Here is a 57,671-nt window from a genome sequence, read left to right on the forward strand (position 1 = left end):
TCCTGTAGTCGCCGCTCGATGTCGAGAGGGGGTCCGAGGCCTTGTGCCTCGGGCCCCTCTTTCGTGGGATCGGGCGTTCGTGTCTTCGGGATATGGCGCTTTTCACTCGCGCTAACAGTGGGTTTGAAAGTTAACACCTATTACGGTTGAGGGTGTCGGACCACCCCTCGCTAGGAGACCCCCATGATCGACCCGACCTCCTTCGGTACCGCCGTCCTGGTTCTGGGCGTGCTCGCCGCCATGATCATCGCCTTCGGGCTCGCCGCCCTGTCCGACATGGCGCTGCGTCGCCGTGAGGACCGCGCCGCCAAGGGTTCCACCGGCGACTGAGCCTCCAGAAGTGGCACGTCCGCGCTCGGTCCGAACCCCGTCTCATTCGGTGGCGGACGGGAAACGCCAATCGCCCTCCTCGACCTGCCGGTCCTGCGCGCTCAGGTCGACGTCGGCCTCCACGAAGACCTCGCGGACCCGCTGCTCCATGTCCTCGGACATGTAGTGGTGGCTCAGGTCCAACCGGGCCAGATCACGGAAGATCGGGGCGCCGATCAGCACTTCGGCGCCTTCGTCGGTGAGCGTGCCCATCGACAGGTCCAGGGAACGCAACCGGCCCACCACGGGAGCCTCCGCCAGGGCGCGCACCCACAGGTCGGTGTCCTCGGCGTTGCGAAGCCCCAGGTGGAGCAGGCGCGGGAACGCCTCGCCCGACAGGGTGCGGGCCAGGTCTCGCGGGTAGGTGTCGCCCCGATATTGTCCGACCCCCAGCCACAGTTCCAGGTGCTCCAGCTCGGGCAGGTCGGAGCCGTCGATGCCGCGGGCGACGCGCGCGGGCAGGCCACCGGTCTGCACGGTGAGGGTGCGCAGCGCGTCGTGGCGTCCGATGTCCAACCCCAGATGGCTGCCCGGGTTGAGGTAGGGGTCGCCGGTGCCGCGCACGGCGAACTCGGTCAGGTTCGGGTAGGCGGCCAGGACCGGGGCCAGGTCCGGCTGATGGATCCAGGAGAGTTCGGCCTCCTCGGAGATGAGGTCGCCGATGAACAGTGCCCTGAGCCCGGGGAACCGGTCCGCGTGCTCCAGGAGCGCGTCACGGGCGGGGGCGCCGGGTTCGTCCAACTCGGAATCGCCCGCGGCTCCGATCACGATGGCCTTCACCGCGGTGGTGTCCGCCGCGGTCACGAAGGAACCGAAGTGGTCGGCGAACTCCTCCTCGGGTTCGAAGGACTCGACCTGGAACCGCCACGCGTAGGCCTCGGGGGTACGAAGGGCCGCGTTCTGCGCGCCGGTGTCCACGTGGTCACGTTCGTACCGGGGGGTCGAAGCCGACAGCTCTTCCGGAGACGCGTAGTCGAATACCGGCAGGCCACCGAACTCGGTGAGGTGTTCGAAGAACATGGGCCACTCCTGGTGCAGATGTTCAAGGTGTGAGCCATGTTTAGCACCGTGAGGTGACCAAACCCGGAAAACGCACGATTCGAGCACCGACGTTCAGGTGATGCTTCCCCCGGGACCGGACACCACGAAGGCATCGGAACCTCTTGGCGTCAGGTCCGTTGGTTTGCCCGGAGCGGGTACGGACCCAACCCCCGCATGCGCGGGGAGCAGACGTCGCGCATATCCAGGCGCAGTGCTTTGGTTGGGTCCATCCCCGCGTGCGCGGGGAGCAGTTCACCGCCAGGTCTTCCACTGCAACCGCTTGGGGTCCATCCCCGCGTGCGCGGGGAGCAGGGCACTCCTTGACACTCGCAGTCGTGGAGGTGGGGTCCATCCCCGCGTGCGCGGGGAGCAGACCACACCCTGGCCTCCGAGGCCGGACGGCCCGGGTCCATCCCCGCGTGCGCGGGGAGCAGTTGGTGGTGTCCACCGACAGGGTCATACGCGCGGGTCCATCCCCGCGTGCGCGGGGAGCAGCGCACCCTGTGGCCCGATTCCGACCGGGTGCGGGGTCCATCCCCGCGTGCGCGGGGAGCAGCACTTGGCCTGCCATCGGCGGGCGTAGTCGTCGGGTCCATCCCCGCGTGCGCGGGGAGCAGGACACCGTGCTCGACCTTCTGGCCGCTCCCGAGGGTCCATCCCCGCGTGCGCGGGGAGCAGTGTCCTCACATGAGGGGTTCGATGATGATGGAGGGTCCATCCCCGCGTGCGCGGGGAGCAGTCACCGTCCCCCACGCCCTGACCGACGTCCCGGGGTCCATCCCCGCGTGCGCGGGGAGCAGTCTCGTTGACCTGCGGGTTCATCCGGGGCGAGTGCTCAAATCTGCAACTAGTTGAGAAACAGACAAATCGGGCACCTTCTCAGATCCACGTCTAAGCATGACCCTACGCCAGACGAAGCAACCCCGTACCAGAGCACAGAACCCGTTTAACAGCGAGGGCGAATCAGCTGGGCCCGGTCCCACAAATGGACGAGCAGTTCATCGAAAGACCGAGCTTCGACCATCTCACTCGGAGACACGCCCCAGAATGATTGGGTTGCTTCTCCGAAGTAGATCAGCAGGCGCGGATGGCAGGCCTGGAGTTGCGCGGCCTGGTGATGTTCGCGAGCGAAATCGGAACGGTGCCCGCCCAGTCGGGGGAGCTTCTGCGCTCGACCGGCACGGCAGATGCGATGCGCACAGTCAGCGCACACCGGCCCCGGGGAAACGAAGCGGGACTTGTTCGGCCCAAAGTCCACCGGACGTCGGGGCGCGGGGATAGGGTGCGTCATGGAATCCTGCTTCCTCATGTGCAGAGTGGAGCTCGGGATTTTGTGGGCCTGGAAGAGCGCGGCGACGCTGTTCCAGGCCCGTTCAATTCAGGCCGACTCGTTCCGGAACGAGTACCTCGTGACAGGCATGCTCAGTGATTCCTTCGCGCCTCGACGCGAGTGAGCATGGAGTGTCGGGCGGAGTCGGTGAGGTCGAAGACGACCTGCATGGTGAGGGCCCGGATCCGATGCCCGTCCCAGGTCCAGGAAAAATCCCAGTACACGCAGTTCCGTTCGACCAGAGCAAGTCCGCTGTGCACCGCGTCAGGCTCCAAACGCGGGTAAGTGATGCTGGGGCTACGGCGGGGACCTTCGTCGGTGACGTACAGGTGCGGCAACAGCGGGCGGGTCTGGTCCATCACGAGTCGGACGGTGCCACCGGACAGACCAGAGCGCGAGTGACGGTGGGCGTTGTCGACCAGGGCACGGGCGACCTGGATCAACGGACGTGCGTGACCGGGCAGTACGGTGCGACACCAGTTGGCCAGGGGCACGGAGGGGCAAGTGTTGCCCAGGAGAACTCCGCGCCTGTTCGGGTCCACAAAGTGCAGTTTGTGCGGGTAAGGCTGCTCTGGCGTGGCCGAGTCAGGGTGAATATCCTGCATTCGTCTCACCTCGGGTGGTTCGGGGTGGGTTCACAGCCCCGGGGCCGCCTTCCACTTCGGCCACGGGGCTCTTCTCTTGCGCACCTCTGAACGAGCCAACTCAGGACACTTTCCGCATCCAGAGCTGAAGCATGAGGGCGCTTACGAATGACCCTTCCACCGGCCCTGAGCATGGTCTATATTCATCGCAGAGAACGTTCATATTCATATGGCTAGCGATTTAAACTGATAGACGAGCGATACTGGTGGTGAGTTGTGGGATCCGTCGACCCAGCCCGGGAACGCTTCGGCAGGCTACTCAAGAAAACCCGATCTCGGTCAGGGCTGACACAGCAGGAGCTGGCGAAGGCTGCCGTAATCGCGCAAAGCACCGTCAGCGAGCTTGAAGGAGGGAGAAAAGGGACACGGAGGGATCAAGTAGAGCGGATCGATAATGCGCTTATCGCTCACGGTGCGCTGCTCAGCGCCTGGGACGCAGCATTCTCCCCGACAGGCATGATCGGGTACTTCCGTGAAGTCGCCGAAGACGAACAGATCGCTGTCGAGATTCGCGAGTACGCCCTCGGGCTTGTGCCTGGTCTTGTGCAAGTCGAGCAATACGCTCGAACCATCAGTGAACTCGCATCTCCGTACATACCACCCGAACAGATCGAACAGATTGTACAAGCACGACTGTATCGACAGCAGGTTCTAGAGCGAGACCATCCGCCGATGCTGATCGTTCTCTTGGATGAGTCTGTGCTCCTCCGTCGATTCTCCAAGTCAGAAGTGATGCCCGCTCAGATCGACCATCTGCTGTCGTTGAGTTATCGCCCCCGTATCACCATCCAGATCGTCCCTGAGGAGACCGAGGATCATGCGGGCTTGGGAGGGTCGTTTAGGCTGAGCACTGCCCCCGACAGCAGCCCCTTCGCCTATGTCGAGGGCCATAAGACGGGCATGACCCTCAGGGAACCCGAGATCGTGGCCAGCTACGAGCGGATCTTCGCTGACCTGCGAAGTTTCGCTTTGCCAGTACCGGCATCGCGTTCACGGATGGAAGAGATTCGAGGCAAACTCTCATGATGACCGCAGGTTGGAAGAAGTCCAGCTACAGCAACGGTGAGGGTGGCAACTGCGTGGAGGCACGCGGCTGTGGCAGGGACACGGATGTCCGAGACACACAGAACCGTGAGGCTGGATACTTGGGTTTCAAGGCCCAGGAGTGGGCTGCGTTCGTGAGCAGTCTGCGCGCGAACTAAGCCGAACAGAATCGGTCCCCGCCAGTCGTAGTGGCGGGGACCGATCATGTTTCAGGCTACTGACCAGCATTCTCATAGCCAAGCCACATGCCGTTCAGGGTTCAATCCCCGCGCGTGCGGGGAGCGGCTGACCGACGGCGGCTGCCATGTGTCGAATTGGGGTCCATCCCCGCGTGCGCGGGGAGCAGTCCGATCTCCAAACCCGGGACCTCGTAGCCGTGGGTCCATCCCCGCGTGCGCGGGGAGCAGTTCCTCCTGGCTCTTGGCCTGCTGGCCGGGCTGGGTCCATCCCCGCGTGCGCGGGGAGCAGGGGCCGTGCGCCCGGGCCTCTTACGGCCTCTGGGGTCCATCCCCGCGTGCGCGGGGAGCAGACTCTGAGTACCGCGCTAGGACGGTTGCAGCGGGGTCCATCCCCGCGTGCGCGGGGAGCAGAGCACCCCAGTCGTCGCGGGGTTCGCCGGCGCGGGTCCATCCCCGCGTGCGCGGGGAGCAGGGCGACGATGCGCTTGAGGCACGCTGGTTCCCGGGTCCATCCCCGCGTGCGCGGGGAGCAGCAGGCCGTGCACGGCCGCCGAGACCGCCCCTTGGGTCCATCCCCGCGTGCGCGGGGAGCAGGTCGCGTCGGTGACGGGTCTTCCGGCGCATTTCGGTCCATCCCCGCGTGCGCGGGGAGCAGTCTCGCTGACCTGCAGCTTCACCCGGAGAACAGGCTCGAATCTGCAACTAGTTGAGAGTTGGACATTGATCCACTTTCCGGACAAAACTCACAAGCGAGCCACTCAAGCAAGTGCCCCTGCGGCCAGCGATCGACCAAAGGAAACACCTCCTACACCCGCTCAACGATAGCGAGGCAAAGGGATCCAGGCATCCACGAGCCTTCCGGAATTTTAGTTCAAAACTCGAAGCATCGCATGGTTTATTTCGAGGCTCAAACCGAACGCTAGAATTCCGGCCATGGACGACGGACTCCTCGCACGTGCGGTGCGGGCCAACCACGAGCTGTTCCTGCTGACCAGTGACCGCATGGCCGCCACCTTCGCGGACCTGGAAATCACCTCCTCGACGGCCTCGCTCCTGCTGGAGATCGACCCGAAACAGGAACCGCCGACCATGAAGGCTCTGGCGGGTCGGCTCTACTGCAACGCCCCCAACCTCACCTTCCTCATCGACCAACTCGTCGCCCGCGGCATGGTCGAGCGCGTGCGGGCCACAAAGGACCGGCGCCAACGCGCGGCCGTGCTCACCGAGAAGGGTGCGCGCACACGCGCGACCCTGATGGACGTCGCGCTCGCCACCTCCCCCTTGCGGCATCTGACCACCGAGGAGCGAACAGCGGTGTCGTCCATCCTGGAGGGCGCCCTCACACGCGCCAAGGCCTCTCCTGCCGAGGACGATCCCCTGACCACGGTCGACAGCACCCGGTGACCCACTCCCCGCGAGTCGGTGCCGCCATATCCACACCCGAAAAGTATTTCGAGTATCGAAGCATCATGCTAGCGTCAGTGCTTCGACACTCGAACCACTGGAGGATTCCGTGCGAGACGGCTATCGCGGCATCACCGCACTCGTCACCGGCGCGTCGAAGGGGCTGGGGCGGGAGCTCGCGCTGGAGCTGGCCCGGCGGGGCGCTCGACCGGTCCTGCTGGCCCGCTCGGCGGATCGGCTGCGGGAACTCGCCGCGCAGATCAGCGAACAGCACGGCGGAGCCGACACCGAGGTGATCGTCGCCGACCTCGCCGCACCGCAGGGGCCGAAACAGGTCCTACGAGAACTGCACCAACGCGGCCTGAGCGTGGACCTGCTGGTCAACAACGCCGGTATCGGCAGTGCGGGCCCGTTCCTGGACCGCCCGCTCGAACCGCAGCTGCGTTCCGTCGACGTCAATATCGGCGGCCTGCTCACCCTCACCCACGCGATCGGCGCCGAACTGGTCGCCCACGGCTCCGGCGGCATCATCAACGTGTCCTCCACCGCGGCCTTCCAACCCATGCCCTACCAGGCCGGATACGCCGCGAGCAAGGCGTTCGTGCTCTCCTTCAGCGAATCGCTGGCCGAGGAACTGCGCGGTACCGGTGTCCACGTCATGGCCGCGCATCCCGGCGCGATCGCGACCGGTTTCTTCGACGGCACCTCCATGACGATCCCCCCGACCGCCGACGCACCGGTCTCCGTCGCGGCCGGCATCCTCGACGACTACGCCCGGCGGCGCGCGGTGTCCTACCCGGGCCGGAGCGTCTTCAGGGCCATGACCTGGGCTTCACGCCTGCTGCCGCGCACCGTCGCCGTGCGGGTGGCCGGTGCGTTCAACCGGCGGCTGCACCTGCACGAGGTCGTCGACCTCGTCTAGGTCATCTCCGGGAAGGACCACCACGACCGACCTCGAAAAACGGTGTGCCTCGTCGACGGATGGTCGTGAGGGGAACCTCTGGTGGGGAGAGTCCCTGAGCCGAGAAGGCGGGTGCTTCCCTCGGGCCGGCCCGGTGGTTTCGACGGTCGGCCCAAGAGAGGGGCCGGGCTCGAATCAGCGGAGCCGAGACCATGACGCGCCTTCCTCACGTGGCGCGGCCGGTCTGAGGGGGTGTACCCGTCGGCGCCGGCCGCACCGGTGGGCCCACCCATGTTCCCCCACACGCGCCCCCTCCCCCACGCGTCCCCCGGCCCCTGCTATCCGTCCTCGGGCAGGGTGAGGGCACCGTCGACAAGGCGCGCGCGGGCACGGTGGTGTCGCTTCTCCACCGGCAGGATCGTCGTCGCCCCGGGCAGTCCCATGGCCGGCGTTCCGACGTACATGCTCTCGGCCCGTTCGACGATGAAGGTCTCGTGCCAGATCCCGACGGCGTCGGGGTGCTTCCTCACCATCGCGTTGAACCTCGTCCACGCCGGGCGGTGGCTCAGCGAACCCGCGGAGGCGTAGTCGTAGAGCCTGTCGATCGAGGACCAGTACTGCACGACGTACGGTCCCTTGCCGTTGAACAGCAGCTCGTAGCCGAGCAGGCCCGAATCCGGGTCCTCGGAGAGCTCGGCCAGCATCGGCCGCATGGCCCGCAGGACCGGGAACCAGAGGTCGGGGCGCCACCACCGGTTGAGCGTCATGCCGATGTGGAAGACCACCAGTTCCCCGTCATGCCGATGAGTCACGCGACCCGACACGATCTTCGCCATGATCCCCTCCGATCATTGGATAGTTTCACTATCTAAATTAGCTTGTGCGACTATCCAAGGCAAGGAGGTTTCAGCATGCGCATGGCAGAGTTGTCCGCCGAGGCCGGCGTGCCCGTCCCCACGATCAAGTACTACCTGCGGGAAGGGCTGCTGCCCCAGGGCGTGCGGACATCGGCGACCCAGGCCCGCTACGGGGACGCGCACATCCGTCGGCTCAGGGTGATCCGTGCGTTGGTCGACGCCGGGGTGAGCGTGGCCGGCGTACGCAAGGTGCTCGCCACCCTCGACGAGCCACCGCACGAGGTGGCCGACCTGCTCGGCGCCGCGCACGCGGCGGTCGCTCCGCGGGGGGACGATGGGATCCCGCTCGCCGATGCCCGACGACTCGCCGAACGTCTCGGCTTCCGACCCGGGGCCTGCGAACCCGAGCGCCTCACGGATGTCGCACGAGCGCTCGATTCCCTGGACAGGGCCGGCTTCGTGATCCCCCCGGACGTCATGACCGCCTACCTGGAGGGCGTGCGGACCATCGCGAGGGCCGAGATCGCCGGCGTTCCGGTCGACACCCCCGAGGAGGCGGTCCGGTACGTGGTACTGGGCACGACCCTGGCCGAACCGCTCCTTCTCGCGCTGCGCCGCATGGCCGAACAGATCGCCGCCGTCGAGCGCTTCCCCTCCGACACCTGACCGGTCCGGAGGCCCGGTGCCGCGCCAGAACGGCCCAGGGGCCCTACGCCGCGAGGGTCGCGCCGCGTAGGGCCCATGAGGTTCGGGCCCGGGGCCCTCAGTGCGTCAACGTCGACCAGGTGAACCCGCCCCCCAGCAGGGTCGCCGCCACCGGCATCGTCCGCAACTCCTCCGTGGAGCACGACAGGGGATCCCGCTCCACCACCACCAGGTCCGCGGGTTCGCCCGCCACGACGCCGGTCCGTCCCCTGGTGCTCGCGGCCAGAGCCGACTCGACGCTGATCCGCTGCTCCGGATGCCATGGCTCCCGGCCCTCGCGGCTGCGCGAGACGGCCGCGGAGATCGCGATCCAAGGGTCCAGCGGAGAAACGGGGGCGTCGGACCCCAGCCGGAGCGTCGCGCCCGCACGCTGCAACGACGCGATGGCGAAGGCGCGCGCGGTGCGGCCGGGCCAGTGCAGTTCGGCCACGTCCCTGTCGTCCATGGCGTGTTCGGGTTGCACGCTCGCGATCAGGCCCAACTCGCCGAAACGAGCGAAGTCCTCCTCCCGGACCAGCTGGGCGTGTTCGACGGCCCCGGTCATCGCGAGCTCCTCGAAGGCGTCCAACACCCCCGTGTTCGCGCGGTCGCCGATGGCGTGGATCGCCGCGGCGATACCCGCTCCCTTGGCCCTGGCCATCAGTTCGCGCAGGGTGTCCAACGGAACGCTCTCCATCCCGCAGGCGTGGGGGTGGGCACCGTCCATGCCGGGGTAGGGGTCCCAACACCACGCGGTCCGGGTGTTCAGGGAACCGTCGACCACGACCTTGAGCGGGCCCATGGTGATGAGGCCTCGTGGGTCGAGGGGGTCCCCGGTGCGCACACCCCGGGTGATCGCGTCCTCCAGCCGTTGGGGCCATACCGACACCTCCACCCGCAGTGAGTCGACGCCCCGTGCCACCCGTTCGGGCCAGAGCCTGAGGTTGTCCGTGTTCTCGAACTCCACGATCCCGACCACGCCGCAGCGGGCCGCGGCCCGGGCGGCTTCGCGGTAGTCGTCGGTGGACAGGTCGGCCGGGGACTGGAGCCGGTCCAGGGCCCCGAACCACTCACCCTCCCGGACCAGGCCGGTCGGCTCCTCCGGGGCCAGCGTGAGCAGCCGGGCCGCGGCGGTGTTCAGCCAGGCGCAGTGCAGATCCTTGCTGACCAACACGACGGGGATCTCGGGCGAGACCTCGTTCAACGCCTCCAACGAGGGACTGTCCGGCCACGTGCCGTCCTGGAACCCGTAGCCGATGATCGGTGCGGGATCCGCCGAACGCGTGGCGCGAGCCGTCGCGACCGCCCGCCGAACACGGTCCAGGCACTGGGCCGCGCTGGCCGTTCCGGACAGGTCGAGACGGCGCCGTTGGACCGTCCACTGTGCGAAGTGCACGTGGTGGTCCCACATGCCGGGCATCACGAAACGGCCCTCCACGTCGGTGGTCTCCGTGCCGTGACGGACACCGGAGACCGTCGGGAGGACCGCTTCGATCTCGCCGCGATTCAGCCGGATGTCATAGGTGCCCTCGTGTCCGGGGATGGACGCGTTGACCAACGTCCTGTGTTCGCCTTGGGTCATGTTCGCGCCCTTCGTCATCGCCGTGTCCTCGCGTCGTCGGACGCGCCCGCGGGCCGCCCCTGGGGATGTTCCATACCGTTGACCCGTGCCATCCGGGCGGCCAACGCCGGGTTGTTGTAGGGCCCCGGCTCGACCAGGTGGCCGATGATCTTGTTGATGGATTCCTCGGATTTGTCCTGGTTCATCTTCTCCTTCGCCTCGACGCGGTCCACCCGTAGGCGAAACCCCACCGTCCCGGTGACGATCCGGTGTGCGTACTCGCTGTTCTCGGCGGTGGCGTGCAGCAGGTGCGGGTCCGGCAGAACCTGTTCGAAATGGGCGACGAGGCGGTCCAGCACCCGCAGGTTCTCCTCATCGCCGAGGATCTCCGGGACTCCGTGCAGGTGGGCGACGGCGAAGTTCCAGGTGGGGACGTTGGGGCGGTAGCCGTACCAGGACGGCGAGACGTACCCGTGCGGTCCCTGGACGATGGCGAGCATCTCGTGGTGTCCGAGCCGATGCTTGGTCTCGTCGGGCCGCCCCACGTGGCTGAGCAGGACGATGCCCTCGGCCTCCTCGTCCAGCAGCACCGGGTAGTGCGAGGCCACGATCCCGTGGTCGGGTACCGAGGACACGAAGGTGCACCAGGGGTTCTCCCGGATGAGGTCCTTGATCGTGTCCGTGTCGTCGAGCGCGTAGTCGCGGTTGTCCCTCATCGGCTCGCCCCCGCCTCGTTCACCGGGCTCGGGGCCGAGGCCCTTTCGAGTCCGTTCCAGGCCAGGTCGGCGAGGGCGGCGGCCTGAAGACCGAGCACCCCGTCGTCGAACCGCGCCCCTTCCGAGTGCATCGGTGCGGCCTCCTGGGGTGGCACGTCCTCGGGCAGCGCTCCGAGGAAGACCAGCGCTCCGGGAACCCTCTGGAGCACGTAGGAGAAGTCCTCCGACGCCATGGCCGGTTCCGCCAACGTCACCACGCGCTCGGGTCCGTGGATCTCCGACAGCCTGGCGACGACGGCCTCGGTCTCGTGGGCGTCGTTCACCGTGGCCGGGTAGGACGGGACGAACTCGACCGTGGCCTCACAGCCGTGGGCCTTGGCCAGGCCTCGAAGGAGCTCCGGGAGTTCGTCGCGCAGCAGCGCGAGCGTCCCCTCGGAGAAGTGGCGCATTTTGGCCTCCATGCTCACCGATCGGGCCAGCACGTTGCCCGCGCTCGAATCGCTGGAGAGGGGGCCGATGGTGATCACCGCCGGGTCGCCGGCCGGGATACGGCGCGCGGCGAAGCTCTGAACCGCCAGGATCGCCTGGGCGGCGACCGGAACCGGGTCCACGGCCAGGTGGGGGGCGGCCGCGTGGCCGCCGGTGCCCTCGAAACGGACGCGCAGGGCGCTGACCCCGGCCATGATCGGTCCGCTCCTGGTGACGAAGCGTCCGTAGGGGGTCTTGGCGTCCACGTGGATCGCGTAGGCCGCGACCGGTCGTTCGCCGGCGGCGTCGAGGACCCCCTCGTCGATCATGATCCTGCCGCCGCCGAAGCCCTCCTCCCCGGGCTGGAACATGAAGATCACCGTTCCGGGTAGCTCGTCCCGGCGTCCGTGGAGCAGTTTGACCGCACCGACCAGCCCGGCCACGTGCAGGTCGTGCCCGCAGGCGTGCATGGCCCCGTTGGTGGCGGCGAAGTCCAGTCCCGTCGCCTCCTCGACGGGGAGCGCGTCCATGTCGCCGCGTAGCAGCACCACCGGCCCCCCGGCGTCACCGGCGGCGCCTCCGCGCAGGACGGCGACGACCGAACTCAGGGACGTGCCGGTGACGATCTCCAGGTCCAGCCCTTCCAGGGCGTCGAGCACGGCCCTTTGTGTCTCGGGCAGGCGCAGGCCCACCTCCGGTCGGGAGTGCAGGCTCCGGCGCAGCATGCGCAGCTCGGGCAGGAGTGTCTCGGCGGCGGGGGCGAAGGGGTTCCTCGTCACCGCCGGTTCGGGGCCGCCGGTGTTCTCCGGGGCGGGGTGATGGGTCATGGTGTCACGTGCTCCTCGAAGGTCATACGTTCGCCCAGCACCGGGACGGCGCTGAGGAGCCGACGGGTGTAGGGGTCCTCGGGATCGTCCAGTAGCGGTTCGGTGGGGCCGGACTCGACGATGACCCCGCCGCGCATGACGTGGATCTCGTCGCTCATGTAGCGGACCACGGCCAGGTTGTGCGAGATGAAGAGGATCGACAGTCCCAGGTCCTGTTGGAGTTCGCGCAGGAGGTTCAACACGGTGCCCTGCACGGAGACGTCCAGGGCCGATGTCACCTCGTCCGCGATCAGCACCCGTGGTTCCCCCGCCAGGGCCCGTGCGATGGTGATGCGCTGGCGCTGGCCTCCGGAGAACGCGCCGGGCGGGTCACCGGCGCGGTCCGGATGGACGCGCACCCGCTCCAGCAGCTCGCGTACGCGGTGGTGCCGCTCCGCGCGAGTCCACTTGCGCCCCGTGGCCAGGGTGGCCTCGGCGATCGAATCGCCGACGGACATCCGGGGATCGAGGGCGGAGTACGGGTCCTGGAAGATCAGTTGGACGGCGCGGCGGGCCTGCCGGGCACGCCTGCCCCGTCCGACCGCGCTGACCCCGTCGACCAGGACGTCTCCCCCGCTGATGGGGGCCAGGCCCACGACGGCGTTGGCGATCGATGACTTCCCCGAGCCCGACTCGCCCACCAGTCCGATGGTGCGCCCGGGCGCCAGACTCAACGACACGTCCATGACCACGGGCCGTGTTCCGTATCGGATGCTCAGATTCTCCAACGCGAGAGCCGTCACAGCGGACTCTCCTCTCCTGCTCTGACGGCGCCGGACACCGCGCCCACCTCCGGCGTCCCGGCGTCCTGTTCTCCCGGGCCCGATCGGTCGTCGATCACCGGCAGGGGCCGGGTGCGGTCGGAACGCATGTCGGGAAGGCAGGCGATGAGCCCTCGGGTGTAGGGGTGCCTCGCCTCCTCGCGAATACGTCGTGCGTCGAGGTTCTCGACCACCTCACCGTCCTTCATCACCACCACCCGGTCACAGAACCCCGAGACCAGGGCGACGTCGTGGGAGATGAGGACGATGGCGGTGTCGGTGGCCCGCTGGGCCCGGTGCAGCACGTCGAGCACCTGTTTTTGCACGGTGACGTCCAGGGCGGTCGTGGGTTCGTCCGCGATGATCAGCCGGGGGCCGGCGGTGAGCGCCATGCCGATCATGGCGCGTTGGCGCATACCTCCGGAGAACTCGTGCGGGTAGTCCTTCAACCGCCGACGTGGTTCGGCGATACCGACGGCGTCGAGTCCCGACTCCGCCCGCTGTCGGGCCTCCTCGCGGCTCATGCCGAGGTGGGTCCGCGAGACCTCGGTCAGTTGGCGCCCGATCCTCAGGGCAGGGTTCAGCGAGGTCAACGGGTCCTGGAAGACGATGCCCAGTTCCGTTCCCAGGCGTTTGCCCTCCTTTCGTGAGAGCGGCGTGCCCAGGTCGATGTCGTCGAAGCGGCGGGTGCGCGCCTTCACGATCGCCCTGTCGTCCGACAATCCGGCCAGGGCCATGGCGGTCAGGGACTTCCCGGAGCCGGACTCGCCCACGATGCCGACGATCTCTCCGGGTCTCACGGGCAGGTTCACACCACGGACGCGTTCCACGAATCCGCCCTCGCCGTCGGGGAAGGAGACGCTCAGGTCGGTGACCTGCGCCAGCGCGGTCCCATCACCGCCCGGGTCGACCCCGCCCACCGGCGGGGCGACGGCGGCGGCGTCGGATCGGGTCTTCCTCCCCGGCCCGCGTGGGAACAAGGACGCCCGGCCGGCCGCCGCCACACCGCGCAGCCCTTGCCCGGGGCGGTCGGCGAGCGCCTCGGCGATCATCGTGAAGACGAGTCCGGCGAAGACGATGGCGACGCCGGGACCGATGGCGGCCATGGGGTTGGTGTAGATGTGCCCGATGCCCTCGTTGATCAGCCGCCCCCAGTCGTAGGCGGGGGCCTGTACGCCCAGCCCCAGGAAGGACAGTCCGGCGAAGGAGAGAAGCGTGACGCTCGCGGAAGCGGACACCTGCACCAGCAAGGGGTTGGCGATGTTGGGCAGGATGTGCCGGAAGAGGACCCCGAGGGGCCCCACCCCGACCACCCTGGCCGCACGCACGTAGTCCTGTCCGGAGACCGAGGAGGCCAGGTTGTAGACGAGCCTGGTGAGGTTGGGGATCCCGGCCAGGCCGATGGCGAACATCGCCCCGGTGGCCGTGGCACCCCAGATGACGGTGAAGAACAGGACCAGCAGCAGCCAGGGGAAGGCCAGCAGCATGTCCATGAGCCAGATGAGGATTCGTCTGGGGTACTTCGGCAGGATGCTCGCGGTCAGGCCGACGATCACACCGCCGGTGACGCCGATGGCGGTGGCTCCCAGTGTGAGCAGCAAGGACATCCGGGTGGCCACCATGACCCGGGCGAAGATGTCGCGTCCCAGGTCGTCGGTGCCGAAGAGGAACTCCGCCCCGGCGGGCGTCCACCGGTCGGGCACCGAACGCGCCGTGGCGGCCTCCCCCCAGATTCCGGGGCCGGCGAAGGCGATCACCATGAGGACGGCGGTGCCCAGGATCGCGGTCAGACCCGCCGGGCCGACAAATCTCTTCATGCTCATCCCTCCGAGATCGAGGTGCGCGGATCGACGGTGATCAGGATGAGGTCCACCAGGAGGTTCACTCCCAGGACCATCAGGGCGAAGACGAGCACGACCCCTTGGATCATCGGATAGTCCTTGGTCTGCACGGCCGAGATCAGCGTGGTCCCCATACCGGGGACGGCGAAGACCGTCTCGATGATCACGGTCCCGGCGGTGAGCCCGGAGAGCAGCAGGCCTCCCACGGTCAACGTCGCGGTGACGATGTTCGGCAACGCGTGCCGGAAGAGGACGATGCGCTGAGGCAGTCGCTTGGCCTTCGCGGTGGTCATGTAGGTGGAGTCCAGGACCTTGATCATCTCCACCTGGACGATGCGGGCCAGGTACGCCATCGGTCCCAGGGACAGGCCGAGCACCGGCAGCACCAGGGAACCCGGGTCGCCCCAGCCCGCGGGCGGAAGGACCGCCAACCAGACGCTGAACACGGCGATGAGGATGGCCGAGAGCAGGAAGTCGGGGATGGCGATGAGCACCCCGAGCCCACCGGAGATGACCGGGTTGGCGGACCCGCCCTTGGTGGAACGGGCGATGAGCGCCGCCCCCATGCCCAGGGGCAGGGCCCCCACGAGCGCCACCGCGAAGCCGAGCGTGGCCAGGGTGAGGGTCGTGGGGAACCGCGAGGTGATCACCTCGGCGACGTCCTGCCGGGACTGGATGGAGGTCCCCAGGTCGCCCCGGAACAAGCCCCCCACGTAGTCGGTGAACTGCTGGGGCAGGGGTTTGTCGAGCCCGAGGTCGGCCCTGGTGTTCTCCACCAGCCCCACCGGCGCGGTGGGCCCCAGGGCGGCGCGTACCGCGTCCCCCGGCACCAGGTGCACCACGAAGAAGCTCGCCAGCACGACGATCAGCAGTGAGGCGACCAGGCGTCCGCTCCGGCGGATCGCGAAGGATCCGCGCAGGGAGAGCCGGTCGTTGAACCGCGCGATGGCGGCCACGGGGGCCATGGGCCGATGTGTTCTCGGTGCGGTGCCCATGGCGTTACTCGGTCATCCGGATGGAGGGCGCCTGGATGTAGGAGGTCTCCTCGAACACCGCGCCGTTCATGAAGGTGGACAGCAACGTTCCGGCCACGGGGAAGGTGTGGAAGTTCTCCACCAGCGCCTTCTCGGCGTCCTCCCAGTATCCGCAGGCCTCGTCCGGAGAGGCGGAGAAGGTCTTCTCGGCGATCTCGTCGTATTCGTCGCCGGCGGTGGCCATGAAGTTCAGGCCTCCTTCGTCGGGTGTGTCGCCTCCATAGAAGGCGTCCTGGAGGGTGGGGTTACCGGAGGAGATCTGGATCCAGCCGGTGTCCCAGTCGAAGGTTTCGTAGAGGCGTTCGGACCACCCGGCTCCGTCCAGGGCCCGCAGGTCCGTCTGAACGCCGATCTCCAGCCAGTACTCGCGCAACAGTTCGGCGGCCGGGGCGTGCGTCTCGCTGCCGGCGTCGTAGACGAAGACGATCTCCAAGGGCTCTCCGTCGCGGTGGCGCAGGCCGTCGTCGCCGAGTTCCCAGCCCGCCTCGTCGAGCAGCTCACCGGCACGGTCCGGGTCGTGCCCGGGGGCGTCCCAGAGTGGCCCGTCCTCGGGGACGCAGAGGAAGGGCGACTCCGTGATCAGGGAGTCGAGTTCGACCGGGTGGCCGCCGCTGACGACCTCGGCCGCCTCATCGTGGTCGATGCCGGTCACCAACGCCTCGCGGACCAGTGGATCGTGGGTGGGACGGTCGTCCCGCTCGTTGAAGAGCATCTGACCGATGGGGTTGACGACCCCCGTGTAGTCGTATCCGGCGGCCTCGACGCGGGCACGGTCGGCCCCGGTGATCCGTGCCGCGTTGAGCTCCCCGGAGATCAACAGGTTGGTCCGGGTGGACTCGTCGGTGATGACCTGGACCTCCAGTCCGTCGGGGATGCCCTCGGTCTGCGAGGTCAGCCCGCCCGGCCCCCAGTCGTAGTCCTCCCGTGTGGTGTAGACGAAACGGTCGGGAAGGGCCTCGGTGAGCTCGTAGAGACCGGTGCCGTTGGAGACCCCTTGGAGGCTGTCGGGGTCCTCGATCCCCGCCGCGCACACCATCTCCACGGTTCCGACCTTGCTCAGGAGGAAGGGGTCCGGGCCCGGGGCGGTGACCTCCAGGGAGAGTCCGTCGCCCTCGGCCTCCAGGCCCACCGGAACGAGCGAGTCGGTGTGCACGGAGGTGTTGTCCGGGTTCGCGTGGTATTCGAGGTTCGCGGCGGCCACCTCGGCGTCGAAGTCCGTGCCGTCGTGACAGGTGACGCCCGGCTTCAGCTCCAGGGTGACCGATCCCCCGTCCTCGCCCTCCTGCCACGACTCGGCCAGCCAGGGCTCGAACTCGCCGTCCTCGTCGATGTAGACCATGGACTCGTAGGCGTAGGTGACGACCTGGCGTTCCTGGGGCTGGCTCCCGGTCATGGGGATGGTGTCGTTCACCTCCCCGGTCACCGCGGCGGTGAAGGTCCCCCCGGAGACGAGCTCCGCGTTCTCCTCACCACCCCCGGGCCCTCCGCAGGCGGTGAGACAGAGGGTTCCGGCGCTCAGCAGCGCGGTGGCTCCGATGATCTTTCTGGTACGCATAATCGGTACTTTCTCTTCAATGTTCCAGAGGCGCTGTTCCGACGAGACGGGTGGGTGCGAGCGGGTGTCCGCCCGGGAGATCAGGCCGGTGTCGGGTTTTTGGACCCCAGTCGGGCCAACGGCCCCGCGGCCTTGACCGAGACTCGAACGGTCTGTTGGGCGCTGTAGGAAATGGGGGTTTCGAGGATGTCGACGACCTCCACCCTCAGCGGGTCCGCGCCCGCTTCGATGGCGCGCTCGACGGCCGCTCGTGAGGCCTTGGCGACCGCTTCGTCGCGGTCCTCATAGGTCCCGATCTCCTGGGCCCGGCCACCCACCAGGGACATGGCGGCCCCGACCGCGTTGGCCACGTCCCCGTGTTCGGGCCGCAGGACGGTTCCGGCTCCGGGGAGTTCGGCCGGGACCAGGAACGCGCCGCCGCCGACGACCACCAGCGGCATGTCGAGCTTTCCGTGCGAGAGCCGCTCCACGGACTCCTGGAGCCACTCGTGGGCCCGGCCCAGTGCCGCCTCCAGTACGCGGCCCACGTCTTGGGGGACGTCGAGGCTCCATTCGTTGGCGATCGCCGTGTCGTGCCCGGCGTGTACGACCGCGTCCGTGAGGGTGGCGGTCTCCCCGCCGAAGGTGAGCGCGGCGGTCTGCAGCCGGTGGCCGACGGAGCCCGGGCCGACGCGTCCGGTCTCGGTGTCGACGTGGGTACCGCCGCCGACTCCGATGCTGAGCACGTCCGGCATGCGGAAGTTGGTGCGTACTCCCCCGATCTCTCGGGGCAGGGTCGACTCACGGGGGAACCCGCCCACGACCACGCCCAGGTCACTGGTGGTTCCGCCGACGTCGATGACGATGGCGTTCTCCGCTCCGGAGAGGAAGGCCGCCCCCCGGATGGAGTTGGCCGGGCCGGAACCGATGGTCAGCACCGGGAAGCGCGCCGCGAAGTCCAGGGCCATGAGGGTGCCGTCGTTCTGCGCGAAGTACACGGCGGCGTCGGTGAGGTCCTGTTCCTCCACCACGGTCAGCAGGGCGTCGGCCACCCCCCGGGCGATCCCGTAGAGCGCGGCGTTGAGGACGGTGGCGTTCTCGCGTTCGAGCAGGCCGATGGCGCCGATGTCCTGGCTGAGCGAGACGGGGGTGTCCTGGCCCAGGTGTTCGCGGACGATCTCCCCGACCCGCGCCTCCTGTTCCGGGAAGGACGGGCTGAAGATCCCGCACACGGCGACGGCGTCGACCGGTTGTTCGAGACCGGACAGGAAGTCCTTGACGGCTCGGGGATCCAGCGGCGAGATGGGCATGCCGTCCACCATGTGGCCGCCGGGCAGCACGGCCGAGCCCGCCAGGACACTGTCCCGCAGGTCCTGGGGCCAACCGGTCAAGGGCGGGAAGCCGGTGGCGGCCGGTGCTCCGAGGCGGATGACGGCCACTCGGCCCAGCCCCCGGCGGCCCACGATGGCGTTGGTCGCGTGGGTGGTGCCCATCATGACGCGGGCGACCTCGCCTCGTCGGTCCCCCAGGGTCTCCAGGACGGCGGCGATCGCGGCGCGGATGCCGCCGGTCACGTCGTCCGTGGTCGGCTGCTTGGTGTGGGCGATCACCCGGTTGGACGCGTCCAGGACGACGGCGTCGGTGTTGGTGCCGCCCACGTCCACTCCGAGCGACAGGTCGCCGTGGTCGGGGGAACGGGGTTCGGTACTCACGATTTCGGCCTTCACGCGTTCGCTCCCGACGTGCTCGGTTCTTCGTTCTGCTCCGTCGAGGGCCGAGGAGGGTGTCCCGCCTCGAACGGCACGTAGTCGATGTCGTAGCCGAAAGCGCGAGGCCCGGCGATGTCGAGTCCGCGTTCGGTGCGCCAGAGGGGGTCGCAGGCCCAGGCCAGCACCGACACCCGCTGGCCGAAGCGCAGGAGTTCGGTGGAGATCGCGTGGCCGGTCTCGCTGTCCACCAGGGTGACCAGGTCGGGCACGCTGACCAGGATCTCTCCGTCCTCCAGCACGACCAGGTTCTCGTTCTGCAACTCCACCCTGAGCAACCGGTCCCGCTCCGTCCCGGTACCGGAGATCGTCACCGAGCCGCGGACGAATCCGCCTTCGGTGCGGCGTGAGACGTCGATGATCTTCCCGTTGATCAGCACGTCGGCCCGCAGGGTCCGGGCGAGCGCCTGAACCGGCTCCCGCGCTTGGAGCATGGCGTGGCCGACCTCGATGGCCCGGCTGACCGTTCCCTCGATGACGGCTCCGGGGACGTCCCTCGCGTCGAGCAGCGAGGCGCCCAGGCACAGGGAACCGCTGGCCACGGAGAAGGCCCGGACGTGGCGCTCCAGCCATGTGGCGTCGATGGTGCGCATCACGATCACGTTCCCGACCACGTCCGAGAGGACGGTGGTGTCGCGGGGCACGCCCGCCACGTTCATGGCCACCATCGTGGCCTCGGGGAACGCCCGTCCCATGCCGTCGGCGTCGAGGACGTCGAGCCCCAACTGGGCCGCCCAGCCGACCGGGCCCACACCGTTGGTGCCGCCGATCTCCGTGGCCATCACCGCGGTGATCCTGCGGCCCGCGACCCGCTCCGCCTCGCGCAGCAGGGTCTCGGGCTGTTCCGCCGAGGGGAGCATCTCGATCCCCACCGTCGGGGCCCCGATGCCGGCCATCACGATGACCATGTCGTCGTCGGTCAGTTCCTCGACCGTGCGAAGCCGGACGGGACCGTGTTTGCTCAGTGCGTCAGCGACACCGAACTGCGAAGTGGTGACGGCCCCGCCACCGCCGGTTCCGAAGATGGCCGCCCCGGCTGCCAGGGCCGCGACATCGTCGGAGGATATGTTTCTTGTCATATTCGGAGCCTAGACAGACTCCGCTCAAAGACAATGTCGTCGCGGCACAGGAAAGTTGGGTAATTTGGGCTGATGGCACACATCGGCATTGAGCACATCCTTCGACAATCCTCCAGAATGGGCATCGAAGCGGTGGCGGGACCGCGGGAGGGGCGCAGGATCTCGCGCGTGGAGATCGCCGACATCGGTTCCATCGACTCCCTTCCGGCCGGGACCCTGGTGATCGCCGACGTGTCCGAGCCGCCCTCGGCCTACCGGATCGACATCGCGATCCGCCAGGCCAGCGCCCAGGAGCTGGCCGGGCTCGTCTTCCCCGCGGAACTGTCCCCGGCCCTGACCTCCCAGGACCTGGCCGAACGAGGGGGGATCCCGGTGCTCCGGGCCCCGGGGCAGAAGGCCTCCGACCTGGCCGTGGCGATAGACCGCATGGTCAACAGCGAGGCCTCCGACGTCCTGACGCGGACGCGGTTCGCGCTGGACAAGGTGCGAGAGGCCGCCGAGGGACCTTCGGAGGGCCGGGTGGAGGCGGTACTCACCGCGGCGGGACGAGCACTCGGCGGAAAGGTCGAACTGAGGACGGACCCCCAGGTCGGCTGGACGGAGGAAACGGCCGTGTTCGTCGGCGAGGCGCCACGCGGCAAGCTGGTCTTCGAACTCGACGACCAGGACGGCTACGCGGGGGACGACGCCGCGCGCCTGGCCCTGCCCGGTATCGCCTCCGTGGTGTCCAAGGTGCTGCTCAGGGAGGTGCAGCGCCGCTTCGCTCCCCGGCAGACCTCCGCCGAGCTCATCGCCCAACTGGTGGTGGCCGAGTCCTCCCGGGTCGACTCGCTGGCCGACCAGGCCTATCAGCTCGGCTTCCCCCTCCAGCTATCGCACGTGGTGGCCTGGCTCGAATTCACCGACCCCGGGGACACGAGCCAACTTCCACCGCGCGCCCTGCAGTCCGCGCTCGAACTCCACGCGCTCGAACTCTTCGAGCACCGCGACGAGCTTTGGCACATCGCCTTCATCCGCGATGACGCGTTGATCGTCTCCTCGGAGAACCCCGGCAGGGGCGACCAACAGCGCAGGCTCCGCGAGGTCGCGGCGGGCATCGCCGACCACGCCCGGATCCTGGCCGGCGGCCGCTGGGAGTCGACCGTGGGGTTGGGCGCCCCGCAGGTGGGAGCGTCCGGTCTGCGACAGTCCGCCTCCGAGGCGAGGATCGCCGCCGAGACGGCCGTGGCCTCCGGCCGGATCGGTCACATCGAGGTCACCGACGTCACCGGTCTCAGACGCGTCCTACTCGACTTCTACGCCTCCCCCACCAGCCGCAAGCTGCTGGAGGACCTGTTGCACCCGTTGGACTCCACGGACCCGCACCGGACCGAGACGGCGGTCAGGACGCTGTTGGCCTATCTGAGCCATCGGAACTCTCCGGCGAAGGCCGCTCGGGAGCTCCAGCTGCACCCCAACGCGGTCAGCTACCGGATCCGCAAGATCACGAAGGATCTTCAACTGGACCTCGACGATCCCGACACCCGCTTCGCCGTGGAACTCGCCTGCCGGGTCCGCCTCCTGAGCGCCGAGCGACGCTGAGGGGTGTTCGTTCCGCGTCGGTGCGCGGCCCGAGACATCGCCGAGACGATGCCCGGGCGGAACCACCCGTGTACCCGGGGATGGGGCCCTCCTTCCCACCGGTCCCGACCTCGGCCCTCGTTCGTGTCCGGGAGCGGACGGCCCACCTGACCGAACCCTGAACCGAGTCGACACGACGGCACCTGGGACACCCCCGCCACGGGGCTTCCCAGGTGCCGTTCGACCTTCCCCCTACCAGTGGACGGTGGCCTTGGCCGCGAGGTGCCCGTGGTCGTCCACCGCCACCACCCGGGCCTCGTCCTTGCCATCCGTCACACCCAACGTGATCTCGCGGTCCACGAAGAGCGGTGCGGTCGCGGTGAACGAGTAGCGGGCGGGTGTCCTTCCGGGGCCTCCACCATCCCCGTCGTGACCCATGACGGCGTCCAGCATCAGCAGCCGGGTGAGCGGACCGTGCACGAGCAGGTCCGCCAGTCCCTCTTCCCGCCGGGCCCAGTCCCGGTCGTAGTGCACGCGATGCGTGTTGAAGGTGATCGCCGAGAAGCGGAAGAGGCTCCGGGAGTCCGGTGTGTGCCGGTAGGACCGCTCCCCCACCTCCTCCACCTCGCGCGGTGGCGCCGGTGGGGCGCCCTCCCCCAGGAACACGTCGTGCCAGGTGCTCTCGATGGCCGGTTCTCCGTCCACGAAGTACCATCGCTCGATGTCGGCGAAGACGAGCCTTCCGTTCCTGCCGCTCTTCTCCGTGACGCGTCCGGCCCGCACCCGCTGTTCGACGGTGTCGCCCAGCCGGATCGGGCGGTGGAAGACGGTGTCCTCACCGGCGTACATCCTGCGTGGCAGATCGATCTCGGGCAGCACGTCGTCGCTCGGCGTGCCATCGGGGCGGAGCCCGTCCATGGTGGAGGAGAAGGGGAAGTACAGCCCCTCCCACCCCGGGGGCAGCGGATCGCCCAGAGAAAGCCCGGGGAGCCCGGGGGCGAAGGTGCCCCGGTAGTTCTCCGCCGGCGCGAGGTCCATGTGCTGGATACGCCTCACCTCACCGTCGCCCATCAGACGGTTCTGCTCTTCTTCAGCACGGCGATCTCCTCCGGGGAGTAACCGGCGACGACGGACAGCACCCGGTCGGTGTGCTCACCGAGCCGGTTGGCCGTCCTCTCCGTTTCGGCGGGGGTCTCGCTCAGCTTGATCGGCTGACCGAACATCCTCAGCCGACCCAGGTCTCCGTAGTCGGCCTCCACGATCATGTCCCGCTCGGCCGTACCGGGGTCCTCGACGACGTCGGCGACGGTGCGCAGCGCGGTCAGCGGAACGACGTCTCCGGCCAGTTCCTCCAGTTCGGCCTGGGTACGGCCCTGGAACCAGGAGTCGATCAGCGGTTTGACCTTCCTGTCGTAGACCTCCTCGTCGAAGCGTTTGCGCATGGTGTCGATCTCCGGGTCCTCGGCGGCCTCGGGCGTACCGAACAACTCGCAGGTGACCCGCCACAGCTTGTCCGTGTACCCGGCGAAGAACACCTGGCCGTCGGCGCAGTCGAAGAGTCCGTAGGGGCGCACCCACGCGTGCTCGTTGCCGGCCGGTTCGGCGACCTTGCCGTTGACGGTGTAATCGACCACGGCCGTCTCGGTGAGGGCGATGATGCTGTCCACCTGGGCGATGTCGACCTTCTGCCCGACCCCGCCACGCTCCACGTGCCGGATCGCGGCCAGGGTGCCGATGACGGCGAAGAGCGCGGCCGAGAGGTCTCCGATCGTGGTGCCCACCCGGACCGGGGCCGTTCCGGGGTACCCGTTCATGGACCACAGGCCACCGGCCGCCTGGGCCGTACTGTCGAAGGCCGGTCGACGGCTACGGGAACCCGTGTGCCCGTAGCCGGAGATGGCCGTGTACACGAGCGCCGGGTTGATCTCCTTGAGCACCTCGTAGCCCACACCGAGCTTCTCCATGGTGCCTGGCCGGAAGTTCTCCAGCAGCACGTCCGCCTTGGCCACGAGGTCCTTGAGGACCTTCTTGCCCTGCTCGCCCGAGAGGTCGATGGTCAGGCCGAGCTTGCCCCGGTTGTACTGGCCGTAGTAGCCGCTGAACTCCTCCGTGTCGGCGTCCTCGACCCCCTCATCGCCCTCGACGGCTCCCGAAGCGGTCAGGTACGGGGGGAAACCGCGGGAGACGTCGGGATCGTTGGGATTCTCGATCTTGATGACCGTGGCTCCCATGTCGGCGAGGATCTGGGCGGCGTAGGGCCCGGCCAGCACCCGCGACAGGTCCAGCACCACGATCCCGTCGAGCGCTCCGTCTCCACCGCCCAACTGACGGATGATCTCCTGCGTGTCGTTCATAGCGATCTCACTCCCTGTCGTCGGGCTGTGTGCGGGTCCGGGCCGAGGCTCGCCCTCAGTGGACGTCTCCCGCACGGGTCAGGCGGAGGTTCCCCGCAACTCATCCAGTACCTCGCGCGCGTACTCCTGCCGGATGCGTCCGGCCTCGACCAGTCGTGCGGCCACCTTCGAGACCTCCTGTCCCTCCGCGCCGGCGGTGGCCGCGAGGGTGCGGGCGTGCAGGGCCATGTGTCCGCGCTGGATCCCCTCCGCGGCCAGGGCCCGGCAGGCGGCCAGGTTCTGTACGAGCCCCACCGCGGCGATGACCTCGCCCAGTTCCACGGCGGAGTCGACCCCCAGGATCCTGATCGCGGCCCTGGCGGTGGGGTGCGCTCGTGTGGCGCCACCGACCAGACCCACGGCCAGGGGCACCTCCAGTGTGCCCACCAGGTTCCCGGCCGTGTTCCTCTCGAAGCGCGAGAGCGCCGTGTAGCGGCCGTCCCTGACCGCGTGGGAGTGGCATCCGGCCTCGACCGCGCGGGTGTCGTTCCCGGTGGCGAGCACGACGGCGGAGATGCCGTTCATGATGCCCTTGTTGTGCGTCGCGGCCCGGTAGGGGTCCGCGGAGGCGAAGTCACTGGCCAGAACGATGTCGTCGACCACCTGGGAGCCGCCCAGCAGTTCGGCGTCGAACTCACCGCGCACCCGCACGAGTCGTCGGTCGGCCTTGTTGCTGAGGATGCGCAGCAGCGACCTGCCACCGGAGAGCTCGGCCAGGCGGGGAGCCAGCGCCTCGGCCATCGTGTTGACGGCGTTGGCCCCCATCGCGTCGCGGACGTCCACGATCAGGTGCACGATGAGGTGGGTCCCCGAGGCCGTGGGGACCATGCGGACCTCCACGGAGCGGGCCCCGCCGCCCAACTCCACCAGGACGGGGTCCTGCTCGTTGGCCTGGGCGAGGATCTCCTCCTCGACCTCCAGGATCCTGAACCGGGCCTCCTCCGGGTTGGGCACGTCCACGAGCTGGACCTGGGAGATCATCACCGGACCGGAGGTGGAGGCCCTCAACCCGCCGAGTCCTCGGGCCATCCGGGCCGCGTTGGACGCCGCGGCCACCACGCTCGGCTCCTCGATGGCCATGGGGACGAGGTGGTCGCGGCCGTTGACGGTCAGGTTGGTCGCGATCCCCAACGGAACGCCGAAGACTCCGACGGCGTTCTCGATCATCTGGTCGGCCTGCTCGAAGACGAGGCCGCCCTGGGGCTCGAAGACCTCGGCGTCCACTCCGGAATCCTCGGTGACCCGGGTACGGCGCTCCTGAACACTGAGTTCCCGGAGCCCTGGGATACGACTGTTGACGGGCAAGAATCCACCTCCTGGCGCACGGCGCCCGACGGGTCGCCGGGCCTCCTTCTCACACTCAGTGGCGAGAATATGGTCGCCCCGTGCCGCGCAGCATGGTTCTGCAATACATGAAAAGCGCGAATCACTGTATCGAGAGTCTATGCCGACCTCATGCGGCTCCCCCGGTGAATCGCTCCCGCAGTTCGTCCATGCGCACCGCCAGGGAGATCCGGAAGTAGTTCTCGTCCTCCCGCCATCCGTCACCGAGGATCCGGTCCAGCCGTTCCAGTCGCTGGAGGATCGTGTTGACGTGGAAGTTGAGGGCGCGCGCGGTCCGGGTCGGACCGGCCCCGTGGTGGACGAAGGCCCTCAGGGTACGGAGCAGTTCCGTTCCCCGTTCGGCGTCGTACCGCTTGACCTCCCCCAGGGACCGGTGGAGGAAGTGCGTCATCCCGGGGGCGTCGGTGTCGAAGATGGCCGCGTAGGGGATGTAGTCGCTCGTTTCGGCGAGGACGTCGGAGACCCTGAGCGCCTCCAACAGGCGCACGGTCTTCTTCACGAGGGGGAACTGGACGCCCTGTTCCCCCTCGGGCGGGATCACGCCGAGCACCCCGCCCTCGATGTGTTGGGCGACCCCGCTTCGGATCTCCTCGGCCCTGCTCTCCAGCCCGGGCCTGCCCAGGACGACGACGAGCCCTTGGTGCTCCCCCGCCAGCGACGGTGTGGGGGCCAGCGACGCCGCGAGCCGCACGGCGCGACCGCGCTGCCCGGTCGGGACGGACAGCGCCAAGAGCGAGGTGAGGTCCACGGTCTCCATGCCCCGTTGCCTGCCCCGGGCGATGGCGTCCTGGCGCCGTTCCTCGTCCGCCGAGAGCAGGTCGGCGATGAGTTCGCTGTGCACGCGGTACTCCGTCTCGGCCACGGCCTCCTGTGAGAGCAGCAGCAACGCGCACACCTGCGCCGCTCGTTCGACGGTGCGGGCGTCCACGTCGGTGAGGGGGAAACCGCCCCGGCCGAGGAGGACCGTGCCCAGGTGCCGCTCCCCGGCCGCGAACACCACCACGCCCTCCACGGGCCCCTCGTCCACGAGCTGGACGAGGCGCCCCGACTCGGTGCTGCGGCGCAGCGCCCGGACCATCTCCTCGTCCTGGGGTATGTCGACCTCGGTCAACCCCTCCCCCGCCTCGGCCAGGGGATTGCCCGCCTGGTCGTACAGCGCCACGGGCCTGGCGAGCTCCTCGGACAGGGTGGTCGCCACCGTGCCGAAGTCACCGCCGGTCAGGACGGCCTCCACCAGCTTCCGGTGCACGCTGTGGGCCCTGTCCCGCTGGATCATGTGTTCGGTCAGTCGCGAGAGCGCCCGACGGGACTCGTCCTCGGCGCGTTGGAGGCTGCGCAGTGTCCGGGCGGTCTGCAGGACCACCGAACCGTGGTCGGCCAGCGCGGTCAGCAGCGCGGTGTCCTCGGGGGTGAACTCGTGTTCCTCTCGGGTGGCGACGAAGAGCACCCCGAGGGCCTCGTCGTCCGCCAGCATGGGAACGCCGAGCATGGAGACGATGCCCTCCGCCCGCACCGCCGTGTCGATCCCGGCCTCTCTGCGGTCCGCCTCGAAGTCCGCGTACCTGGGCACCGAGCCCCCGGACCCGCGTTCCACCACGAGGCTGGCCAGCCCCTTGCCCGGGGGCACCCGAAGCGCCTGGAAGTCCGACGAGACGGAGCCGATCGTATGGCGAACGAACAGTTCACGGGTCCGCGGGTCGTATTCGGACAGGTAGGTGAGGTCGCTGCCCATCATCTGGTGGGCGCGGTCGACGATCTTCTCCAGCAGCACGTCCCCGTCCCGCTCGGCGGCGAGTTCACGGGCGCTGGAGAACAGCGCACCCAACTCGTGCTCCCGGCGACGCAGGCGCGCCAGTTCACGTCTGTGCCTGGTGATCCTCTCGGAGAGGTCCCGCCCGGTGGGCTCGTCCAACCCGAGGTGGGACAGGGCCCGCAACGCCTCGTCCGCGTTCCCGTGATGGGTGTCGGTGATGGAGGTGACGAGCATCGACACGGCCTCGTCCCTGGACAAGGGCTGCTCTCCGCGAGACCGATCGGTCTGTGCCGGGTTCTCCACGAACACCTCCGCGGTGCCACATCAGGATGGGATGAAGACTCATAAATCGAGCCGATCAACGTAGGGAAGACACATATCACGGATGTGACAGCCGCCACTAATTTGGTTGGTGGCCCGATGGGGCTCAAGCGCCCTCGCCATCGCTCCGTGCGCCCTGCCCGGTCGCACGACAATCACAAGGGAGAGTGGTATGGCCGTCTCGCACGACATCGACCGCGCCGGTCTCGACTCGCGTCAACAGCGGCGCAGGGCCGTCATCGGCAGCTCCGTGGGTACCGTCATCGAGTGGTACGACTTCACGCTGTACGGCCTGGCCGCGGCGCTGGTCTTCGCCCCGCTCTTCTTCGGTGGGAGCGATCTGGCCGGTACCCTCGGTGCCTTCGCCACCTTCGCCGTGGGCTTCATGGCCCGTCCCCTGGGTGGTCTGCTGCTCTCCCACTACGGCGACAAGCTCGGACGCAAGGGAACGCTGCTGGTCACCCTGGTGATCATGGGCAGCGCCACGACGCTCATCGGTGTCCTGCCCACCTACGAGTCGATCGGCCTGTGGGCTCCGATCCTGCTGATCGTCCTCAGGATCTTCCAGGGAGCCGGGGCGGGCGCGGAGTTCGCCGGGGCCATGACCATGGCCAGCGAGTCCTCGGCGACGGGAAGACGTGCCTTCACCGCCGGTTTCCCGGGTGCCTCCGTCTACGTGGGGATGGCCCTGGCCACCAGCACCTTCGCCGTCCTGACCTGGCTGATGTCCGATGAGGTGTTCCTGGCCTGGGGCTGGCGCCTGCCGTTCCTGGCCAGCGTGGTGATCATCGCCATCGCGCTGTACTTCCGGTTCCGGGTGACGGAGACCGCGGCCTTCAAGGCCACCGAGGAGAACGACGACGTCAGCACCGCGCCCATCGTGGAGGCGGTGCGCGGACACTGGCGCTTCCTCCTGGCGGGCATGGCCCTCTTCGTCTTCACGCTCCCCTGGGTCTACATCGTGCAGACCTTCGCCGTCTCGTACACCACCGGGACCTTGAACGTGGACTCCACGCACACGCTGATCGGCCTGCTCGTGGCCATGCTGCTCACCATCCCGGCGACCCTGGCCGCGGGAGCCCTGGCGGACCGGATCGGTCGCAAGCCCCTCCTCATGGGGGCGGCCATCTTCGGTGTCGTCTTCGCCTTCCCCATGTTCATGCTTTACCAGACGGAGAACTCCCTCCTCGTGGCCCTGGGGCTCATCCTCGGTCTCGCGGTCATCCAGGGAGCCACCATCGGTGTCTCCGCGGCGATGATCGCCGAGATCTTCCCCACCCGTATGCGCTGGAGCGGGATCGCGCTCTCCCGAGAGCTCCCCGCGGCCGTCGCGGCGGGCACCGCACCCATGGTGGCCACCTGGCTGGTGGCGGTGGGTGGAGGAACCCCGTGGCTGGTGGCGGGCTACCTGGTCGTGCTGAGCCTCATCGGTGTGGTCGGCATCTGGTACCTGCCCGAGACGCTGGTCAAGGCGCCCACGGTCGAGGAGAACCCGCAGGAGGAGATCTCCCAGGGCGAGGTCGAGGAGACCCGGCTCGGCGGACAGCGCGTCCACGACCGCGGGTGACCCGTGTGGCCGCTCATCGGGGGATCCCCAGGCCGTGGTCGGCGAGCAGCAGGTTCGCCGACCCGGCGGCCCGCTCAAGGTGTTCTTCGATGCGTGCACGGGGGCCGGCGACGGACAGGGCGGCCACCACGTTGCCGGCCACCACGACCCCGACGGCCACGGCCGCCACGTCGGTGACGGACTCTCCGATGTTGGTCGCGTATCCGCGCCGTGTGGTCAGCGCGATCTCGACCTCGACCACTTCACCCGGGACATCCGTGTGGCCCGGCGCCTCGGTGACATCGACCCCCGGAGCGTCATAGGCGAGGAAGATCTTTCCGGAGCTGGAGGGCCACAGGCTCCTGCGTGTGCGCAGCACGGGGGAATAGGCGATGGGATGTCGGGAGGGCACGGTGTGCACGTAGGAGAGTTCCGATCCCACCGGAACGGCCAGTGTCACGGTCTCCCCGGTGCCGCGGGCCAGTTCGCGCATGACCGGTTCGACGAGTTCGACGACGGAGGTCGAGCGCGAGGCGAGCAGCGCGTGCGCGCCGAGCCCCAGGACGTACCTACCGCCCTCGGGAACCTCCACCAGGTAGCCCTCGTCGACGAGCCCTCGGACGAAGTCGTAGATGGAGGAGCGGGGTGAGCGCGACTCCTCCACCAACTCTTGGAGGCTCGCCCCGCGCTCGCTCCGAACGACGTGTTCGAGGATCCCCACCACCCGGCTGACGGTGCGATGCCTGCCTACCACCGCCGCGTCACCTCCTCACGGTCGGCGTCGATCGACGTGGCCGGCCGCACGGGCCGCAGGGGAGAGTCGGAGAAGGAGATGTTCGGCGTCGTCCGGAGATAGGAGTGCCCCAGGGGATGCCGAGTCCGCTGAACGGTCCCCCGCTCCCTCAGGTAGTCGTCCTCCACCAGGGATTCGAGGGTCCTGACCGGTTGCACGGGGACCCCCGCCGCCCCGCATTCGTCGAGGATCTCCCGTGTGGTCCGCTCGGCCGCGTAGTCGGCGATGATGGCCTGCACGTCCTCCATGCCCTCGTTCCGTTCCTGGTTGGTGGCGAACGGAACGTTCTCGGCGTCGCCCTCCACCCCGGCGATCCGGAGGAAGTCACTCCAATTGCGGTCCGAGTACGGAAGGACGCAGATCCAACCGTCCACGCATCGATGTGGTCTGCGGCCGGGCGCCAACGTCCTGTGCCAGCCCGCGGGGCCCCGAGGCGGGATGAAGGAGAAGTCGTTGAGCTGCTCGGCGAGGTTGAAGTCGACCATCACGTCCACCATGGGGACGTCCACCCATTGGCCCCGCCCGTGCGTGTCCCGATGGTGCAGCGCCGCCAGGACGGAGTAGACGATGGTCAGGGCACAGACCTTGTCCGCCATCACGTAGGGGGCATAGCGCGGCCGGCCCTCGGACTTGGCGTAGATGTCGCACACCCCGGAAGCCGCCTGGACGGTGTCGTCGTAGGCGGGTGTATCGGCCATGGCCGAGTCACCGGCATAGCCCTGCGCGGTGCACAGGATCGCCCGCGGGTTGAGCGCTCGCACGGACTCCCAGTCCAGGCCGAATCTTCGGCGTCGAGCCGGCAGGTGGTTGGTCACGATGATGTCCGCCGACCCCAGGATCCCGCGAAGTTCCGCCAGGCCCTCCTCGGTGCCCGTGTCGATCGCGATGTTGTACTTGCCATCGCCCAGGGAGTGGGCCGCACCGCTCATCCCGGGTGCGACGCGTGCGCCGATGTGCCGCACCACGTCTCCGCGGGGAGGTTCCACCTTGACGACGGTCGCGCCCAGTTTGGCCAGCAGCCTGCCGGCCATCGGCGCCATCACCACGCTGGAGATCTCCGCGACCCGCACACCGGCCAGCGGTCCGGCCCCCGTCCCTGGATCCAGATCCACGTCGTCTCCCCCACCTTCGGCGCATCATCCGTATATCCGTTGCGTTAGCCGTATATGCAACTATCGATCCGGTGGGAGTCGCTGTCAAGGAGTCGTCGCAGGGCACTCGAACGTCGGGATCGGAGAACGCGCGGGTACCCGGCCCGGTCGCGGACGGCCGGCCGATCACCTTCGAGCCGCAGGCCCCGGAGCACGTCCGGGCCCTCGGCTTCGGCCCCGACCACCGCGCACGCGTCGGCGAAGGAATCGCGGCCCGTGACCGGTACACGGTCGGCGCGCCTGCGATCAGCGGACCACCGAACTGAGCAGCAGACTCGTCTCGCTGTTGACCACACCGTCGATCCCGCGCATCCGGCGCAGCAACTCGTCGAAGCCCTGGAGGTTCTCGCAGGAGATCTCCGCGACCAGGTCCCACCCGCCGTTGGTGGTGTGCAACGCCATGATCTCGGGGAATCCTCGCAACTCGGCGATCACGTGGTCGGTGGTCCGCCCCACCACTTCGATGAACGAGATCGCCCGCACCTCCCCCGTCTCGTGGTGGTCGCGCACCCGCACGCCGAACCCCACGATCACGCCCTGGGCCTTGAGCCTCTCGATCCTGTTGGTCACCGTGGCCCGCGAGACGCCCAGTTGCTCGGCGAGCGCGGCCACGGGCGCGCGCCCGTCCTTGCGCAGCGCGGAGATGAGACGACGATCGAGATCCGTGAGGCGAGCCATGAGCATAATGCTAGGTCTTACTTGTCGATCTGACACACCCGCCCGCTGAATTTGCGCATTTCTTCTCTTATATTCGCACATCGAGATCACTACTCTGAATCACATCCACAATCACCTCTCCACCCCCTCAACCTGCGCGAGGAGCCATGAATGACGCAGTTCGTCGACGTCGAGAACATGTCCAAATGGATCCAGCATGAAGGCGTCGAACGCATCATGTCCGGAATGATCGGTTATCTGGAGGAGGATTTCCAACGTTGGGAGCGATTCGACAAAGTCCCCCGAATCGCCAACCACACTCCCTTCGGCGTCATCGAACTGATGCCGACCTCCGACCACGAGACCTACGCGTTCAAATACGTCAACGGCCACCCCTTCAACCCCGCCCGCGGATTCCAGACGGTCACCGCCTTCGGGGTCCTGGCCGACGTGGACAACGGCTATCCGACCTTCCTCGCCGAGATGACCCTGTTGACCGCGCTGCGTACCGCCGCGACCTCGGCCATGACCGCCAAGGCCCTGGCCCGCACGGACGCGCGGCGCATGGCCATGATCGGCGCCGGCTCCCAGGCGGAGTTCCAGGCACTGGCCTTCCGGGCCGCTCTGGGCATCGAGGACCTGCGCGTCTTCGACGTGGACCCCGCCGCCGTCGGGAAGCTGCGCCGCAACCTGGAGCCCCTGGGCTTCCGGGTGACCGAGACCTCCTCCACCGACGAGGCCGTGGCCGGAGCGGACATCATCACCACCTGCACGGCCGACAAGGCCCGGAACACGGTTCTGGGCTCCGAGCAGGTCCGACCCGGTGCGCACGTCAACGCGGTGGGCGGCGACTGCCCGGGCAAGACCGAACTGGACGCCGAGATCCTCCGTCGGGCACGGGTGTTCGTGGAGTACACCGAGCAGACCCGCGTCGAGGGGGAGATCCAGCAGATGGAGCCGGACTTCCCCGTCGTCGAGTTCTGGCGGGTGCTCACCGGCGCGGAGGGCGGACGCCGCGACGAGGAGGAGATCACCGTCTTCGACTCGGTCGGCTTCGCCATCGCCGACTTCTCCGCGCTGCGATTCCTGCGGGACTCCACCACCGGGACGGAACTGCAGACGTTCATCGACCTGGTGGCCGACCCGGAGGACCCCAAGGACCTCTTCTCCCTGGTGCACTCGCGCAAGCCCGTCGGGTGAGGCCCCGCCGTCGACGTCTTCGTCCCGTGGGGCGCCCACGAGTCGGCCCGCGTGGTCGGTTGCCGAGCGACCGCCCACGCGGACCGCACTGTTCTCGGGGGACGCCCCCGCCATCGGTCTCTTCTCGTCCCGGTACGTGTACGCGGTCGGCGCCCTCCCGGATCGGTGATCAGACGGGGTCGGCCTCGATCACGCGGAAATCGGTTCCGGCGACCCGGTCGGAGACCGTACGCAACCGGAGACCGGAGGCCTCCAGGAGCACGGTGAAGTCCGCGAGGGTACGTTCGACGCCTCCGGCGGTCAGAACCAGCATGTTCAGGTCGCTCAGCGCGCTCTCCAAGGCCATCTCCGCGCCGGGGTCCGCGCGTTCGGACAGGACCGGTTCGACCAGGAGCAGGCGACTTCCCTGGCCCATCGCGGAGCGGCAGTTGCGGAGGATCCGTACACAGGACTCCTCGCTCCAGTTGTGCACCACGCTCTTGAGCAGGTAGGCGTCCGCTCCCGGCGGCACTCCCTCGAAGAAGTCTCCCTCGACCACCTCGCAGCGACCGCTCAGTCCGCGTTCCTCGATGAGGGCGCGGGCCTGCTCGGCGACCTGAGGCGTTTCGAGTACCACCCCTCGCGCCCGGGGGTTCTCCGACAGGATGCGGCTGAGCAGGGTCCCGTCGCCGCCGCCGACGTCGACGATGGTCCGGTAGTCGCCGAAGCCGTGGGCGGCGGCGATGCGCGGGGCCTCGAACCGGGCGTTCTCGGCCATGGCACCGCCGAAGAGCGCGGCGTAGTCGGGGTGGGCGCCCACGTAGTCGTAGAAGGACGACCCGTGCACCTCGTCGAAGGCCGCCCGGCCGGTCTCGATGCTGTGGGTCAGGTGCAGCCATGAGTCCCAGAACTCTCCACCGGTGAAGAGTCTGGAGATCATACGCAGCGAGTGGTCCCGATCCTCGGTCAGGAAGCGCCCCAGGGGCGCCAGCCCGAAGCGTCCCGGCTCGGGCTCGGAGAGGAGTTCCAGGGTGACCAGCGCCCGCACGAGTCTGCGGAGCGAGGGGGTGTGCGTGCCGGTGGCCCCCGCCAGGTCGTCGATGTCGCGATGCTTGTCGCGAAGGAGGTCGGGCAGGCGCAGTTCGACCGCCGTCCTGATGATCTGCGAGCCCATGTACCCATAGGCCATCCGGACGACGGCGGCCCTTGAGGACGCCTCGGTCTCAGCGTGGTCGGCGGTGCGATTCATGGGTTCTCCCGGAGTAGGAGGTCGACGACCTCGGCGAAGGAGTCCGCGATGTCCCCGGCGCCGGAGGCCAGGAGTTCGGCTTCCTCGCCAACCCCGTAGGTCACCCCGATGGTGGCCATGCCCGCCGCCCGGCCCATGCGAATGTCACCGACGGTGTCTCCGACTACGGTGCACCGTTCCGGGTCGGTGTCGAGCAGCCCGGCGGCGTGCAGGGCCATCTCCGGGTCGGGTTTTCCCGTGGCCACCATGTCGTCGCCCACCAGGGCCTCGATCAGGTCGGCGATGTCCGTGGCGCGGACGGTCTTGCGTGCCCCGTCCAGGGTCTTGGACGTGGCCACCGCGGTCCGCGTGCCCCGCCCACGCAGCCGGTCCAGTCCTTCGCGGACGCCGGGGTAGAGGAGATCCCCTCGCCTTTCCCGCACGTAGGCGCCGAACCGCTCGCGGTACAGGGTCTTGGCCTTGACGATGTCGGGGTGCTCGGGTTCGAGGCCCATCAGTCGGGCCAGGTTCTGCTCCAAAGGCTTGCCGACGGTCGCGCGGATCTCGGCGTCGGGGAGTTCGTGCCCCATCTCCCGCAGGAGGTCGCCCGTGATCCGGGTGATGGCCGCGGGGCTGTCGACCAGTGTTCCGTCCAGGTCGAAGATGACCGCTCGTGCGCTCACGCTCCCGCCTCCTGCGCGCTCATGGCGACGGCCAGCTGCCCGGAGAGTCGGGCGTTGCTGACCAGGACGGCCTTGGTGGCCCTTCCACTGCGTCCGCCGGTCGCCTTCACCACGGCCTTCATGAGGAAGGGGCTGAGGGCGTTGCCGGTCACACCCGTCCGCTCCGCCTCGGCCAGCGCCTCGGTGACGGCGGTGTCGATCTCCTGGGGGTCGAGGGCTTCCTCCTCGGGGATCGGCGCGGTGAGCAGCACCGTTCCGTCCCCGTTGAGGTCCCAGTGCAGGCGGGCCGCGCGGGCGACCGTTTCCATGTCGTCCACCCTGGTGACGGGGATCCCCGATGAGCGGGCGTAGAAGGCGGGGAACTCGTCGTACCGGTATCCCAGGAGCGGGACCCCCGCGGTCTCCAGGTACTCGACCGTCAGCGGCAGGTCGAGGATGCTCTTGGCACCCGCGCAGACGACCACCACCCTGGTCCGGGTGAACTGGAGCAGGTCCGCGGAGATGTCGAATGTGCGCTGGGCGTCGCGGTGGACGCCTCCGATCCCCGCGGTCGAGAAGACCGGGATACCGGCGAGCCGGGCGATCACGATGGTCGAGGCCACGGTCGTGGCCCCGTGGGCGCCGCGGGCGAGCGCGAGGCCGAGGTCACGGCTGCTGACCTTGGCGATGTGGTCCGAGCGTCCGAAGAGGTCGATCTGCTTGTCGTCCATTCCGACGACGAACTCCCCGTCGATGATCCCGATGGTGGCGGGTACGGCACCGGCCTCCCGTACGGCCGACTCGATGGCCTGGGCGATCTCGACGTTGAGCGGGTAGTCGGGGCCGTGAGCGATGAGCGAGGACTCCAGGGCCACGACAGGACGCCCGTCGGCCTGCGCGGCACGGACCTCCTCGTTGACGTGAAGTGGAGGGGTCATGTCTTTGCTCCTTGCTTCTCACCTGTGGTGGGGGCACTGGGTTTCAGCGTGCCGCCCGGTCGCGGGCGGCACATCACGTGTTCGCGTGAGCCGCCCGCCCCCGTGGTGGGACCGGGCGCGCGGTCACGAATGCGCGGACGCGGAGTCGCCGATCTCCCCCGCCGTGGGCGGGGCCCCGGGCTCCGGTTGGGCTGCGCGGGGCAGCAGGGGGACCAGGATCAGGGCGATCAGGAAGGCCCCGGCGTTGTACCAGAGCGTCGTGGCGGCGGCGTCGGAGAACGCCTCGCCGCGGTTCGGTCCCGCGGGGTCTCCGGTGGCGAGCCAGAAGAAGAGCACGCCGACCACGGCCACACCCATGGCCGTGCCGAGCTGCATGACGGCGTTGGCGACGCCGGACCCGGCACCGGCGTTCTCCTCCCCCACGTCGGCCAGTACGACACTGGCCAGGATGGGAACGCACATGCCCATTCCCAGGCCGGTGACGAGTACCGGTAGCGCGACCTGCCACCAGGTCGCGGCCGGGCCGATGACGGACAGGACACCGATCAGGGCGAGCACGCCGAGCAACATGACCGCCAGGCCCATACCGATCACGCGGCGCCCGTGGGTGGTGGCGTAGGCCTGAGCGACCCCGGACATCAGGGTGATGCCGACGGGCCAGCTGACCACGGCGACGGCGGTGAGCATCGGTGTCCAGCCCTGGCCGAGTTGGAGGTTGTAGGTCAGGACGAGGAAGAGTGAGGCCAGGCCGGAGAAGAGAACGAACATCACGACGGCCCCGGCCGTGAAGGAACGGTGGGTGAAAAGGGACGGCGGCACCAGCGCCGAACCCGTGGTGCGGTCCCTGTTCCTCTGGTGCAGGACGAACAGGATCATGAGTGGGACGGAGGCGACGAGCAGGCCCAGCGACAGCGCGTCCCAGCCGCGTTCACGCCCCTGGATGAGCGGGAACATGAGGGCGAACATCGCCAGGCTGACGAGGACGATGCCGATCGGGTCGAGACGGAGCGGGTCGGTGGCCCTGTTCTCGGGCATGAGCCACAGGGCCAGGGCGATGGCGAGCGCGCCCAGCGGGACGTTGACGTAGAAGATGGCGCGCCAGCCCAGGCCGAAGATGTCGGCCTCGGCGAGGACCGCGCCCAGGAGCGGGCCGCTGACGTTGGCCAGGCTGAGTGTGATGCCGTAGAAGACGAAGGCCTTCGCCCGGTCCTTGTGGTCGAACAGCACGATGATGATCGACATCACCTGGGGAACCATCAGGGCCGCGGTGAGGCCCTGGGCGAGCCGGCCGGCGATGAGCACCTCGGCCGTGGGCGCGGCGCCGCACACCACCGAGGCCACCGTGAAGCCGGCCATCCCGATGAGGAACATCCGCTTGCGGCCGAGGATGTCGCCGAGGCGCCCGCCGGTGATCAGGGCCAGCGCGAAGGTCAGGGAGTAGCCCGCCAGGATCCACTGGGCCGCCGAGTACTCGGCGCCGAGGCTGCTCTGGAGACGGGGCAGGACGATGTTGACGATGGTCGCGTCGGCGAGGTCCATGAACAGGGCGAGGAGGACCACCCCCAGGACCACCCACCTCTTGCCGCTTCGGGCCATGGGTGGGGTGTGCACTTCCGTCATGGTGGACTCCGCTGCAGGAAGGTAGGATCAGAAATAAGGCAACTTAGAGAATGACTAATTTAGTGTCTCTCTATCTTGGAGAGACTATGGGAAGGGTGAGCGCAGTGTCAACGCCCCAGGACGACACCAAGGCCCTCTATGAGGAACTCCGTGTGGGAGCCTCCCTGTCCGTGCGGTTCCACTCGGCCCTCGCGGCGTACGCGGGCATCAACATCACCGACATCACCTGCCTGGGCGCCCTCGACAAGAACGGTCCGATGAGCCCCGGCGAGCTGGCCGGGCACGTGGGGCTGTCGCGCGGCGGAGCCATCACCGCCGTCGTCGACCGCTTGGAGAGGGCGGGGTTCGTCCGGCGCGGCCGCGACGCGACGGATCGCAGGAAGGTCGTTGTCGAACTCGTCCGCGACGGCGCGTACGCTGGGCTGACCGCGACCTTCGACGCCCTCGGGCACTCCTACACCGAGACCATCGAGCAATACTCCAAGGAGGAGCGCGACCTGCTCCTGGAGTTCAACCGGCGGATCAACGCCCGGCTCCAGGAACGGATCGGCGAGCTCCAGGAGCGCGCATGACCACCACGTTCCCCTCGGTGCCGTACCCCAGGACGTCCTGGGCGTACTGCTCGTCGTCGAAGGTCACCATGACCCAGTCGGCACCGGGTTCGGAGGAGACGGGGAACGCCTGGGGATGTGGTCCCCCCGAGACGTAGGGCGCGTCGATCTCCCCCAGCCTCCGCAGGTCCATGTCATAGACCTTGTACACGCGTTGGGCGTCGTCGGTGGCCAACGCCCACCACCCGCCGCCCACGCGCCGCAGCACGCAACCCTCCGTGCGCCGGGAGGCCGTGTCCACGGCGGCGATCGTCATGGGCGCGGACAGATCCGCCCCGGGTTCGGACACGGCGAGGACGGGACGGAACTCCAGTTCGGGCGCCAACCGGACGACGTCGGCGTAGAGCACGTGCCAGCGCCCGTCGATCCTGGCCAGCGACGGCTCCCAAGCGCTCAGGGTGGACGGCGCGGCCAACCGTGTGTTCGGGATGACGTGCACCCCCGTGAGCAGATCCGCGTCGGTGCGCGCGCACCGTACGTGCACCCCCGGGGTGGGGAGGTCTCCCCCGCACACCACCAGGGAGAAGTGGCCAGAGGCCTCGTCGTAGACCACGTGCCCTGCGTTGTCCCCGGTCACGATGCCGTCATGGGCGAAGAACAACTTGGCGGTCTGCCGCATCCGGTCCGGCGCGTCGGGGTCGAACTCCCACACCGCCCAGTGCGCCTCCTGCGCGAAGCCCATCCCGGCGCACCCGGCGGTGAGGAAGAACCGGCCGTCGCGTATGTAGGGGCGCCCGTCGGCGTGGGTGATCAGCTGTGGATCGCGCAGGCCCACCTGACCGAAGTAGCCCGCGCGCACCCGTCGCAGCCCGGCGCCCGCCACTCCGAAGGCGTACTCCCACCGCCCCAGGAGCCCCGGGTCCCGTAGGTCCACCAGGGTGCGCACGTCGGCGCCCCCGCCCAGCAGCGGGTCGCCCCACTCCGCTCCCTCGTCACGGACCAGCGCGGTCACGACGTTGCCGGTGACGGTGACGGCCAGCTGGTGAGGCAGGACCGGACGGACCGGCGCGTCCGCCGCGACGGTCGTTGTGCCATCCACGGTCACCTCCAGCCGGACCTGTCCGACCCCGGCGTCGTAGACGACCACGACCCCGTCCTCCGAGCCCTCCTCACCGCTGCGAAGCCCCGCCGTCACCGTGCCCCCCGCCGCCGCGGCTCCCCCGATCGGGTCGGCGCCGACGTCCACGAGAACGGTCGCGAAGGGGGCGACCGGCGCGTGCCCGGTGAGCACCGTTCGCCCGGCACCGCCGTTCAAGACCTCGGGATCGTCGGTGTCGAACACGACGAACCCCGGCGCGATGAGGTCGAAGGGGCGGAAGCGGTGGCTGATCTCGAAGCGCAGGTCGCTCAGGGGCGTCCGGATGGAACTCATACTCGTCCTCTCCATGGCGGTCCGGACACGTCCGCGCCCGGGCTCCGAGCCTCACACCCCACTGATCCGACGAACATCCCGAAACCTCGCCAGAGCCTCCCGGTCCGATGCGCCGCGTACCCGTCCCGCCGCCGGGGACCACGCGAAATGACGTGAACACGTGAGGTGCGCGGGCGGGATGCTCTGCGACGGTGATCGCGCCCGACCGACGAGGAGAAGTGAGGAATCATGCGCCTGCGACCCTTGGGCAACACCGGAATCAGGGTGAGTCCGTTCTGCCTGGGCACGATGATGCTCGGGCCTTGGGGAGGAACCGACGACGAGGACGCCGCGCCCATCATCCACCGGGCCCTGGACGCCGGCATCAACTTCGTGGACACGGCCGACGTGTACGGCAACGGAGCGACCGAGGAGATCGTCGGTCGCGCGTTGAAGGGACGCCGCGACGACGTGGTACTGGTCGGCAAGGGCCACTACCCCATGTCCGAGGACGCGAACTCGTGGGGGAACTCGCGACGGTGGATCACCCGCGCCGTGGAGGACAGTCTGCGCCGCCTGGGTACCGACCACCTGGACCTGTACCTGCTGCACCGGCCCGACCCCCACACCGATATCGACGAGACCCTCGGGGTCCTCAGCGACCTGGTGCGCGCGGGCAAGATCCGGAGCACGGGCACCTCGACCTTCCCCTCGGAACAGATCGTGGAGGCCCATTGGGCCTCCGAGCGACGGGGCCACGTCCGGCTCCGCACCGAGCAGTCGCCCTACTCGATCCTGAACCGCTCCGCCGAGGCCTCGCTCTTCCCGACCTGCGAGAAGTACGGCATGGGGGTGATGGTGTGGAGCCCACTCAGCGAGGGGTGGCTGACCGGACGCTTCCAAGGCGAGATCGATCTCGGTCGGGGTCGTCAGGCGGCGCACAGGCTCAACTTCGATCCGGCCCTGCCCGGAAACGTCCGCAAGCGCGAGGCCGTCGCCGAACTGCTGGAGCTGGCGGAGGAGAGCGGTCTGTCCCTGGTCCACATGGCGATCGCCTTCGCCGGGACCCACCCGGGGGTCACCTCCGTGATCTTGGGCCCGCGCACTCCGGAGCAACTGGAGGACCTGCTGGCGGCGGCCGAGACCACGCTGGACGACGACGTCCTGGATCGGATCGACGCGATCGTCCCGCCGGGCACGGTACTCAACCCGGCCGACTCCCACCAGCGACTGCCGTCCCTGCGCGATCCCCGATTGCGCCGCCGGGCACACCACCTCGAACCCCTGGTCGAGACTCCGGGTCCGGCCACCTCATGACGGGTTCGCGGGATCCGGTGGCTTCCCGGGCCCCCGCCCCCTCCGCGCTGCGGTCGGGCTTCGCGGGCGAGGTGCACGAGGTCGCACCGGGCGAGGCGCCCTTCTGGCTGCCCTGGCGGCGCAACGTCGTCCCGAAACCCGGTGTGGTCGCCGACCCCGTCTCAACGGGGGACGTGGTCCGCGCGGTGGCCCACGCGCGCGATCGGGGACTCGACCTGGCCGCCCAGTGCGGCGGTCACGGAGCGGTCCGTGCACTGCCCCATAAGGGTCTACTGCTGCGTACCGGTGCTCTGGCCGAGGTGGAGATCGACCCGCGCCGTCGGACCGCGCGTGCGGGCGGCGGCACCCGGTGGGGCGAGGTGGTCACGGCCGCGGCCGAGTACGGCCTGGCACCGGTGTCGGGAACGTCGCCGGACGTCGGGGTCGCGGGCTACACCCTCGGTGGCGGACTCGGCTGGCTGACCCGGCGTCACGGGTTCGCGGCCGACAACCTGCTGTCGGCCGAGGTGGTCACCGCCGACGCCCGGGCCCTGCGGGTCTCGGCGGACACCCACGAGGACCTCTTCTGGGCCTTACGGGGTGGCGGCGGAAATTTCGGTGTGGTGACCGAACTGGAGATGCGTTTGCATCCGATCGGACGGATCAGCGGCGGCGTGCTGTTCTTCCCCTTCGAACGCGCGCACGCGATCCTGGACGCCTACCGAAGCCTGGCGCACCGGGAACCCGAGGACGTGGTCACGGCCGTGGTCCTGGTTCGGCCGCCCGACTCCGAGGAGGTGCCCGAGCCGTTGCGCGGACGCCCCGTGGTGGCCCTGCGCGTCTGTGTCCTTTCCCAGGCGCGGGACGCCGCCCGCCACGTGGACCGCCTGTTGTCCGCGGCCGGGCCTCCGCTGCTGGGCGGGTTGGGTCCCCTGCGATTCCCCGAGCTGACCGCGCTCTCCGACCCGCAACCGCTTCCCCAGGTGTCCGAAGAGCACACCGACCTGTTCGACGCCCTCCCCGACGCGGTCGTGGACGAGCTCGTGTCCGTGTGCGAACACCCGGACTCGCCCGTCTCCGTCGTGGAGGTGCGCAACTGGACCGGGGCTCCCGGACGTCCGCCGGCGGACGCCGGGCCGGCCGGCCATCGGAACACGCCCTTCTCGGTGATCGCCATCGCCCCCGACCTGAACGAACGGACCTTGGAAGGTGCCCGCTCGGCGATGGCCCGGCTGGCCGCACGCCTGGCTCCACACGCCACCGGTTCGGTGTTCCTGAACTTCCTCAGTGACCCTGGTCGGGTGGCGGCCGCCTACCCGCCCGAGCACCTGGGGCGGCTACGGGAGCTGAAACGGCGCTTCGATCCCGACAACGTGTTCCACCTCAACCACAACATTCGTCCCTGAGCCGGAGGACGAGCGAGGAGGGTGTGCCCACAGGGCGCACCCTCCTCGCTCGTCACATCGATCCTGGGGCCGACACCGCTCAGCGGGGTTCGCCGCGCAGGGGTGGTACGGGCGGCAGCTCCACCGCGTCGCGGATGTCCTCCGGGGTGATCCGGAACTCCTCGGGAAACGACTCCCGGTCGGACTGGCGCGGAGGTTCGGTGGTGCGCCAGGTGTAGTGGCAGATCGAGCACAGAACCACCTCCCACACCCCGGGCACCGGAGACACCGCGACGGTGGCGGCCCCCTCGTCACCACAACGGGGACAGATCATGGTCCTCACCTCTCCTTGGTCCGTTCACGGAGCCACCGCAGCCAACGGTCCGTGTCAGGGTGGTCCCGCACCGGGTGGGCGTGCCGCCCTCGGACGTCGGGGGCGACGGGCGCGGTGGCGTCGATGACGACCTTGCCGCTGACGCCGACCGGCGACGATGACGGGTCCAACGGCAGAATGGACATGTTGGACAGGTGCACCATGTCCTCATCCGGGTTGACCTTGGTGGACAACGCCCACATCACCTGCGGGAGGTCGAAGGGATCGACGTCCTCGTCGACAACGATCACCACCTTGCAGTAGCCGAGACCATGTCTGCTCGTCATCGCTCGCAGCCCCACAGCCCGGGCGAACCCGCCCTGACGGGGCCGCACCGACACGATGGCGACCAGCCCATGGGTGTACATGGCGTTGACCGCGACGACCTCCGGAAAGTCCTCCTTGAGCTGCTGGTATAGGGGAACACAGGTGGCCGGCCCCATCAGATAGTCGATCTCCGTCCAGGCTCGCCCCAGGTGCAGGTGTTCGAACACCGGGTCGTCGCGGTACGAGATGCGGTCGATCCGGATCACGGCCATCGCCCGACCGCCGGAGTAGTGGCCGGTGAACTCGCCGAAGGGTCCCTCGAACTCACGCACACGACCCTCGATCACCCCCTCCAGTAGCACCTCCGTCCCCCATGGCACGTCCAGGCCGGTCAGCGGTCCCTTGGCCAGGGTGAGCGGCGAACCCCGCAGGGCCCCCGCCATCTCGTACTCGGACTGGTCGTAGGCGATCGGAGCCGAAGCCACGATGGACACGACCGGGTCGTTGCCCACCGCGATCGCGACGGGCACGTCCTCTCCCCGTTCCTCGCCGATTCTCAGGTGGTGGGCGATGTCATGGATCGTCCCGGGCTGGAGGCCGAGTTTGTTCGGGCCCTTGACCTGGAGTCGGTAGATGCCGACGTTCTGGCGTCCGGTGTCCTCCCAGTGGTCGGGGTCGCGGCTGATGACGGAGGCCTTGTCCAGGAAGAAGCCGCCGTCCCCCTCGTTGACCCGGAACAGGGGGAGCACGCGGAACAGGTCCACGTCCGGGCCCTCCTGGACGTTCTCCAGGAAGGGAGGGTCCCCACGGTGCACCGGTGCGACGGGGTGGTCGTCCCATCGACGGGTGAACTCCTGGATCTGCTCGCGTACCGGGGTGTCCCGGTCCATGCCCATCGCGATGGCGTGGTTGGGCCACGAACCGTGGGCGTTGAGCACGATCCGGGCGTTGGTGAACCCGTTCACCGACGTGAAGTACAGGGCGGGCGCCTTGTCCCCGAGTCGGGCGGCGGCGTTGGCGGCGGCGGCCAGATCGGGTTCGCAGTCGACGGGTTCGCCGATCCGTACGAGCTGGCCTTCACGGTCCAGCGCGTCGAGGAAGCCCCGGAGGTCTTCGATGGCGGTCATGGTCGTCCTTTCCGCTGTCAGGGGGTGGTGGAAACGGCCCGGTCCCGGGGACCTCGGTCGAGTCGGGCCCGGCGCATCCCCTCCCATCGGTCGGCGGGGACGGTGATCTGGAACTGGTCGAGTACGCGCGCCACCACGTGGTCCACGATGTCCCCCACCGTGCCGGGGTGGTTGTAGAAGGCCGGTGTGGGAGGCAGGACCACGGCCCCCATCCGGGTGAGTGCGAGCATGTTGTCGAGGTGGATCTCGTTGAGCGGGGTCTCCCGTGCCACGAGCACCAGACGGCGCCGCTCCTTGAGGACCACGTCGGCCGCCCTCGGTATGAGGCCGTCCGCGTACCCGGTGCGGATACCGGCGAGCGTCTTCATGCTGCACGGCACGACGACCATGCCCTCGGTGAGGAAGGAGCCGCTGGAGATCGGTGCCCCCTGGTCCTCGGGCGAGTACACGAGGTCGGCCAACTCCGTCAGGCGGGCCACCCCGTGGCCGCACTCCAATTCGACGGTGGCACGTGCCCAGCGGCTGACCACCAGGTGCGTCTCCACCTCGGGGATCGCCGCCAGCACCTCCAGTAGGCGCACACCGAACGGGGCGCCGGTGGCGCCGGTCATGGCGACGACCAGGCGGCGCCGTGCCCCGCCGGTCACCGTTCGCCCGCCGTCGTCTGGAGGACCGCCGCGTCGAGGTCGGTGAGGACCCGATCGGTGGGGAGCACCGCCGCGCAGCGAAGGGCTCCGTAGTCCAGGGCCATCCGGTGCTCCTTCTCCGAGAAGTCGGCGACCGCGTCGGAGACCAGGAAGGGTTCGACATCGCGGGCGAAGGCGTCGGAGGCGGTCATCAGACAGCCCACATGGGCGTAGACCCCGCAGATGATGAGCTGGTCCCGGCCGGCGGCGCGCAGGCGCGCGTCCAGGTCGGAGCGGACGAAGGCGCTGTAGCGCCACTTGGTGAGCAGGGTGTCGCCGTCCCGGAGCGCGAGTTCGGGGATGAGCGCGCGGGGTGTGCCGGGTCCGGTCCCCTCCGCGCTCATGCCGGGCCCCCAGAAGTCGTGCAGCAGGCCCCTCTCCTCGGAGGTCATGGAGCCGGGCTGCGCGGTGTAGAACACCGGTATCCCCCAGCGGTCCGCCGCCTCTCGGAGCCGGACGCAATTGGCGACGAGTTCCGTGACGGGTGAGCCTCCCGCGCGGAAGAAGTCCACGAAGTAGTTCTGCATGTCGTGGATGAGCAGGGCGGCGCGCCGGGGGTCCGGACTCCAGGACACCGTGTTGGTCGGTGGGTCGTCCGGCATCGGGTAGTGCAGCCCGCGTCGGATGGTCATGGTCCTCCGTAGGTCGTCGGGTGTGGGGTATCAGGCGCCCAGCGCGGCGCCGCCGTCCACGTGCAGGTTCTGCATGGTGATGTGCCTGGCTCGGTCCGACACCAGGAAGAGGACGGCGTCGGCCACGTCCTCGGGCCGGGCGATTCGGCCCAGGGGGATGCCGATCCGGTGGTTCTCCAGCGAACCGTGGAGCGTCGCCCGTCGATCCTGTTCGGTCCGCCACATCGACCTGAGCATCGGGGTGTCGGTCGACCCGGGGCCGATCACGTTGCAGCGGATGCCGTACTCGGCCAGTTCCAGGCCCAGGCACCGGGTGAACATCGCGGAAGCCGCCTTGGACGCGGCGTAGGCGCCCATCCGCGCCCGAGGGACCTGGGCGGCGTTGGAGGCGACGGTGACGATGGAGCCACGGCCCCGGGGGATCATCCGTTCGGCGACCGCGCGTGAGACGTGGAAGACACCGTGGGTGTTGACGTCGAACACCGCCCGCCACTCGCCCGTGTCCAGTTTGACCAGGTCGTCGGTGTTGAGTATCCCCGCGACGTTGATCAGGGCGTCCAGGGGCCCGTGTTCGCCCTCGGAGCGTTCCACGAGGCGTTCGACCGCGGGGGCGTCGGTGACGTCCACCGCGCGGGGATGGACGGCACCCCGTGCCCCGTCCAGTTCCGCGGCGAGGTGCCGCACGCCCTCACCGTCGATGTCGCAGGCGAGCACGCGGGCCCCCTGTTCGGCGAGTGAGCGGACGACCGCGGCGCCGATACCGCGCGCGGCGCCGGTCACCAGCGCCGTCTGCCCGTGGAGTTCCGGGTATCCCATGTCTTCTCCGTCCTTCCTCTCGGTGGTGGGCGAGGTTCACGCACATGCGGTGAGGAACAGGTGCGCTTGTTCGGGGTTGAGCCGTGGGTCGCACAGGCTCGTGTAGCGTTTGCCGACCTCGGCGGGGTCGCCGACCGGCCCGCCCACGCACTCGGTGACGTCCGCCGCCGTGACCTCCAGGTGGAAGCCGCCCGGGTGCAGGCGATATCGGCGCAGGGTCCCGAGGAAACTCCTGGCCTCGGCCACGATGTCGGAGAGGTGGCGGGTCTTGTGTCCTTCGTCGGTGCGCACGGTGTTGCCGTGCATGGGGTCGCACACCCACACGACCGGATGTCCGCTGTCGCGTACGGCATCGATGATCTCCGGCAGGGCCGCGCCGATCCGGTCGTGACCCATGCGCGTGATCAGGACGAGGCGGCCGGGTCTGCGGTCGGGGTCCAGGACCCGACACAGCCGGACGACCTGCTCCGGGGTGGCGGAGGGGCCGATCTTGCACGCCACCGGGTTGGCGATGGCGGCGAGGAGCGCGGTGTGGGCGGATCCGGGGTCCCTGGTTCTCTCCCCCAGCCACGGTAGGTGCGTGGATCCGAGCAGGAGGCGACCGTCCACACCGTCCCGACGCAGGTGGGGAACCTCGTAGTCGAGGACGAGGGCCTCGTGGCTCACCCACGGACCCGCGTCGGTGTACCCCGTCGCCCGCCCTCGGTCGCGATGGCGTCGCACCTCCCGGACGACGATCTCGCTCGCCGTCCGGGCGTCGAGCATGCGCAGCGGGTCCGGGCGGCGTGCTCGGGGCGTGGGTTCCTCCGAGTTGACGAGGTGGCCCCGGAAGACGGGGAGTTCGATACCGTCGACGGTCTCGACCCCGTAGGAGCGGGGTTTGGCGAACTGGCCTCCCATCCGCCCGACCTGCACCACGTTCAGCCCGAATAATCGGCGCATGTGCCCGCCGAGGCCGGACAGGACCGCGATCTTGACCCGGGCGTGTTCGGCCGTGCACTCGCCCAGGTCCTCGGCGCAATCACCGGCCTGGAGCAGGGAGGCCCGCCCTTGTGCCACCTGGGCCAGGTCGGCCCTGAGGCGGTCGGTCTCGGCGATGTCGACCAGGGGCGGCAGCCGGGAGATCCGTTCCCTGGTCGAGGGCAGTGACTCGTGGTCGGCCCAGTCCGGTTGCTGGGCCGCCGGCAGCCGCGACCAGGGTCCCCCGAACGGGGCGGTCGCGGCGTCCGCGGTGGCGATACCGGTGCCGGAGCTCTGGTGGAGACGGTCATGCACGGGGACCCCCCACGGGCGGTGTCAGGGAACGGACCGAGGCGGCGACGAGTTCCGGCCCACGGTGGGTGAGCAGGGACTCCGGGTGGAACTGCATGGAGGTGAAGTGGGACCCGCGCAGGGCGTGGACCTCACCGTTGGGGTCGCGGCTCACACGGACCGGGCCGCCGGGGCCCGCGACGCGTCCGACAGGGGACACCGCGACGTAGGTGTTGTAGAAGGCGACCGTGGTCCTGTCCCCGAAGAAGTCGATGTCGCGCCGGGTGCCCTGGGCGGGCACCGCGCGTCGGCGCAGGCGCAGTCCCAGTTCGGCGGCGAGCACCTGGTGCGACAGGCACACTGCGAGGAAGGGACGCCCCTCCTCCAGGAGGAGACGGTTCAGGCGGCCCAGGGCGGCCACGCGCGGGTCGGAGGTGTCCCTGGGATCCCCGGGGCCGGGGCCCAGGACGACCAACCCGCCCTCGCCGAGGGCCCCCTCGGCCTCGTGGTAGGGAACGACCTCGACCCGCCCGCCCAGGGCACGGAGCTGGTGGGCGAGCATGCCGGTGAAGGAGTCCTCGGCGTTGACCACCAGGACCCTCTGGTCGAGCAGCGGCGCGGGTGAGGGGAGCGCCTCCCCTTCCCCTCCGGCCAGCCAGAAGTCGGACAGCCCGGTGTTGCGTTCCCGGAGGGCCTCTCGCACCCGGGCGTGCCCGGTGATCGTCTCGGGAGCGCGTACCCCCGGCCGGTCGCCCCCTCCCGTCGCGCCCAGCAGTCCGGCCGCCTTGGCATGGGTCTCCGCCGTTTCCCTGGACGGGACGGAGTCACGCACCAGTGTCGCGCCCACCCTCAGGCTCATGCGGCCCGCGGGCGATATCTGCGCGGTGCGGATCATGATGGCCGAGTCCAGCGTGAGTTCGCCGGAGTCGGTGCCCAGGAGGGCGATGGCGCCGCTGTAGTACCCGCGTCCGGAGGACTCGCGTCGAGCGACGACGCGGCAGGCGTTCTCCAGTGGACTGCCGATGACCGTGGGCGCGAACATGGTCCGTTCCAACACGCGGCGGGGGTCGAGCGAGGTCGGCCCGCAGATGTCGTACTCGGTGTGCGCGAGGCGGGCCATCGAACGCAACCGGGGACCGTGGACGCGACCGCCCTCATGACAGACCTCGGCCATCATCTTCAGTTCCTCGTCCACGACCATGTACAGCTCGTCGATCTCCTTACGGTCCGTGACGAAGTCGAGGAGGCCTTCCAGGGCCGGCCCCTCCTCGGGGTAGTGATAGGTCCCGCTGATCGGGTTCATCACCGCTGTTCCCCGGTGGAGGCTCACATGACGCTCGGGGGTGGCTCCGACGAAGGTCCTCTCACCGGTGTGGACGACGAAGGTCCAGTACGCGCTGTTCTCCCGGTGCAGGAGCCGGTGGAAGAGGCCGAGGGCGAACCGGATGCGGTCCTCCCGGACCCGGGTGGTGAAGGTCCTGCTGATGACGAAGTTGGATCCGGCCCCCGAACCGATCTCGTCCGCGACCACCTCCTCGACCGTCCTCTCGTACTCCGCGTCGGAGACGTCGAAGGAGCCCTCGCCTTCGAGCTCCACGGGAAGGTCGGCGAGAACCTTCAGGTCGTCGTCGCAGACCACGCCCTGTTCGTCGACGTTCAACGCCAGGATCGGCTCACCGTCGTCCTGGGCCGTGAAGCCGCGTTCGGTGATCTGCCGGTAGGGCAGGAGTACCAGGGAGTGTTGCCGGGTCCCCTCCTTCGGATCGGGGAGGGGTAACCGCCCCAGGAGGTCGTACTCGCGCACCACGCCCTCGAAGGCCTCCACGCGGCGGGAGCCACCGTGGACGTCCCTGGCCACCAGGGCGAACGGGCCGGGGGAGGAGGACAGCGCGCGGTCGAGGATGGTTCTGCCGATACGCTCTTCTGATCCGGATGTCATGTCCACCAGTCTTCGGACGCCACCTTCGCGCGTCATCACGAGATCTCGGATACCTGGGCCGGCCCCGGGGCGGCGGGACCGGTCCGGGCCGCGTCGATCCGGCGCAGCGCGTTGCCCCTGAGGACGCTCGCGTAGACCTTCGGCGCCAGGTCGAGCGCATCGAGCTTGGCCAGCTCCACCCCGGTGTCCTGAAGCGGGGACTCCGACCCGAACAGCACCCGGTCGGGGCCCAGGACCCGGATCGCCTCCGCGACCGCGCACGTGTACCCGCCCGAGGTCTCGACGAGGATGTTGGGGAGCGGGGCGACCAGCGAGATGCCGTACAGGTCGATGTTGCCCACACCCGTGTGTCCCATCACGAAGACCACGTCGGGGTGCTCCGCGGCCAACCGGACCAGGTCCGCGACCCGGGCCCCGGCGCGTTCGAAACACACGACGTACACGCTGTGGCCCCACCGCGCCGCGGTTCTGATCAGGTCGGCGAAGCCGGGGTCGTCCAGCGGTGGGCCGTGCACGGCGGGCGAGATCTCCAGCCCTCGGAAGCGGTGGGCCGACTCCCTGTAGGCGTCGGCCCCGCCGTGCGGGTTGCCGAAGTAGAAGGGCACCAGCCTCCCACCACTCCGCTCCGCCATGGCCAGGACGAAGTCGTTGTCGAGGTCGGCGGTGGTGCCGCCCCCCTCGACGAGTTGACGGGACAGCTCGAAGAGCGAGAGCGCTCCCCCGGCGCACGCGACGGCGGTCTCGACCCCGTGGGCGTCCATGGAGCGCAGGATCCGGTCGCGTGCCGAGGGTAGAGGGGGGAGGCGGACGTGGAAGTCGACGACCGGGAGGTCGGGGTCACGGCTCATGCGCGGCTCCCGTCATCCGACCCGACGGCGGACGCGCCGCGCACCGTGTCCAGGACGGTCCCCCAGTCCTCCGGCGGAGTGGCACCCCGCCAGGCCACGTGTTGGTCCGGCCGGACCAACACGAGGTCGTAGCCCCACACCGAGCGCGCCCACGGGTCGTTCACGGGCAGGTGGAGCAGTGGCATCCCCCGCTTCTCGGCGGCTTCCACCGCCGCGATGCCGGCTCCGTCCGCGCCGAAGTCGACCAGTGTGAACTCCGCGCCCAGCAGATCGAAGAGGGGTGTTCCGTCCTGGAGGCGGACATGCGGGGGCCGACCGCCCGGCCAGGTGGTCGGGGTGGTGCCGCGCCAGGACCACGGGGGTTCGGTGCCCGCACCCGGGATCACGAGCGGCGAGGAACCGTACCGGTAGTCGAAGTGGATCGCCAGGTTCTCGATCTGGTGTTCCTCCTCCCGAAGGAAACCGGCGAGCGTCTGGCGGGAGGCGCCGGAGGCGGCCAGCCGGGGGAAGCGCCCCCACACCTCCAGGAGGTTGGCGCACATCTCCAGGTTGAACAGCGCGACGGGTCTCCGCTCGGCCTCGTAGCCGTCCAACAGCCCCGGGCCGCCCCAGCCACGGACGAACGCCCCGAGTTTCCAGCCCAGGTCCACGGCGTCGCCGATGCCCGTGTTCGCTCCGTGTCCGCCCGTGGGGTAGAACTGGTGGGCCGAGTCGCCCGCGAGGAGGATCCTCCCCTGGCGGTACCGGGCCGCCACGGCCATGTTCCCCTTCCACGTCGCCGTGTGGACGACCTCGTCCACGTCCAGCTCCACACCGAGGCGGCGGCGCATGATCGTCACCGCGTCGTCCTCCTCGTGCTCGGCGACCGGGAAGAAGGCCGTCCAGGTGTCCTGCTCGTCACGGGATACCAGCGTGATCCCCGTGGCGACGATGTTGAGGAAGTACCGGCCGTGACGGCGCAGCATGGGGTCGGAACTGCGGAAATAGACGTCGCGGTGATCCCCGCTGGGCCCATGGGCCTCCGTCGGGATTCCCGCCTCAAGGCGGACCGTGCTGCCGGCGCCGTCGCAGCCCACGACGTACCCGGCCCGCAATGCGTACTCGCCTCCGCCGTCGCGCAGGTGCACTGTGACGTGGTCCTCTCCCTGGTCGAGGCCCAACACGGCGGTGCCGGTGCGCAGGTCGACCAATGGGTGGGCGGCCGCCCGATCGCGCAGGATCTCCTCAAGGATGTTCCCGGGCAACCGCTGGTAGGCCTCCAGCCCTGAGGTTCCGTCGTTGGTCGCCTCTCCCCTGCGGTCGAGTTCGCTGACGGAGGCGTACTCCCAGGCCGCCACCGGAGCTTCGGAGAAGTCGGCGCTCCAGTGGAAGCGGAAGGCGTGTCCGGCCCCCACCCCCTTCGCCCGAATCTCGTCCACGACTCCCAGGCGTCGGAGCAGTTCCATGCTGCGTCCGTTGAGGAAGTCCATCTTCGGGTAGGGCGAGCGCCCGGTGTGGCGTTCCACCAAGGTGCTCGCCACCCCCTGACGTGCGAGCTCCAGCGCCAGCGTGGTCCCCACCGGCCCCGCTCCCACGATGAGGATCTCGGTCTCCGGCGTCCCACTGGTGTCGTGTCCGGTGCCCACAGCGGGCTCCTCTCTCACGGCATTGGATGTCCGGATACTTTCGGAAACCCCACCGAACACACATCACGCATTTCCGTGATCAGCCGCAAGCCCGAGGATTCAATGGCACCCTGACCGATTGTGGACGGAATATAGGAGAACCGAAGCCGATGCCCTAGTGTGATCAACCGTTTGAACCGGACCCGAGAACAAGAATGGAACCGACCGAGTACATGAACTCCGAGCGGAAGCACATCGAAACACAGAGTCCCGGAGTAGTCACCGTCTGGTCCGATATCGGATGCCCGTGGGCGAGCCTGGCCCTACACGTCCTGCACGCCCGAGCCAGGGAAAGGGGCGTGGGATTGATCGTCGATCACAGGGCCTTCCCGCTGGAGCTGTTCAACCGGATACCGACACCGCGGTCGATCGTGGAGTCGGAGGTAGTGGCCATCGCGGGCGTCGTGCCCGCCCTCGGCTGGAGACTGTGGCCGGGCCCGGAGTCCACCTACCCGGTGACCACGCTCCCCGCCATGGAGGCGGTGCAGGCCGCGAAGGCACCTGACGTCGGTGGGCTCTCCGGCAGCGACGAGCTGGACGGCGCGTTGCGCAGGGCCTTCTACGAGCAGGGCCGGTGCGTGAGTATCCACCCGGTGATCCTGGAGGTCGCGGAGGAATGCCCGCGGGTGGACGCCGAGGCCCTGGAGCGGGCGCTGGCGACCGGACGGGGGCGTGCCGAGGTCTACTCGCAGTGGCGAACGGCGAGCGGCCCGAACGTCCAGGGCAGCCCGCACCTGTTCGCCCAGGGTTGGGCCGAGCACAATCCGGGCGTGCGCTACCACTGGACGGCGCCGCCCCCGGAGGGCGGCTTCCCTCGCTTCGAGAACTACGATCCCATGTGGGCCGATGTCCTTATCGACACCCTGCCGACCAAGGAATAGGACACGCACCGAAGGCGGGACGAACACCAGGGATATTTCTCATTACGAGAATAGAAAAATTCCACCTGCCCGCACCCGAACAGCGCAATTAACCAATGGAAATCATGACCGCACCCTAATCCGCCAGACAGTGACCCTGACCTGGAAAAAAGAAGGATCCGGGGGATTATTTCATGGAGAACTTGGTCGGTCACACCCGTGAGGTGGGACATCTGCTCGACCATCTGAAACGGGTGGAGAAAGGAACCGGACACCACACCGTCATCGAGAGCCCTCCCGGAATGGGAAGGACGACGCTGCTGAACCGCTTGGCGGAGGAGGCCGAGTCGAAGGGGATGCGGGTCCTGTCCGGCCGGGCCACACGTTTGGACCGGTGCGTGCAGTGGAGCACACTGATGCGCCTGTTCCAGCACCCCCTCGGGCAGGGGATCTCGTTCCTGACGGATCACGGAACGGGGCACGTGTTCGATCTCGCGCTCCGCATGGGCAACCGCCTGACCGAGTACGCGGGACGGCAGCCGGTGCTCGTCACCTTGGACGACGCGCATTGGAGCGATGAGATGACCGCGCTCCTCCTGCCGATGCTGGTCGAGCACACCCGGGGGCTACCCATCTTGTGGCTCATCGGATGCGGCCCCCTGCGCAACGGCGGACCGGTGTCGCAGGCGCTGGAACTCCTCACCGAGGAGCAGGGACACCTGCTGCGCCTGGGGCCGCTCCTCGACGAGGAGGTCACGTCCCTGTACCAGGAGACCGTGGGCGAACCACCCCGAGGCCACCTGCGCCTATTGGAGAAGTGCCGAGGCGTCCCCTCACTCGTCGTATGGATGGTGAACGCTCTTCGCGAGTCCAGGAGTGCCGACCCGACGAGGCTCTGCGAGGTGGCCGACCTTCCCGAGGCCTTCCACCGTCGAGTGGTGTCCCGGCTGGACAAACTCGACCCACGGATCAACCTCGTACTCCAGGTGAACGCGGTCCTGGACCGCCCCTTCACGCTCCACGAGGCCGCCCGTCTCCTCGACTCCACACCCACCAACCTCCTTCCCGTGATCGATGAGGCCCTGGCCAACGACATCCTGAAGGCCAGGGAGGGACGGTTGGAGTCCACCGACGACCTCACCCGAGAGTCGGTGTACCTGACGATGAGCCCGCACACCCGGCACGCGTTCCACCGGGAGGCGGCCACCATGCTCCAGGAGCGACCCTCGGGCACCACGGCCCAGATCATCCGCCACCTGGTCGTCTGCTCCGAGAGCGACCGGGAACTGACCGACAATCTCTGCCACGCCCTAGAGAGCGGCGACATGAGCGCCGACATGCTGGCGGAGACCACACACCTGCTCCTCGCGAGCGGGAGAACGGCCCGGGCCCGCTCGGTCGTGCTGGCCGTCCTGGAGAGAATCTCCTGCCCGTTCCTGCTCTACACGGCACTGGCGGGTTTCCAGGAGACCTCCAGCCAGCACAGTTCCTTCGTGGACGTGAGTCCACACGTCGAGCGCGCGCTGCGCGCCGTGGAGCCGGGCTCCGAGGCCCGGGCCGGGCTCCTCGCCATCCGGGCGGGCTGCCTCCTGGAGCAGGGACGACCCGATCAGGCCCTCGACTCGGTGGAGGAGGCGGTCACCCTGGGACTGGCCACCCGGCAGACGACCGCCATCGTCAGCGCCGAGGTGGTCCGCCTGCGCATCGCCTTCGGCCGCGGCGACCTCGATTTCGCCCGGGACCACGCGGGCGAGGTCCTCCAGCGCATCCCGGGGTCGGCGGCCGCCACCAAGGCGCATCGCACGACCCGGCTGATCCTGGCCGTGGCCCTGGCCTCACAGGACCGGTTCGTGGAGGCCTCGTCCACCATCGACATGGCCCTTTGGGAGGAGGTGGCGGCGGACGCGTCGGCCGCGCCGTTCTGGGAGGCCCACCGCGCTCTGCTGCTCCTATGGCGCGGCGAACTGGACCGCGCCGAGCAGGCCTGCCTTCGGGTGGACTGCGGAGTGGACCCGAGTGGGAACCTCGCCAGGGACGTGCGCTCCATCCTGGGCCACATCCACCTGTTGCGAGGTGAGGAGCACGTCGCACGGCAGTACTTCCACCGCATCCTGGCCGAGGACCGCTCCCTGAGCTGCCCCCGCCAGCAGGAGGCGACGCTGGGCCTGGCTCGGTCCACCGGTGGTCTCCCCTCCGCGGAGATCTACGGCTCCTTGGAGGGCAACGCGACGCTTCTCCTCCGCAGCCCCGAGTCCGCCGCCCACCTGGTACGTCTGGCGCTGAAGGCGAACCGGCCGGAGCAGGCGGAACGGGTCGTGCACACGAGCACCCGGCTCGCCCGGGAAAACCCCGGAATCGCCTCCCTCCTGGGCGCCGCACGGCACGCGTCCGGGTTGTTCATGAACGACCCGGGACTGCTCCACGCGGCGGTGGAGGCCTACGAGGAAAGCCCGCGCCCGATCCCCCGCGCGCTGGCCCTTGAGGACGCGGGGCGAGCGGCGGCCCACAAGGGCGACACGGCACGGTCCCGCCCCCTGCTCTCCAAGGCGCACGAGATCTACGAGAGATACGGTGCCCGGGGGCCCGCCGACCGGGCCGCCCGTGCCCTGCGCGACCTGACCAGGCGCTCCGATGGCACACCGGCCACCGGGACCCCGGCCCCCGACCGGGCCTGGAACGAGCTGAGCGACTCCGAACGCCGCGTCGCCCTCCTCGTGACCGACGGGCTGACCAACCGCGAGGTGGCCGATCGCCTCTTCCTGTCCCCGCACACCGTGGACAGCCACCTGCGCAGCAGCTTCCGCAAGCTGGAGGTCCGCAATCGGGTGGAACTGGCGCGTTTGATGATCTCCCACATCTCCTGAGTCGACGATCTCCTCCCCCGACGCGACCATTCACGTGTCCACGTGATGTCGGCAGCCGCCCCCGCGCATGAGGATTGCGCTGTGTCGGCGGCTGCCGGGCGAGGGACCTCACCCGCTCGGTTCCGGCCGGCCGGAACGCGAGAGCGCCGAGGAGGCCCCGTGACCGTCAAAGCACCGTTCGAGATCCACTGGAACAGTCCCGAAGAACTCGCCGCCCTTCAGAGCAAGCGGCTGCCTCAGGTCCTGGAGTGGGCCTCCGCGTCGCCCTTCTACCAAGAGCGGATCTTCGCCTCGGGTGCCCCGCCCACCTCCGTGGATCTGCCCTCCCTTCCCCTGACCACCAAGCAGGACCTGCGTGAGCAGCGGCCCTTCGGCATGCTCGCGGTGCCCCGGCGCCGCGTCGCCACCTATCACGAGTCCAGCGGGAGCGCCGGTCAGGCGACACCGTCCTTCTACACCGAGCAGGACTGGGAGGACCTGGTCGAGCGGTACGCCCGCAAATGGGTGGCCATCACCGCCGAGGACACCTTCCTGGTCCGCACGCCCTACGCACTGATGCTCACCGGCCACCTGGCCCACGCGGCCGCGCGCTCCCGCGGAGCCACCGTCGTCCCCGGCGACAACCGCTCACTCGCCACTCCCCTCTCCCGCATCGTCGAGGTGATCCGGGACCTGAGGGTGAGCCTGACCTGGTCCATGGCGACCGAGACGCTGTTGTGGGCGGCGGCCGCGCGGGCGACCGGACTGGACCCGACCTCCGACTTTCCCGAACTGCGCGCGCTGTTCGTCGGTGGGGACTCGCTGACCCCCCAACGGCGGAGGCGCATCGGCGAGATCTGGGGGGTGCCCGTGGTGGAGGAGTTCGGCTCCACCGAGACCGGTAGCCTCGCCGGGCAGTGCCCTGCCGGGAGCATGCACCTGTGGGCGGATCGGGTCCTCTTCGAGGTACTCGACCCCGTGACCGGCGCGTCGTCACCGCAGGGTCGCGGGCGTCTGGTGGTGACCCCTCTCTACCGGGAGGCCATGCCCCTGCTCCGCTACGACCTCGAAGACGACGTCGAGGTGTCCTACACGGACTGCGCGTGCGGGTGGCCGCTGCCCACCGTGCGGGTCCTGGGCCGCTCCGCCTGGGAGTACAGGGCGGGCGGCAGGCCCGTCACCCAGCACGAGCTGGAGGCTGCGGTGTTCGGCCTGCCCGCGCGATACGGCGTGCTGTTCTGGCGGGCCCGGGCCGGAAGGGACGGCCTGACCATGGAGTTCGAGGTCGCGCCCGAACACCGGGCGGATGCCGTGGCCCGGCTGCGCACGGCGGTCCAGGAGGCGCTGGGGATCGTGCCGGACCTGCGCCCCGTGGTGCCGGGATCACTGGTCCCGCACAGTCTCCTGACCGCTTCCCAGGACGTGGTCAAGCCGCGGAGCCTCTTCGCCGAGCACGAGGACTGGGATCGCGCCGTCCTCTACCACTGATTCCTCACGGGTCGATATCCGAAGATAAACGCATCGATAACCCCTGGGTCGATGCTGAGGAGTGTCGGACCGACCGCTCGCGAGGTCCGGCCGACCCCAACCGAGTAGTGAAAGGCATGGGCGCATGCGCTGCGCACGGATCGAAGGCGGTGGCAGTGGTGACATCAACCGTGACCGCCCTTGAGGCTCCTCTTCCCACGAAGTCATCACGGACCCGATCAGGAAGCATCGAGGTCTGGAAGTTCGGCGGCAGCTCCCTGGCCTCCCCGGAGCAGGTGCGGGCGGTGGCCGAGCGGGTCGGCCGAGCACGTCGGCAGGGACGCTCCCTGGTCGTGGTGGTCTCCGCCAGAGGCGACACCACGGACGAGCTCCTGGACACCGCGGCCTCGGTGGGCTCCACCGCCCCCGGCCGCGAGATGGACCAGTTGCTGGCCACCGGTGAGAGTGCCAGTGCCGCGCTGACCGCCATGGCCCTCCAGGCCCGCGGGGTGGCGGCGACCTCCCTGTCCGGCCTCCGTGGGGGCATCCGGACCTCGGGCCGCCCCGGCGAGGGGAGCGTGACCGCCATCGACACCGAGTACGTGCTACGCGCGCTGGACTCCGGGCACGTGGCGGTGGTGGCGGGTTTCCAGGGGGTCGGCCCCGACGGCGACATCACCACCCTGGGCCGCGGCGGCTCCGACACCACCGCGGTGGCGCTCGCGGCCGCGTTCGGATCGGCGAGCTGCGACATCCACACCGACGTCGACGGGGTTCGCACCGCCGACCCCCGCGTCTGCCCGAACACCCGCCTCATCCCCGAGATCCACGCGTCGACCATGGCCGAGATGGCCTTCGCCGGGGCCCGGGTCATGCACTCCCGGGCCGTGGAGACGGCGGCGCTGCACGGCGTGGAGATCCGGGTCAGGAACGCGTCCGAACAGCACGGAGGCACGCGGATCGTGCCTGAGGGGGACAAGGACATGGTCGAGACCGTTCCAGCGGTCCGGGCCGTCGCCCACGAACTGGGG

General features: G+C 69.1%; 50 protein-coding genes, 1 pseudogene and 2 CRISPR repeat arrays (2 of these 53 cut by a window edge). Of the genes and pseudogenes, 18 read left to right on the top strand and 33 right to left on the bottom strand.

Annotated elements, in window-relative coordinates; genetic code table 11:
• Positions 1-8: the end of an adenylosuccinate lyase gene (gene purB, locus ACWGKS_RS09330; RefSeq protein WP_358514165.1), read on the top strand. 1,423 nt of this gene lie to the left of the window's left edge; only the last 8 of its 1,431 coding nucleotides appear in the window; its start codon lies beyond the left edge, outside the window; the stop codon is at positions 6-8.
• 175 nt (positions 9-183) lie between these two features.
• Positions 184-330, top strand: coding sequence for a hypothetical protein (locus ACWGKS_RS09335; protein ID WP_358514167.1), 147 nt, complete (start codon positions 184-186; stop codon positions 328-330).
• 105 nt (positions 331-435) lie between these two features.
• Here ACWGKS_RS09335 and ACWGKS_RS09340 read toward each other — a convergent pair.
• Positions 436-1,389, bottom strand: a pseudogene (locus ACWGKS_RS09340) (STM4015 family protein); the annotation flags it as partial.
• Between the two features lie 243 nt (positions 1,390-1,632).
• A CRISPR array of direct repeats spans positions 1,633-2,210; the repeat unit is 29 nt; unit sequence GGGTCCATCCCCGCGTGCGCGGGGAGCAG.
• A 622-nt stretch (positions 2,211-2,832) separates the two neighbouring features.
• Positions 2,833-3,282, bottom strand: a complete 450-nt coding sequence (locus ACWGKS_RS09345) for a hypothetical protein (RefSeq protein WP_358514171.1) — start codon at positions 3,280-3,282, stop codon at positions 2,833-2,835.
• A 318-nt stretch (positions 3,283-3,600) separates the two neighbouring features.
• Here ACWGKS_RS09345 and ACWGKS_RS09350 point away from each other — a divergent pair, with 318 nt between their 5' ends.
• From ACWGKS_RS09350 to ACWGKS_RS09365, 4 genes are all read left to right on the top strand, one after another.
• Positions 3,601-4,410 (top strand): helix-turn-helix domain-containing protein, encoded by an 810-nt coding sequence (locus ACWGKS_RS09350; protein ID WP_452522262.1) that lies wholly within the window; start codon positions 3,601-3,603, stop codon positions 4,408-4,410.
• Positions 4,410-4,586 carry a DUF397 domain-containing protein gene (locus ACWGKS_RS09355; protein WP_358512461.1) on the top strand — a complete coding sequence of 59 codons (177 nt, stop codon included), beginning with the start codon at positions 4,410-4,412 and terminating at the stop codon, positions 4,584-4,586. Before ACWGKS_RS09350 ends, ACWGKS_RS09355 begins: the two co-directional genes overlap by 1 nt.
• Positions 4,587-4,684: 98 nt before the next feature.
• Positions 4,685-5,262: a CRISPR direct-repeat array (repeat unit 29 nt; unit sequence GGGTCCATCCCCGCGTGCGCGGGGAGCAG).
• 278 nt (positions 5,263-5,540) lie between these two features.
• Positions 5,541-6,011 (top strand): MarR family winged helix-turn-helix transcriptional regulator, encoded by a 471-nt coding sequence (locus ACWGKS_RS09360; RefSeq protein ID WP_087100571.1) that lies wholly within the window; start codon positions 5,541-5,543, stop codon positions 6,009-6,011.
• Between the two features lie 109 nt (positions 6,012-6,120).
• Complete coding sequence (locus ACWGKS_RS09365) at positions 6,121-6,933, top strand: SDR family NAD(P)-dependent oxidoreductase (RefSeq protein WP_358512464.1); 813 nt, start codon at positions 6,121-6,123, stop codon at positions 6,931-6,933.
• 317 nt (positions 6,934-7,250) lie between these two features.
• Here the strand turns inward: ACWGKS_RS09365 and ACWGKS_RS09370 are convergent, their stop codons facing one another.
• The gene (locus ACWGKS_RS09370; RefSeq protein ID WP_358512467.1) at positions 7,251-7,748 is read right to left on the bottom strand and encodes a DUF4188 domain-containing protein; all 498 of its coding nucleotides are present in this window, start codon (positions 7,746-7,748) and stop codon (positions 7,251-7,253) included.
• Between the two features lie 75 nt (positions 7,749-7,823).
• Here ACWGKS_RS09370 and ACWGKS_RS09375 point away from each other — a divergent pair, with 75 nt between their 5' ends.
• The gene (locus ACWGKS_RS09375; RefSeq protein ID WP_358512470.1) at positions 7,824-8,435 is read left to right on the top strand and encodes a MerR family transcriptional regulator; all 612 of its coding nucleotides are present in this window, start codon (positions 7,824-7,826) and stop codon (positions 8,433-8,435) included.
• Between the two features lie 97 nt (positions 8,436-8,532).
• Here the strand turns inward: ACWGKS_RS09375 and ACWGKS_RS09380 are convergent, their stop codons facing one another.
• The 9 genes from ACWGKS_RS09380 to ACWGKS_RS09420 all read right to left on the bottom strand — a co-directional run bounded on the left by ACWGKS_RS09380 (position 8,533) and on the right by ACWGKS_RS09420 (position 20,079).
• On the bottom strand, positions 8,533-10,053 hold the full coding sequence (locus tag ACWGKS_RS09380) for an amidohydrolase family protein (protein ID WP_452522266.1): 1,521 nt from the start codon (positions 10,051-10,053) through the stop codon (positions 8,533-8,535).
• Positions 10,050-10,730, bottom strand: coding sequence for an FMN-binding negative transcriptional regulator (locus ACWGKS_RS09385; protein WP_358512476.1), 681 nt, complete (start codon positions 10,728-10,730; stop codon positions 10,050-10,052). The genes ACWGKS_RS09380 and ACWGKS_RS09385 overlap by 4 nt, the downstream gene beginning before the upstream one ends.
• The gene (locus tag ACWGKS_RS09390; protein WP_452522268.1) at positions 10,727-12,025 is read right to left on the bottom strand and encodes a M20 metallopeptidase family protein; all 1,299 of its coding nucleotides are present in this window, start codon (positions 12,023-12,025) and stop codon (positions 10,727-10,729) included. The genes ACWGKS_RS09385 and ACWGKS_RS09390 overlap by 4 nt, the downstream gene beginning before the upstream one ends.
• Positions 12,022-12,807, bottom strand: a complete 786-nt coding sequence (locus ACWGKS_RS09395; RefSeq protein ID WP_452522270.1) for an ABC transporter ATP-binding protein — start codon at positions 12,805-12,807, stop codon at positions 12,022-12,024. Before ACWGKS_RS09395 ends, ACWGKS_RS09390 begins: the two co-directional genes overlap by 4 nt.
• Entirely contained in the window at positions 12,804-14,642 is a 1,839-nt protein-coding gene (locus tag ACWGKS_RS09400) for a dipeptide/oligopeptide/nickel ABC transporter permease/ATP-binding protein (protein WP_452522272.1), read from the bottom strand. The genes ACWGKS_RS09395 and ACWGKS_RS09400 overlap by 4 nt, the downstream gene beginning before the upstream one ends.
• Before the next feature lie 2 nt (positions 14,643-14,644).
• On the bottom strand, positions 14,645-15,631 hold the full coding sequence (locus ACWGKS_RS09405; RefSeq protein ID WP_087100578.1) for an ABC transporter permease: 987 nt from the start codon (positions 15,629-15,631) through the stop codon (positions 14,645-14,647).
• Positions 15,632-15,665: 34 nt separating this feature from the next.
• Positions 15,666-17,255 carry an ABC transporter substrate-binding protein gene (locus tag ACWGKS_RS09410; RefSeq protein WP_087100579.1) on the bottom strand — a complete coding sequence of 530 codons (1,590 nt, stop codon included), beginning with the start codon at positions 17,253-17,255 and terminating at the stop codon, positions 15,666-15,668.
• Positions 17,256-17,335: 80 nt separating this feature from the next.
• A complete protein-coding gene (locus ACWGKS_RS09415) occupies positions 17,336-18,946 on the bottom strand; it encodes a hydantoinase/oxoprolinase family protein (protein ID WP_358512494.1) in 1,611 nt (536 codons plus the stop codon).
• Between the two features lie 11 nt (positions 18,947-18,957).
• Positions 18,958-20,079 (bottom strand): DUF917 domain-containing protein, encoded by a 1,122-nt coding sequence (locus ACWGKS_RS09420; RefSeq protein WP_358512497.1) that lies wholly within the window; start codon positions 20,077-20,079, stop codon positions 18,958-18,960.
• A 117-nt stretch (positions 20,080-20,196) separates the two neighbouring features.
• Here ACWGKS_RS09420 and ACWGKS_RS09425 point away from each other — a divergent pair, with 117 nt between their 5' ends.
• Positions 20,197-21,660, top strand: coding sequence for a PucR family transcriptional regulator (locus ACWGKS_RS09425; protein ID WP_358512500.1), 1,464 nt, complete (start codon positions 20,197-20,199; stop codon positions 21,658-21,660).
• 231 nt (positions 21,661-21,891) lie between these two features.
• Here the strand turns inward: ACWGKS_RS09425 and ACWGKS_RS09430 are convergent, their stop codons facing one another.
• The 4 genes from ACWGKS_RS09430 to ACWGKS_RS09445 form a co-directional block, all read right to left on the bottom strand.
• Complete coding sequence (locus tag ACWGKS_RS09430) at positions 21,892-22,710, bottom strand: FAS1-like dehydratase domain-containing protein (RefSeq protein WP_358512503.1); 819 nt, start codon at positions 22,708-22,710, stop codon at positions 21,892-21,894.
• Positions 22,710-23,993, bottom strand: coding sequence for a CaiB/BaiF CoA transferase family protein (locus tag ACWGKS_RS09435; RefSeq protein WP_452522276.1), 1,284 nt, complete (start codon positions 23,991-23,993; stop codon positions 22,710-22,712). Before ACWGKS_RS09435 ends, ACWGKS_RS09430 begins: the two co-directional genes overlap by 1 nt.
• A gap of 78 nt (positions 23,994-24,071) precedes the next feature.
• Positions 24,072-25,337, bottom strand: a complete 1,266-nt coding sequence (locus tag ACWGKS_RS09440) for a hydroxymethylglutaryl-CoA reductase, degradative (protein WP_358512509.1) — start codon at positions 25,335-25,337, stop codon at positions 24,072-24,074.
• Positions 25,338-25,485: 148 nt separating this feature from the next.
• Complete coding sequence (locus ACWGKS_RS09445) at positions 25,486-27,387, bottom strand: helix-turn-helix domain-containing protein (protein ID WP_358512512.1); 1,902 nt, start codon at positions 27,385-27,387, stop codon at positions 25,486-25,488.
• Positions 27,388-27,622: 235 nt separating this feature from the next.
• On the opposite strand from ACWGKS_RS09445, the gene ACWGKS_RS09450 reads away from it, so the two are divergent.
• Positions 27,623-29,017 (top strand): MFS transporter, encoded by a 1,395-nt coding sequence (locus ACWGKS_RS09450; protein WP_358512515.1) that lies wholly within the window; start codon positions 27,623-27,625, stop codon positions 29,015-29,017.
• 13 nt (positions 29,018-29,030) lie between these two features.
• Here ACWGKS_RS09450 and ACWGKS_RS09455 read toward each other — a convergent pair whose 3' ends face one another.
• Entirely contained in the window at positions 29,031-29,750 is a 720-nt protein-coding gene (locus ACWGKS_RS09455; RefSeq protein ID WP_452522279.1) for an IclR family transcriptional regulator, read from the bottom strand.
• Positions 29,744-30,901 (bottom strand): CaiB/BaiF CoA transferase family protein, encoded by a 1,158-nt coding sequence (locus tag ACWGKS_RS09460; protein ID WP_358512521.1) that lies wholly within the window; start codon positions 30,899-30,901, stop codon positions 29,744-29,746. Before ACWGKS_RS09460 ends, ACWGKS_RS09455 begins: the two co-directional genes overlap by 7 nt.
• Positions 30,902-30,972: 71 nt before the next feature.
• Here ACWGKS_RS09460 and ACWGKS_RS09465 point away from each other — a divergent pair, with 71 nt between their 5' ends.
• Entirely contained in the window at positions 30,973-31,206 is a 234-nt protein-coding gene (locus tag ACWGKS_RS09465; RefSeq protein WP_358512524.1) for a hypothetical protein, read from the top strand.
• Here ACWGKS_RS09465 and ACWGKS_RS09470 read toward each other — a convergent pair.
• Positions 31,187-31,618 carry an Lrp/AsnC family transcriptional regulator gene (locus tag ACWGKS_RS09470; RefSeq protein WP_358512527.1) on the bottom strand — a complete coding sequence of 144 codons (432 nt, stop codon included), beginning with the start codon at positions 31,616-31,618 and terminating at the stop codon, positions 31,187-31,189. The genes ACWGKS_RS09465 and ACWGKS_RS09470 overlap by 20 nt on opposite strands.
• Before the next feature lie 150 nt (positions 31,619-31,768).
• On the opposite strand from ACWGKS_RS09470, the gene ACWGKS_RS09475 reads away from it, so the two are divergent.
• Entirely contained in the window at positions 31,769-32,797 is a 1,029-nt protein-coding gene (locus tag ACWGKS_RS09475) for an ornithine cyclodeaminase (protein ID WP_452522282.1), read from the top strand.
• Positions 32,798-32,966: 169 nt separating this feature from the next.
• On the opposite strand, the gene ACWGKS_RS09480 is transcribed toward ACWGKS_RS09475, so the two are convergent.
• From ACWGKS_RS09480 to ACWGKS_RS09495, 4 genes are all read right to left on the bottom strand, one after another.
• Positions 32,967-34,025 (bottom strand): methyltransferase, encoded by a 1,059-nt coding sequence (locus ACWGKS_RS09480; protein ID WP_358512533.1) that lies wholly within the window; start codon positions 34,023-34,025, stop codon positions 32,967-32,969.
• Positions 34,022-34,687: an HAD family hydrolase gene (locus tag ACWGKS_RS09485; protein WP_358512536.1), complete on the bottom strand. Its 666-nt coding sequence runs from the start codon at positions 34,685-34,687 to the stop codon at positions 34,022-34,024. The genes ACWGKS_RS09480 and ACWGKS_RS09485 overlap by 4 nt, the downstream gene beginning before the upstream one ends.
• The gene (locus ACWGKS_RS09490; protein WP_358512539.1) at positions 34,684-35,604 is read right to left on the bottom strand and encodes a pseudouridine-5'-phosphate glycosidase; all 921 of its coding nucleotides are present in this window, start codon (positions 35,602-35,604) and stop codon (positions 34,684-34,686) included. The genes ACWGKS_RS09485 and ACWGKS_RS09490 overlap by 4 nt, the downstream gene beginning before the upstream one ends.
• A 123-nt stretch (positions 35,605-35,727) precedes the next feature.
• A complete protein-coding gene (locus tag ACWGKS_RS09495; RefSeq protein ID WP_452522285.1) occupies positions 35,728-37,224 on the bottom strand; it encodes an MFS transporter in 1,497 nt (498 codons plus the stop codon).
• Positions 37,225-37,319: 95 nt separating this feature from the next.
• Here ACWGKS_RS09495 and ACWGKS_RS09500 point away from each other — a divergent pair, with 95 nt between their 5' ends.
• Complete coding sequence (locus ACWGKS_RS09500; protein WP_358512545.1) at positions 37,320-37,796, top strand: MarR family winged helix-turn-helix transcriptional regulator; 477 nt, start codon at positions 37,320-37,322, stop codon at positions 37,794-37,796.
• On the opposite strand, the gene ACWGKS_RS09505 is transcribed toward ACWGKS_RS09500, so the two are convergent.
• Entirely contained in the window at positions 37,747-39,207 is a 1,461-nt protein-coding gene (locus ACWGKS_RS09505) for a hypothetical protein (RefSeq protein ID WP_452522287.1), read from the bottom strand. The two genes, ACWGKS_RS09500 and ACWGKS_RS09505, sit on opposite strands and share 50 nt — an antisense overlap.
• Before the next feature lie 228 nt (positions 39,208-39,435).
• Here ACWGKS_RS09505 and ACWGKS_RS09510 point away from each other — a divergent pair, with 228 nt between their 5' ends.
• Together ACWGKS_RS09510 and ACWGKS_RS09515 are read left to right on the top strand one after the other, a co-directional pair.
• Complete coding sequence (locus tag ACWGKS_RS09510; RefSeq protein ID WP_358512551.1) at positions 39,436-40,503, top strand: aldo/keto reductase; 1,068 nt, start codon at positions 39,436-39,438, stop codon at positions 40,501-40,503.
• A 17-nt stretch (positions 40,504-40,520) separates the two neighbouring features.
• Complete coding sequence (locus ACWGKS_RS09515; RefSeq protein ID WP_358512554.1) at positions 40,521-41,888, top strand: FAD-binding oxidoreductase; 1,368 nt, start codon at positions 40,521-40,523, stop codon at positions 41,886-41,888.
• A 79-nt stretch (positions 41,889-41,967) separates the two neighbouring features.
• On the opposite strand, the gene ACWGKS_RS09520 is transcribed toward ACWGKS_RS09515, so the two are convergent.
• Genes ACWGKS_RS09520 through ACWGKS_RS09560 form a run of 9 tightly spaced genes read right to left on the bottom strand, consistent with a single transcriptional unit; the run spans position 41,968 to position 51,431 of the window.
• A complete protein-coding gene (locus tag ACWGKS_RS09520) occupies positions 41,968-42,201 on the bottom strand; it encodes a non-oxidative hydroxyarylic acid decarboxylases subunit D (protein WP_358512557.1) in 234 nt (77 codons plus the stop codon).
• A 5-nt stretch (positions 42,202-42,206) separates the two neighbouring features.
• On the bottom strand, positions 42,207-43,634 hold the full coding sequence (locus ACWGKS_RS09525; protein WP_358512560.1) for a non-oxidative hydroxyarylic acid decarboxylases subunit C: 1,428 nt from the start codon (positions 43,632-43,634) through the stop codon (positions 42,207-42,209).
• Between the two features lie 17 nt (positions 43,635-43,651).
• A complete protein-coding gene (locus ACWGKS_RS09530) occupies positions 43,652-44,281 on the bottom strand; it encodes a UbiX family flavin prenyltransferase (protein WP_452522290.1) in 630 nt (209 codons plus the stop codon).
• Complete coding sequence (locus tag ACWGKS_RS09535; protein WP_358512566.1) at positions 44,278-44,952, bottom strand: isochorismatase family protein; 675 nt, start codon at positions 44,950-44,952, stop codon at positions 44,278-44,280. The genes ACWGKS_RS09530 and ACWGKS_RS09535 overlap by 4 nt, the downstream gene beginning before the upstream one ends.
• 30 nt (positions 44,953-44,982) lie before the next feature.
• On the bottom strand, positions 44,983-45,768 hold the full coding sequence (locus tag ACWGKS_RS09540; RefSeq protein WP_358512569.1) for a 2,3-dihydro-2,3-dihydroxybenzoate dehydrogenase: 786 nt from the start codon (positions 45,766-45,768) through the stop codon (positions 44,983-44,985).
• 36 nt (positions 45,769-45,804) lie between these two features.
• On the bottom strand, positions 45,805-47,043 hold the full coding sequence (locus ACWGKS_RS09545) for a 3-deoxy-7-phosphoheptulonate synthase (RefSeq protein ID WP_452522293.1): 1,239 nt from the start codon (positions 47,041-47,043) through the stop codon (positions 45,805-45,807).
• Complete coding sequence (locus ACWGKS_RS09550; protein ID WP_358512575.1) at positions 47,036-48,958, bottom strand: anthranilate synthase family protein; 1,923 nt, start codon at positions 48,956-48,958, stop codon at positions 47,036-47,038. The genes ACWGKS_RS09545 and ACWGKS_RS09550 overlap by 8 nt, the downstream gene beginning before the upstream one ends.
• A 35-nt stretch (positions 48,959-48,993) precedes the next feature.
• Entirely contained in the window at positions 48,994-49,806 is an 813-nt protein-coding gene (locus ACWGKS_RS09555) for an amidohydrolase family protein (protein WP_358512578.1), read from the bottom strand.
• Positions 49,803-51,431: an FAD-dependent monooxygenase gene (locus ACWGKS_RS09560; protein WP_358512581.1), complete on the bottom strand. Its 1,629-nt coding sequence runs from the start codon at positions 51,429-51,431 to the stop codon at positions 49,803-49,805. Before ACWGKS_RS09560 ends, ACWGKS_RS09555 begins: the two co-directional genes overlap by 4 nt.
• Before the next feature lie 344 nt (positions 51,432-51,775).
• Between ACWGKS_RS09560 and ACWGKS_RS09565 the strand changes: the two genes are divergently transcribed.
• The 4 genes from ACWGKS_RS09565 to ACWGKS_RS09580 all read left to right on the top strand — a co-directional run.
• Positions 51,776-52,351 (top strand): DsbA family oxidoreductase, encoded by a 576-nt coding sequence (locus ACWGKS_RS09565; RefSeq protein WP_358512584.1) that lies wholly within the window; start codon positions 51,776-51,778, stop codon positions 52,349-52,351.
• A 173-nt stretch (positions 52,352-52,524) separates the two neighbouring features.
• A complete protein-coding gene (locus ACWGKS_RS09570; RefSeq protein WP_358512587.1) occupies positions 52,525-55,194 on the top strand; it encodes an AAA family ATPase in 2,670 nt (889 codons plus the stop codon).
• A gap of 159 nt (positions 55,195-55,353) precedes the next feature.
• Positions 55,354-56,661, top strand: coding sequence for a phenylacetate--CoA ligase family protein (locus ACWGKS_RS09575; protein WP_358512590.1), 1,308 nt, complete (start codon positions 55,354-55,356; stop codon positions 56,659-56,661).
• Between the two features lie 170 nt (positions 56,662-56,831).
• A protein-coding gene (locus tag ACWGKS_RS09580; protein ID WP_358512593.1) for an aspartate kinase crosses the window boundary here: on the top strand, positions 56,832-57,671 show its 5' portion. Its footprint extends 465 nt past the window's final position; 840 of the gene's 1,305 nt are visible here — the first part of the coding sequence; it begins with the start codon at positions 56,832-56,834; its stop codon lies off the right edge, out of view.

Source organism: Nocardiopsis sp. NPDC055879 (assembly GCF_053615935.1).

Bases quoted from the DNA above. Each gene is read 5' to 3' on its own strand.
- ACWGKS_RS09335 (WP_358514167.1), top strand. From the start codon at position 184: ATGATCGACCCGACCTCCTTCGGTACCGCCGTCCTGGTTCTGGGCGTG.
- ACWGKS_RS09355 (WP_358512461.1), top strand. From the start codon at position 4,410: ATGACCGCAGGTTGGAAGAAGTCCAGCTACAGCAACGGTGAGGGTGGC.
- ACWGKS_RS09360 (WP_087100571.1), top strand. From the start codon at position 5,541: ATGGACGACGGACTCCTCGCACGTGCGGTGCGGGCCAACCACGAGCTG.
- ACWGKS_RS09370 (WP_358512467.1), bottom strand. From the start codon at position 7,748: ATGGCGAAGATCGTGTCGGGTCGCGTGACTCATCGGCATGACGGGGAA.
- ACWGKS_RS09375 (WP_358512470.1), top strand. From the start codon at position 7,824: ATGCGCATGGCAGAGTTGTCCGCCGAGGCCGGCGTGCCCGTCCCCACG.
- ACWGKS_RS09380 (WP_452522266.1), bottom strand. From the start codon at position 10,053: ATGACGAAGGGCGCGAACATGACCCAAGGCGAACACAGGACGTTGGTC.
- ACWGKS_RS09385 (WP_358512476.1), bottom strand. From the start codon at position 10,730: ATGAGGGACAACCGCGACTACGCGCTCGACGACACGGACACGATCAAG.
- ACWGKS_RS09390 (WP_452522268.1), bottom strand. From the start codon at position 12,025: ATGACCCATCACCCCGCCCCGGAGAACACCGGCGGCCCCGAACCGGCG.
- ACWGKS_RS09400 (WP_452522272.1), bottom strand. From the start codon at position 14,642: ATGAAGAGATTTGTCGGCCCGGCGGGTCTGACCGCGATCCTGGGCACC.
- ACWGKS_RS09405 (WP_087100578.1), bottom strand. From the start codon at position 15,631: ATGGCCCCCGTGGCCGCCATCGCGCGGTTCAACGACCGGCTCTCCCTG.
- ACWGKS_RS09410 (WP_087100579.1), bottom strand. From the start codon at position 17,255: ATGCGTACCAGAAAGATCATCGGAGCCACCGCGCTGCTGAGCGCCGGA.
- ACWGKS_RS09420 (WP_358512497.1), bottom strand. From the start codon at position 20,079: ATGACAAGAAACATATCCTCCGACGATGTCGCGGCCCTGGCAGCCGGG.
- ACWGKS_RS09425 (WP_358512500.1), top strand. From the start codon at position 20,197: ATGGGCATCGAAGCGGTGGCGGGACCGCGGGAGGGGCGCAGGATCTCG.
- ACWGKS_RS09430 (WP_358512503.1), bottom strand. From the start codon at position 22,710: ATGGGCGACGGTGAGGTGAGGCGTATCCAGCACATGGACCTCGCGCCG.
- ACWGKS_RS09435 (WP_452522276.1), bottom strand. From the start codon at position 23,993: ATGAACGACACGCAGGAGATCATCCGTCAGTTGGGCGGTGGAGACGGA.
- ACWGKS_RS09450 (WP_358512515.1), top strand. From the start codon at position 27,623: ATGGCCGTCTCGCACGACATCGACCGCGCCGGTCTCGACTCGCGTCAA.
- ACWGKS_RS09470 (WP_358512527.1), bottom strand. From the start codon at position 31,618: ATGGCTCGCCTCACGGATCTCGATCGTCGTCTCATCTCCGCGCTGCGC.
- ACWGKS_RS09475 (WP_452522282.1), top strand. From the start codon at position 31,769: ATGACGCAGTTCGTCGACGTCGAGAACATGTCCAAATGGATCCAGCAT.
- ACWGKS_RS09480 (WP_358512533.1), bottom strand. From the start codon at position 34,025: ATGAATCGCACCGCCGACCACGCTGAGACCGAGGCGTCCTCAAGGGCC.
- ACWGKS_RS09490 (WP_358512539.1), bottom strand. From the start codon at position 35,604: ATGACCCCTCCACTTCACGTCAACGAGGAGGTCCGTGCCGCGCAGGCC.
- ACWGKS_RS09495 (WP_452522285.1), bottom strand. From the start codon at position 37,224: ATGACGGAAGTGCACACCCCACCCATGGCCCGAAGCGGCAAGAGGTGG.
- ACWGKS_RS09505 (WP_452522287.1), bottom strand. From the start codon at position 39,207: ATGAGTTCCATCCGGACGCCCCTGAGCGACCTGCGCTTCGAGATCAGC.
- ACWGKS_RS09510 (WP_358512551.1), top strand. From the start codon at position 39,436: ATGCGCCTGCGACCCTTGGGCAACACCGGAATCAGGGTGAGTCCGTTC.
- ACWGKS_RS09520 (WP_358512557.1), bottom strand. From the start codon at position 42,201: ATGATCTGTCCCCGTTGTGGTGACGAGGGGGCCGCCACCGTCGCGGTG.
- ACWGKS_RS09525 (WP_358512560.1), bottom strand. From the start codon at position 43,634: ATGACCGCCATCGAAGACCTCCGGGGCTTCCTCGACGCGCTGGACCGT.
- ACWGKS_RS09535 (WP_358512566.1), bottom strand. From the start codon at position 44,952: ATGACCATCCGACGCGGGCTGCACTACCCGATGCCGGACGACCCACCG.
- ACWGKS_RS09540 (WP_358512569.1), bottom strand. From the start codon at position 45,768: ATGGGATACCCGGAACTCCACGGGCAGACGGCGCTGGTGACCGGCGCC.
- ACWGKS_RS09550 (WP_358512575.1), bottom strand. From the start codon at position 48,958: ATGACATCCGGATCAGAAGAGCGTATCGGCAGAACCATCCTCGACCGC.
- ACWGKS_RS09555 (WP_358512578.1), bottom strand. From the start codon at position 49,806: ATGAGCCGTGACCCCGACCTCCCGGTCGTCGACTTCCACGTCCGCCTC.
- ACWGKS_RS09570 (WP_358512587.1), top strand. From the start codon at position 52,525: ATGGAGAACTTGGTCGGTCACACCCGTGAGGTGGGACATCTGCTCGAC.